This is a genomic window from Streptomyces sp. NPDC057253, from assembly GCF_042669125.1.
Taxonomy (GTDB): domain Bacteria; phylum Actinomycetota; class Actinomycetes; order Streptomycetales; family Streptomycetaceae; genus Streptomyces.
This window is the reverse complement of sequence record NZ_JBHUXV010000022.1, coordinates 54,625-110,910: the sequence shown is the minus strand read 5'-3', so window position 1 is coordinate 110,910 and position 56,286 is coordinate 54,625. Positions and strand designations below refer to the sequence as shown.

Here is a 56,286-nt window from a genome sequence, read left to right as displayed (position 1 = left end):
CGCGCAGGAACAGGTGGGCCTGGCATACGCCGGCTGGGACCGCCTCCTGACCCGGGTCGCGCTACCCGCCTGGCGGATGGGCCGCTGGCCGTCCCGCCTCGACGCGGGCGTGGTGGCCGCCCTCACCGAGCTGTCCCGCCGCGACCGCCTGGCCGAGGGCTTCGCCTCCCGCCTGGGCGAGCGCCCGGCATGCGACCTCCTGGAGGAGCCCGGCACGATCGACGAGGCCGCCTCCCTCCTCGCCGCCCGCCTCTTCCACGGCGGCCCCGCGGAGACCGGCCCGGACTGGGCCCCGGTGGACTGGCAGGAGTACCCGGAAGAGGTCGTGGACCGGAAGTGGCGCCTGGACGCGGCCCGCCTCCACCGAGTCCTCGACGCCCAGGGCGTGACCCACACACAGGGCACCACGCCACCGGACTCCGACGCCCCCACCCTCGCCCGAGTCCTGACCCACCTGTCCTCCCCCCACCACACGCCCCCGGAGCCGACCGCGACCCACCCGGCCGCCCCCGCGCCCCCCACCCCCACGACCCCGGCTCCTCCGCCCGACGGCACCCCAGGGACACACGCCCCGACCGCACCGGACGCCTCGACCTCCAGGGGACATGAGCCGCCCACGCCGGACGCCTCGATCCCGACGGCGCATGAGCTGCCCACGCAGGACGCCTCGACCTCCACGGGACATGAGCCGATCGCACCGGACGCCTCGACCTCCAGGGGACATGAGCCGCCCACGCCGGACGCCTCGATCCCGACGGCGCATGAGCCGCCCACCCCAGACACCTCAACCCCCGCGGCGCAAGAGCCGACCACCCCGGACGCCTCAACCCCCACGAACACCCCCGCACTCGCCGAAGGCGAAACCGCCCCCCACGAGCCCCCCGCACCCGACCACGAAAGCCATACAGGCTGGGCAAACGGGACCACGAAGGCCGAAGGTGAAGCCGAGACGCTCGCCGCCGCCCTCACCGCCGAGCTGGCCCGCGAGGAAGCCGCCACCCCCCACTCCCGCAGCGCCGCCCCCGACCTCACCTCCTGGGACGACACCGCTCTCCCCCTCTTCCCCCTCCAGCCACCCCGCACCGCCCGCGAACTCCTCACCGACCACGTCACCGCGATGGTCTGCTGCGCCGCGATCGACACCGCGGGCGCCACCCCGGGCCTGGACTGGCTCGACGGCCCGTCCCTCCTCATCAACGGCGAACGCGCGGCGGATCTCACCCCCCGTGTCCTCAGCCTCGTCGAGGACGGCGACCCCGCCCCGCTGCGCGCCTGGCTGGTCAAGTCGGGGATACGCCCGGAGAAGCCCGTCCGGCTCGTCTGACGCAACCGGAGTCCCTGCTTCCACTTTCGGCCAATTCGCAACGAATAGTGACAGCCTGAGTGCGGAATGTGATGTGCTGGGACCGATCGCGCACATGGCATGGGCGCGCGCCATAGGACAGACGCACGACCTCCGCACAAAGCACCAGCACCGCACCAGCACAGCGCCGACATCAGCAGGGCAGAACCAGCACCGCACCAGCGAACCGCACGTACACGGCACCACCACGCACCGGCCAAGACGAACAACGGGGGCACAGGGAGGGAGCCACCATGGGCCCAGGACCGGAGCACATCCGCCGTTGGGAGTCGGGAGCACTCGCGCACGCCGTGACGGACCCCTTCGGACAGGGCCCCGTCCCCTGGCTGCGCGGCACCGAGACCTACTTCGACGACACCGGCCAGGTGGTCCCCTGGTACGTCGAGACGGACCTGGCCCACACCCCGAGGACCCCGGGGAAGGGCGCCCGCGTCCCCTCCCCCCGCACCGCCCCCACCGGCGGAGCCCCCCGCTCCGCGGACGACGTCCGCCGCCAGATCAAGGGCTTCATCTCCACCGGCGCGGTCGCCCCCGGCGAGGCCGTCGACTTCCACATCACCGTCGACCCGCCCCAGGAGTTCAGCGTCGACATCTACCGCATCGGCCACTACGGCGGCGACGGCGCGGCGAAGATCACCACCAGCCCCCGTCTCTCCGGCATCGTCCAGCCCCCGCCGCTGACCGCGGACCGTACGGTCTCCTGTCACCACTGGTGGCTCAGCTGGCGGTTGCAGATCCCGTCGTACTGGAGCATCGGAGCGTATGTGGCGGTTCTCACCACCGCCGACGGCTACCGCTCCCACATCCCCTTCACGGTCCGCGACGACCAGCCCGCCGACCTGCTGCTCCTGCTGCCCGACGTGACGTGGCAGGCGTACAACCTCTATCCGGAGGACGGCCGCACCGGCGCCAGCCTCTACCACGCCTGGGACGAGAGCGGCCGGCTCCTCGGCGAGGCCGACGCCGCGACCACGGTCTCCTTCGACCGGCCGTACGCGGGCGCGGGCCTGCCCCTGCACGTCGGCCACGCCTACGACTTCATCCGCTTCGCCGAGCGCTACGGCTACGACCTCGCCTACGCCGACGCCCGCGACCTGCACGCCGGCCGCGTCGACCCCACCCGCTACCGGGGCCTGGTCTTCCCGGGCCACGACGAGTACTGGTCGACGGCGATGCGCCGCACGGTCGAGGGGGCGAGGGACAGCGGGACCGCCCTGGTCTTCCTGTCCGCCAACACCATGTACTGGCAGGTCGAGCTGGGGCCCTCTCCTTCGGGCGTCCCCGACCGCCTGCTCACCTGCCGCAAGCGCAAGGGACCGGGCAGGCCGGTGCTCTGGCGTGAAGTCGACCGCCCCGAGCAGCAGTTGGTCGGCATCCAGTACGCGGGACGGGTGCCCGAGCCGCACCCCCTGATCGTCCGCAACGCCGACCACTGGCTGTGGGACGCGACCGGCGCCCATGACGGCGACGAGCTCGCCGGCCTGGTCGCGGGCGAGGCCGACCGCTACTTCCCGCGCACCCCCCTCCCCGAGCACGACGACCGCATCCTGCTCGCCCACTCGCCGTACGCCGACAGCGAGGGCGCCCTCCGCCACCAGGAGACGTCCCTCTACCGCGCCCCCTCCGGCGCCCTGGTCTTCGCCGCCGGCACCTTCGCCTGGTCCCCGGCACTCGACCGCCCGGGCCACGTCGACACCCGGGTCCAGCGCGCCACCGCCAACCTCCTGGACCGCATCTGCAAGCGTGACTGAGCCCACACAAGACACAGCAAGACACAGCAAGACCCGACAAGGCACGGCAAGACGCCGGCCAGGCACCCGCAGCACACCCCAAGTCCAAGGTCAGCCCGGTGTACGGGACAATCGACCCGTTGGACAGACCCACGGGGAGGAACCGTGTCCGGATTCGTAGAAAAGCCCGAGCCGCTCCAGGTTCCGGGCCTGGTGCACCTCCACACCGGCAAGGTGCGCGAGCTGTACCAGAACGAGGCGGGCGACCTCGTGATGGTCGCCAGTGACCGCCTGTCCGCCTTCGACTGGGTGCTGCCGACGGAGATCCCCGACAAGGGCCGCGTCCTCACCCAGCTGTCCCTGTGGTGGTTCGACCAGATCGCCGATCTGATGCCGAACCACGTACTGAGCACGGACGTACCGGAAGGCGCCCCCGCCGACTGGGCAGGCCGCACCCTGGTCTGCAAGTCGCTCCAGATGGTCCCGGTGGAGGCGGTCGCCCGCGGCTATCTCACCGGCTCCGGCCTGCTGGAGTACAACGACTCCCGTACCGTCTGCGGCCTCGCGCTCCCCGAGGGCCTGGTCGACGGCAGCGAACTGCCCGCCCCGATCTTCACCCCCGCCACCAAGGCCGCCGTCGGCGAGCACGACGAGAACGTCTCCTACGAGGAGGTCGCCCGCCAGGTCGGTGCGGACACCGCGGCCCAGCTGCGCCAGGCGACCCTCGCCGTCTACGGCCGAGGCCGGGACATCGCCCGGGACCGGGGGATCATCCTCGCCGACACCAAGTTCGAGTTCGGCTTCGACGGGGACACCCTCGTCATCGCGGACGAGGTGCTCACCCCGGACTCCTCCCGCTTCTGGCCGGCCGACCAGTGGGAGCCGGGGCACGCGCAGCCGTCGTACGACAAGCAGTTCGTGCGCGACTGGCTGACCTCGCCGGAGTCCGGCTGGGACCGCAAGAGCGAGCAGCCCCCGCCGGCGCTGCCGCAGGAGGTCGTGGACCGCACCCGCGCCAAGTACATCGAGGCGTTCGAGCGACTGACGGGCACGAGCTGGTCGTAACGTGAAAAGCCCCGGCGCAAGCCGGGGCCACAACGCGAAAGCCCCCGGCCGGAGCCGGGGGCTTTCGAACTGGAGCGAACGACGAGGTTCGAACTCGCGACCTCAACCTTGGCAAGGTTGCGCTCTACCAACTGAGCTACGTTCGCATGCGCCGTGGCGCGGGAACCACTATACCCAACCTCGCTCGCGTGCGAGCCGCACGGCCGCGTGACGGTTCTCGGCCCCGAGCTTGGAGACGGCCGAGGACAGATAGTTCCGTACGGTTCCCTGCGACAGGGCGGCCCGTTCGGCGATCTCCGCTACGGGTGCCCCGTCGGCGGCGAGTTCCAGCACCTCGGCCTCCCGCGCGGTCAGCGGCGAGTCCCCGGCGGAGATCGCGTCGGCGGCCAACTCGGGGTCGACGTAACGGTTTCCCGCGTGCACCGTGCGGATGATCTCCGCGAGCCGCTGCGCGCTGACGGTCTTCGGGACGAACCCGCGCACACCCGCCGCGAGAGCCCGCTTCAGGTGCCCGGGCCGTCCGTGACTGGTGACGATCAGCACCTTGCACGCCGGCAGCTCCGAGCGCAGCGATGTGGCGACCTTCACACCGTCCGCCCCGGGCATCTGGAGATCGAGTACGGCTACGTCGGGCCCGTGCGCCCGGGCCATCGCCAGCGCCTCGGGACCGGTGGCCGCCTCCGCGACGACCGCCAGGTCGTCCTCCAGGGAGAGCAGCGCGGCGAGCGCACCCCGGATCAGATGCTCGTCGTCGGCGAGCAACACCCGCAGCGTCACGAGCCAACCTCCACCGACACAGACCCAGACACAGACACCGGCACAGCCCCAGACACCGGCCCCGTCACCGGCCCGCCCCCAGCAAGGCTCACCATCCCGACCCCGCCCACGCCCACCGCCCTCACGAAACCCCCTCCGCAACCGCCACCGGCACCCGTGCCACCAACCGGAACACCCCGTCGCGCGCGGGCCCCGCCTCCAGCGTCCCGGTCACCGCCGCGAGCCGTTCCCGCAGGCCGGCGAGGCCGGAACCGCCCACGCCGGAACCGCCGGAGCCCGGCGATCTGGACGCCCCGTCGTTCTCCACGGTCAGCACCACCCGATCCGGTTCCCTCAGCACAGCCACCGTGCACCGCTTGGCGTCCCCGTGCCGCAGGACGTTGGTGGTGGCCTCCCGCACCACCCAGCCGAGCGCCGACTGCACCTCGGCGGGCAGCCCGGCCGGCTCCCCGGTGACCTCGCAGTCGATCCCGGCCGCGGTCAACACCCCTCGCGCTCCCGCCAGTTCGGCCCCGAGGTCGGCCTCCCGGTAGCCCCGTACGACATCCCGCACCTCGCGCTGTGTCTCCTGGGCGATCCGCTGCACCTCGGTCATCTGGTCCACGGCCTCCTCCCGTCCGCGCCGCGCGAGCTGTACGGCGAGTTCGCTCTTCAGCGCGATCACGGCCAGGTTCCGCCCCATCACGTCGTGCAGGTCCCGCCCGAACCGCAGCCGTTCCTCGGCGACGGCGAGCCGGGCGCGGGTCTCGCGGGCCTCGTCGAGTTCGTAGACGGCGGTGAGCAGCCACACCGAGAACACGGAGGTGAAGGCGAAGAACCCGGTGCCGAGCAGCACGGCCACCATCGTCGCCAGGGTCGCCGGGCCGGGCATCCCCAGCGGGAAGGCGACCACCCCCGCGCCCACCGCGGCCCCCGCGACGAGCGCGAAAACGCGTTTCCGCTCGCGCACCCCCAGCGCGATCGCTCCGGCACCGAAGATCAGCACGACCGCGAAGATCCCACCGGCCGCGGTGTCGACGTCGTCGCCGCTCGGCCCGTGCTCCGAGACCGCCATGGCCGTCACGGCGACCACGGCGGTGACCGCGCCGAGTGTCCACAGCATGTGGACGGGCTGCTCGCGACGGCCCCGCGTCCAGTCCAGCGCCCGGGACGCGACCACGGCACAGGTCACCGCGTGCCCCACCAGCATCACCAGCAGCAGGGCGGTCAGCCAGCCCGGCATCGCACCGAACAGCGGCAGCCCGACCGCGGCGACCTCGGTCACCGCGAAGAAGTGGAACGACCACCGCGTGTACGTCTCGACCTTGGCCGGCGTGCTCTTCCGCCGCCACCAGCCCCCCGGCTCGCGCATGCCCACCCCGTACGTCAGCGCCTCGGCTCCCAGCGGAACCACCGTCCCACAGCAAACACCGCCAGCACGGTCCAGGCCAGTGCCGTCCCCAGGGCGCCCAGTGCCTCGTACGTCGACAGGGTGCCCGTCCAGCCGCCGCGGACCAGGGTGATCACGGGGGAGAGCGGCAGCAGCTCGCACAGCGAGGCGAACCGGTCGGGCAGCATCTCCAGGGGGACGGTGACGCCCGAGAGGGTCATCGAGACCAGGACGAACGGCAGCGTGGTGACCTGCGCGCTCTCCACGGTCCGGGTCACGGCGGCTGTCACGGCCGCGAGGGCCGCGCACATCACCAGCCCCAACAGCAGCCCCAGGACGGCGAGATGGGGCGCGCGCGGCGCGGGCAGGTCGAGCAGGACCGCACTGCCCGCCACCAGCACCAGGGACTGCATGATCCCGATCACGCCGACCGGCAGCGCGGCCCCGCACAGGATCTCGACGTCCCGCGGCTCCCCCGTGCGCAGCCGCTTCAGCACCAGCTCCTCGCGCCGGGTGGTGTAGATCCCGACGAGGGCGCTGTAGACCCCGAACAGCAGGGCGAACCCGATCGCGGCCGGCATCAGCACCAGGCCGACGCTCAGCCCCTCCTCCTGCACATCCATGCCGTCCACGACGGACCGCAGGCTGAACGGCAGCACGAGCGGTATCAGCACGGCCGTCAGAAGCGTGGCCTTGCTGCGCCCGAGCAGCGTGAACTCGGCCCGCGCGAGAGCGGCCAGCCGCCCGGCGGGCGTGGTGAGGGCGCTCGTGCCGCGCCCTTCTCGCTCGACCTGCGTGCTCATGCCGCGCCCTTCCCCCTCGACCCGCGTGCTCATGCCGCGATCCCCTCGCCCGATCCGCATGCTTGCACCGCGATCTCCTCGCCCGACCTGCGTGCTCGCACCGCGGCTTCCTTGCCCGATCCGCGTGCTCGCACCGCGATCCCCTCGCCCGACCTGCGTGCTCGCACCGCGACTTCCCCGCCCGATCCGCGTGCTCATACCGCGCCCCCCTCGCCCGATCCGGCTGCCGCTGCCGCTGCCGCTGTCGCGACCTCCTCGCGCGCCGCGATCCCGAGGAACGCCTCCTCCAGCGAGGCCGACCGCACATCGAGCCGCCGCAGCTCGACCCCGGCCCGCTCGGCCCAGGTCAGCAACCCGGTGGCGGCCCGCTGCAACTCGTGCGTCCGCAGCCGTACGACCCTCCCGGCGACCTCGTGCCCACTGATCCCGAGCTCCCCGAGCGGCGGCAGATCCCCCACGAAGTAGCCCTCCGGCAGCTCGAACGAGATCCGCGACGGCTGCGCCGCGGTCACCTCGTCCGGTGTCCCCGTGGCCGCGACCCGCCCCTGGTGCAGGATCGCCAGCCGGTCGGCGAGATCCTCGGCCTCCTCCAGGTAGTGCGTGGTGAGCAGCACGGTCGTCCCGCGCTCCCGCAGCTCCCGCACCAACTCCCAGGTGTCCCGGCGCCCTTCGGCGTCGAGCCCGGTCGTCGGCTCGTCGAGGAACAGCACCTCCGGATCGCCGAGCAGCGCGAGCGCCAGGTCGAGCCGCCGCCGCTCCCCTCCGGACAGCTGCTTGACGCGTACGCCGGTCCGCCGGGCGAGCCCGACGAGTTCCAGCGCCTCCAGCGGCGGCCGGGCCCCGCTCACGCAGCCCGCCCACATCCGCGCGGTCTCGCCGACGGTCAGCTCGGAGGGGAAGCCGCCCTCCTGGAGCATCACGCCGGTCCGCGGGCGCACGACGGCCCGCTCGGTGTACGGATCGTGGCCGAGGACGCGGATGCGCCCCTCGGTCGGCCGGGTGAGCCCCTCAAGGAGCTCGACCGTGGACGTTTTGCCCGCGCCGTTGGTGCCGAGCAGGGCGAAGATCTCTCCCCGTGCCACGGAGAAGCTGATTCCGCGCACGGCCTCGAACCCGCCCCCGTACACACGCCGCAGGTCGGTGACCTCAATCACGTGTTCGTCGGTGTTCATGAACCCAGCGTCCCGGCGGACGGGACGCGACAGCAGTGCGCGCTGTCACCACTCCGTGTGACAAATGTCAGACGGTGCAGCGGGCAAGAAAAAACCCCGGTCCACGGGACCGGGGTCTTCACTCGAGAGCGGACGACGAGGCTCGAACTCGCGACCTCAACCTTGGCAAGGTTGCGCTCTACCAACTGAGCTACGTCCGCATTGCATCCGACCGGCTCTCACCGATCGGCGCGAGCACCAGCCTACCTGATCCACAAGCGAACCAGACCGGCGGTGCAGAGCGGGTGACAGGAATTGCACACTGCGCCTTCCTCCTGGAAGGAGGATGTTCTACTACTGAACTACACCCGCATGTACTCCGTGAGCTGGGCCTTTCGGCCTCGCCCCTCGGCGTGCTCCAGACTCTAGCTGACCAGGTGGGGTGCAACGCAAGTCGGTTGTCCCGAGGGGCGGGTGACCCGGCGTCGACAGCCGCTACTGCGCCTCGGCGAACGCCTCGTAGACCTTCTTGGGGATCCGTCCGCGGGCGGGGACGTCCATCTTGTTGGCCTGGGCCCAGGCCCGGACCGCCGCCGGGTCGGGAGCGACCTCGGTCTGCTTGTACGCCTTGCCCGACCTGGACCGCTTGCGGCCGGCCTCCACGTAGGGCTCCAGTGCCTTACGCAGTTTCTTGGCATTGGTTTGATTCAGGTCGATCTCGTACGACTTGCCGTCGAGTCCGAAGGCGATCGTTTCCGCCGCTTCCGAGCCGTCGATGTCGTCAAAGAGAGTGACCACGACCTTCTGCGCCACGAATATCGGTCCCTTCGTACGGCACGTTGCCAATTCATTTGTACAGTGCCCGACAATGCATTGTGAAGCTCGACTAAATCCTTCCGCGTGTCCGAGCGCAATAGGTATCGGGTGTCGATCTGAGATCTTTCCCGGAAATTTTCACGGACGTCCCGCTCGCCGCTGCCCCGTGATGGCCGTCACGTAGATTCCTACAACTCAACGCGCGTAGAAATTTTGTGCGGGTAGTCTGAAGGAACCTGCTCAGCACCACACCACCGGGAGTGCCAGTGGCACGCGTCGTAGTCGACGTCATGCTCAAGCCGGAGATCCTCGACCCCCAGGGCCAGGCGGTCCAGCGCGCACTGCCGCGACTGGGTTTCGACGGCATCTCCGACGTACGTCAGGGAAAGCGATTCGAACTGGAAGTTGACGGCCCGGTCGACGAGGCCGCGCTCGCCCGCATCCACGATCTTGCGGAATCCTTCCTCGCCAACACCGTGATCGAGGACTTCACCGTGAAGATCGAGGAAGTCGCGGAGGCCGTGAAGTGACCGCTCGTATTGGCGTCGTCACTTTCCCCGGCAGCCTCGACGACCGGGACACCCAGCGCGCGATCCGTCTCGCGGGTGCCGAACCGGTCGCCCTCTGGCACAAGGACAAGGACCTCCACCAGGTCGACGCGGTCGTGCTCCCCGGTGGTTTCTCCTACGGCGACTATCTGCGGGCCGGCGCCATCTCCCGCTTCTCGCCCGTGATGGAGACGGTCATCGAGCAGGCCAGGGCGGGTCTCCCGGTCCTCGGTATCTGCAACGGCTTCCAGATCCTCACCGAGGCCCACCTCCTCCCGGGCGGGATGCTCGGCAACGACCACCTCCACTTCATCTGCCGCGACCAGAAGCTGCGGGTGGAGAACGCGGACACCGCCTGGACCGTCGACTACGCGTCCGGCCAGGAGATCCACATCCCGCTGAAGAACATGGACGGCCGGTACGTCGCCGACGAGTACACGCTGGACAAGCTGGAGGCCGAGGGGCGGGTCGTCTTCCGCTACCTGGACTTCAACCCCAACGGCTCGCTTCGTGACATCGCCGGCATCACCAACGAGGCCGGGAACGTCGTAGGCCTCATGCCGCACCCCGAGCACGCCACCGAGCCGCTGATCGGGACGGGCCGCACCGACGGCCTCCCCTTCTTCACCTCGATCCTCAAGAAGCTGGTCAACGCATGAGCCGGACGCCTCTGGACACGGTCGAGCACGCGGCCGCGACCCCCGACGTCGAGCTGCCCTGGGCCGAACTCGGCCTGAAGAAGGACGAGTACGAGCGGGTCGTCGAGATCCTCGGCCGCCGGCCCACCGGTGCCGAGCTCGCCATGTACTCGGTCATGTGGTCCGAGCACTGCTCGTACAAGTCGTCGAAGGTGCACCTGCGCCAGTTCGGGGAGAAGGCGCCGCAGAGCGATGCGCTTCTCGTCGGCATCGGTGAGAACGCGGGCGTGGTCGACGTCGGCCAGGGCTACGCGGTCACCTTCAAGGTCGAGTCGCACAACCACCCCTCCTACGTCGAGCCCTACCAGGGCGCGGCCACCGGGGTCGGCGGCATCGTGCGCGACATCATCGCGATGGGCGCCAGGCCGGTGGCGGTCGTGGACCCGCTGCGCTTCGGTGCGGCCGACCACCCCGACACCAAGCGCGTGCTGCCGGGTGTCGTCGCCGGCATCGGCGGCTACGGCAACTGCCTGGGCCTGCCCAACATCGGCGGCGAGGTCGTCTTCGACGCCTGCTACCAGGGCAACCCGCTGGTCAACGCCGGTGCCATCGGCGTCATGCGGCACGAGGACATCCACCTCGCCAAGGCGTCCGGCGCGGGCAACAAGGTCATCCTGTACGGGGCCCGGACCGGCGGCGACGGCATCGGCGGCGCCTCCATCCTGGCCTCCGAGACCTTCGACGACGCCAAGCCGTCGAAGCGTCCCGCCGTGCAGGTCGGCGACCCCTTCCAGGAGAAGCTCCTCATCGAGTGCACCCTGGAGGCCTTCAAGGAGAAGCTGGTCGTCGGCATCCAGGACCTCGGCGCGGCCGGTCTGTCCTGCGCCACCTCCGAGCTCGCCTCCAACGGCTCCGGCGGCATGCGCGTCACCCTGGACGACGTACCGCTGCGCGATTCCACGCTCTCGCCCGAGGAAATCCTCATGAGCGAGTCACAGGAGCGCATGTGCGCGGTCGTGGAGCCGGAGAAGGTCGACCGGTTCCTGGAGATCTGCGACAAGTGGGACGTCATCGCCACCGTCATCGGTGAGGTCACCGACGGCGACCGGCTGGAGATCTACTGGCACGGCGGCAAGATCGTCGACGTCGACCCGCGCACGGTCGCGCACGACGGCCCGGTCTACGAGCGCCCCTACGCCCGCCCGTCCTGGCAGGACGAGCTCCAGGCGGACGACGCGAACAAGCTGCCGCGGCCTGGCAGTTCGGAAGAGCTCAAGCAGCAGGTCCTCCAGTTGGTGAGCTCCCCCAACCAGGCCTCCAAGAAGTGGATCACCTCGCAGTACGACCACTTCGTGCAGGGCAACACCGTGCTGGCCCAGCCCGAGGACTCGGGCATGATCCGTATCGACGAGGAGACCGGCCTCGGCGTCGCCATCGCGACCGACGGCAACGGCCGCTACGCCAAGCTGGACCCGTACGCGGGCGCCCAGCTGGCGCTGTCGGAGGCGTACCGCAATGTCGCCACCACCGGCGCCAAGCCGCTCGCCGTCTCCGACTGCCTGAACTTCGGCTCGCCCGAGGACCCGGCCGTGATGTGGCAGTTCGCGGAGGCCATCCGCGGCCTCGCCGACGCCTGCCAGCAGCTCGGCACCCCGGTGACCGGCGGCAACGTCTCCCTGTACAACCAGACCGGCGAGGCGGCGATCCACCCGACCCCGGTCGTGGCGGTCCTGGGCGTCATCGACGACGTGGCCCGCCGCACCCCGGTCGCCTTCCAGGAGGAGGGCCAGCTGCTGTACCTCCTCGGCGACACACGTGAGGAGTTCGGCGGCTCGGCCTGGTCCCAGGTCGTCCACGACCACCTCGGCGGCCTGCCCCCGAAGGTGGACCTGGAGCGCGAGCGCCTGCTCGCCGAGATCCTGATCTCCGCCTCCCGCGACGGCATGATCGACTCCGCGCACGACCTCTCCGACGGCGGCCTGATCCAGGCGGTCGTGGAGTCCGCGCTGCTCGGCGGCAAGGGCGCGCGTCTGGTCGTACCGGACGGGCTGGACGCGTTCACGCTCCTCTTCTCCGAGTCGGCGGGACGCGCGGTCGTCGCCGTGCCGCGCTCCGAGGAACTCCGCTTCAACGACATGTGCGGTGCGCGCGGCCTTCCGGTCACCCGCATCGGTGTCGTGGACGGTGACTCCGTCGAGCTCCAGGGCGAGTTCGAGCTGTCGCTGGAGGAGCTGCGGACAGCTCACGAGGAGACGATCCCCGCGCTGCTCAAGTAGGCGGTCGTACCACCGAGCAGGCCCCGCCCGTCACCCGACGGGCGGGGCCCGCTCACGTTCCGGCGCCCACTAGGCTCTTCGCCATGCCCACGGCCAGGAAGCGCGCCCGCACCTACGACTCCGTCAAGATCCGCGGGGCCGTCCGGGCCCAGCTGGGACATGTCCGGGACGGCGTCCGCGGCCTGACTCCCGAGCAGTCGGCGCTGCCGACCCGGCTCGGGGAGTGGACGGTACGTGAGCTGGTCGCGCACATCGGGATGGCGGTCACCGCCGTCCACCGGGCCCTGGACCGGCCCGCGCCCCCGCGGCAGGACGCCACGCTCCTCGACTGGCCCTTCGCCACCTCCGCGAGCTCCGCGGCCATCGACGACTTCACCCGGGACCTGGCCGAGCGGCACCCCGATCTCGACGCCTATCTCACCGACGTCGACCGGACCCTGACCGAGCTGCTGGACGCGCACCCCGGCAACCGGCTCCTGGAGACCAACGCCGGGGCGATGTCCCTCTCCGACTACCTGGTCACCCGGACCGTCGAACTCGTCGTCCACACCGACGACCTGAACGCGGCCGTCCCCGGCCTGGAGATCCCGTACGACCGCCAGGCCCTCGCCGCCTGCACCCGGCTGCTCGCCGACGCCCTCGCCGTGAAGGCGCCCGGCGGTTCGACCGAGGTGCGGGTGCCGCCGTACGCCGTCGTGCAGTGCGTCGAGGGGCCGAGGCACACCCGGGGCACCCCGCCGAACGTCGTCGAGACCGACCCGCTGACCTGGCTCCGGCTCGCCACCGGCCGGCTGACCTGGAAGGACGCGCTGGAGGAGGCCAAGGTCAGCGCGAGCGGGGAGCGGGCGGACCTGGGCGGGCTGCTGCCGCTGATGGCCTGACATCGCCGGTGGGACCGAACCCTTCGTGGGGCTCGTGCGTCCAAGAGGCATGAAGCGGACGACACGTGTGAAATGCGCCGCCCTGACCGCCGTCGGCACCACCCTGCTGGCGGCCGCCTGCGGCACGGAATCCGGCACCGGGAGTGACGGGGTCACCGACCGCGGGACGACCTCCCGCCCGGCGGGCATCGCGGACGTCGAGTGGCTGCCGCAGAAGGTGACCGTGAAGGGCAAGGAGTACGTCCTGCCGAAGGATGTCGACACGTTCCAGGACGCCGGCATTGTCTTCAAGCCCGACGCCGACGCCACCCGCGACGACGACGGCGGTGAGTCCGGCGGCTCCGTCGGCTGCAACAGCATCGGCGCCGACGCCGAGATCGACGGCGACACCGTGCGGATCACCGACCTGGTCCAGACGCTGATCGGCTGCCCCGACCCGCTCGGGGAGTTCGAGGAGCGGTTCGTGGAGGTCTTCGAGGGCACCCACAAGGCCGAGGTCAGTGAGCGGAACGGTGTCACCACCCTGACCCTGACCCGTCCCGGCGGCGACAGCATCACCTTCCGGGAGAAGAAGGCCCCGGCCCTGAAGGGCACCCGCTGGTCCCTCGGCAAGAACGCCTACCTCGTCCTCACCAAGAACGACACCGTCACCGGCAGCCTCGGCTGCAACACCTTCCGCGGCAAGGCCGTCGTCAAGGACGGCACCATCGCGTTCGGGCCCCTCGCGACCACGCGCATGATGTGCTCGGGCCCGGTGATGAAGGCCGAGCGCGAGCTCGCCGGAATCCTCTCCGGCAAGGTCTCCTACCAGCAGGAACGCGATTCGCTGAAGATCACGAAGGCAGCCGGGAGGAGCGTTACGGCCCGGGCGGAGTAAGAAAGCCCACTCTCCGCGAATTCGGACCAGTGGTCGATCTCGCCTACACTCGGAGCCGTGCCACGTGGTGACGGTCGACTCAATCATGATCTGCTCCCCGGTGAGAAGGGCCCCCAGGACGCCTGCGGCGTCTTCGGAGTCTGGGCTCCCGGTGAAGAGGTCGCCAAGCTCACTTACTTCGGGCTCTACGCCCTCCAGCATCGAGGCCAGGAATCCGCGGGAATCGCGGTCAGCAACGGCTCCCAGATCCTCGTCTTCAAGGACATGGGCCTGGTCTCCCAGGTCTTCGACGAAACCTCTCTCGGTTCGCTCCAGGGTCACATCGCGGTCGGTCACGCCCGCTACTCGACCACCGGTGCCTCCGTGTGGGAGAACGCCCAGCCGACGTTCCGCGCCACCGCGCACGGTTCCATCGCGCTCGGCCACAACGGCAACCTGGTCAACACGGCGCAGCTCGCCGAGATGGTCGCCGACCTCCCGAAGAAGGAAGGCGGCCGCACCCCGAGGGTGGCGGCCACCAACGACACCGACCTCCTCACGGCGCTGCTCGCCGCCCAGGAGGACGAGGACGGCAAGCCGCTGACCATCGAGGAGGCGGCCCACTCCGTCCTCCCCAAGGTGCGCGGCGCGTTCTCGCTCGTCTTCATGGACGAGCACACCCTCTACGCGGCCCGCGACCCGCAGGGCATCCGCCCGCTGGTCCTCGGCCGCCTGGAGCGCGGCTGGGTGGTCGCCTCCGAGTCCGCCGCCCTCGACATCTGCGGCGCGTCCTACGTCCGCGAGATCGAGCCGGGCGAGTTCGTCGCCATCGACGAGAACGGTCTGCGCACCTCCCGATTCGCGGAAGCGAAGCCCAAGGGCTGTGTCTTCGAGTACGTCTATCTGGCGCGCCCCGACACCGACATCGCCGGCCGGAACGTCTACCTCTCCCGTGTGGAGATGGGCCGCAAGCTCGCCAAGGAGGCGCCCGTCGAGGCCGACCTGGTGATAGCGACCCCGGAGTCCGGCACCCCGGCGGCGATCGGTTACGCCGAGGCGTCCGGCATCCCCTTCGGCGCGGGCCTGGTGAAGAACGCCTATGTGGGCCGGACGTTCATCCAGCCCTCGCAGACCATTCGCCAGCTCGGCATCCGCCTGAAGCTGAACCCGCTCAAGGAAGTCATCAAGGGCAAGCGGCTGGTCGTCGTCGACGACTCCATCGTGCGCGGCAACACCCAGCGCGCCCTGGTCCGCATGCTCCGCGAGGCGGGCGCCGCCGAGGTCCACATCCGGATCTCCTCGCCGCCGGTGAAGTGGCCCTGCTTCTTCGGCATCGACTTCGCCACGCGCGCGGAGCTCATCGCCAACGGCATGACGATCGACGAGATCGGCACCAGCCTGGGCGCCGACTCCCTCGCCTACATCTCCATCGACGGCATGATCGAGGCGACCACCATCGCCAAGCCGAACCTCTGCCGCGCCTGCTTCGACGGCGAGTACCCGATGGAGCTCCCGGACCCCGAGCTGCTCGGCAAGCAGCTCCTGGAGACCGAGCTGGCCGCCGGGCCCGCCGCCACGGCCGCCGCCGACGCGATCCGTCGCCCGTAGCCGGCCCGTCCCACCTGCAGTACGACACGAAGGTTCTCACTAGCCATGTCTGAGACAACTGGTGCCAGCTACGCAGCCGCGGGCGTCGACATCGAGGCGGGCGACCGCGCCGTGGAACTCATGAAGGAGTGGGTGAAGAAGACCCAGCGCCCCGAGGTCCTCGGCGGCCTCGGCGGTTTCGCCGGCCTCTTCGACGCCTCCGCCCTCAAGCGCTACGAGCGTCCCCTGCTCGCCTCCGCCACGGACGGCGTGGGCACCAAGGTCGACATCGCGCGCCAGTTGGGCGTCTACGACACGATCGGCCACGACCTGGTCGCGATGGTCATGGACGACATCGTGGTGTGCGGGGCCGAGCCGCTGTTCATGACCGACTACATCTGTGTGGGCAAGGTCCACCCCGAGCGGGTCGCCGCGATCGTCAAGGGCATCGCCGAGGGCTGTGTGCTGGCCGGGTGCGCCCTGGTGGGCGGCGAGACGGCCGAGCACCCCGGTCTGCTGGGCCCGGACGACTTCGACGTCGCCGGGGCCGGTACGGGCGTCGTGGAGGCCGACCGGCTGCTCGGTGCGGATCGCATCCGTAAGGGTGACGCGGTCATCGCCATGGCGGCCTCGGGTCTTCACTCGAACGGGTACTCGCTGGTGCGGCATGTGCTCCTGAACGAGGCGGGCCTCTCCCTGGACGCCCGGATCGAGGAGCTCGGCCGCACCCTCGGCGAGGAGCTGCTCGAGCCCACCAAGATCTACTCGCTGGACTGCCTGGCCCTGATCCGCACGGCCGAGGTGCACGCCTTCTCGCACGTCACCGGTGGTGGCCTCGCCGCCAACCTGGCCCGGGTCATCCCCGACGACCTGCACGCGATCGTGGACCGCACCACCTGGACCCCCGACCCGATCTTCGACCTCGTCGGGAAGACGGGTCAGGTCGAGCGCCTGGAGCTGGAGAAGACGCTGAACATGGGCGTCGGCATGATCGCGATCGTCCCCGAGGAGTCGGCGGACGTGGCGCTGGCGACCCTGGCCGACCGCGGGGTCGAGTCCTGGATCGCGGGCGAGATCACGGACCGGGGCGACAAGGCGACCGGTGCCGAGCTGGTGGGTGACTACAGCGCCTGACAGGCAGCGCAAAACCCGGTCCGGTGGTGTGGACCACTCGGACCGGGTCAAGCACAGCTAGAGCGTCAAGCGCCGCGGCGGTGTTGAGACGACGGACCGGACTCGTCGTCCTCGTCCTCGTCGTCGTTGTAGAGATCCGCGTACTGGGCGTACGGGTCGTCTTCCTCGTCGTCGTCCTCGAACGGCTCGCCATTCGGCGGCTGGCTCGAAGTCGAAGCGCCCAGCTCATTGGCCAGACGCGAGAGGTCAGTCCCGCCGCTGCTGTACTTCAGCTGGCGGGCGACCTTCGTCTGCTTGGCCTTTGCCCGGCCGCGCCCCATGGCTCGACCCCCTCGGATACGGGGCTCGGTGGCCCCAGAGTCTTGACACGCGTTCATGATCTGGAACGGACTCTCCGCAGAGAGACCGGTCCGTAGGGCTTCCACGGTACCTGAGCCCACGCCCATACGGTACGTCGCCCGCAGCACGGGCCCGGCACCGGCACCCGCGGGGAGCCCCGTCCCCGCTGGTCAACCGCGATTTTAACCACTTCTTCGCGGCCGACCCGCCGACGAACGTGAGAGTTCTCTCTAAGTGTGCGCCGACGGGTACCGGTCAAACGTCAGTGCGCCCTTTTCGTGGCCGCCTCATGCATCCGCTGCTCGGCGATCCGGTCGGCCGCGGCAGCCGGCGGAATCCCGTCTTCCTTCGCACGTGCGAATATGGCGAGCGTGGTGTCGTAGATCTTCGCCGCCTTCGCCTTGCACCGCTCGAAGTCGAACCCGTGGAGCTCGTCGGCGACCTGGATGACCCCGCCGGCGTTCACCACGTAGTCCGGCGCGTAGAGGATCCCGCGGTCGGCGAGGTCCTTCTCGACGCCCGGGTGGGCGAGCTGGTTGTTGGCGGCGCCGCAGACGATCCGCGCGGTCAGCGCCGGCACGGTGTCGTCGTTCAGGGCGCCGCCGAGCGCGCAGGGGGCGTAGATGTCGAGACCCTCGGCGCGGATGAGGGTCGCGGTGTCGGCGACGGCCCTCACGCCCGCCGGGTGGGCCGCGAGGATCCTTCCTACGGCCTCCTCGCGCACGTCCGTGATCACGACCTCGGCGCCCTCGCCGCGCAGGTGCTCGACGAGGTGGTGGCCGACCTTGCCGACGCCCGCGATGCCGACCTTGCGGCCGCGCAGCGACGGGTCGCCCCACAGGTGCGCGGCGCTGGCCCGCATGCCCTGGTAGACGCCGAAGGCGGTGAGGACGGAGGAGTCGCCCGCGCCGCCGTTCTCGGGGGAGCGGCCGGTCGTCCAGGGGCACTCCCGGGCGACGACGTCCATGTCGGCGACGTAGGTGCCGACGTCGCAGGCGGTGACGTAGCGGCCGCCGAGGGAGGCGACGAAGCGGCCGTAGGCGAGGAGCAGCTCCTCGCTCTTGTCACGCTCCGGGTCTCCGATGATCACGGCCTTGCCGCCGCCGTGGTCGAGGCCGGCCATGGCGTTCTTGTACGACATCCCGCGCGCGAGGTTCAGGGCGTCGGCGACGGCCTCCGCCTCGGTGGCGTACGGGTAGAAGCGGGTCCCGCCGAGTGCGGGGCCGAGCGCTGTGGAGTGGAGGGCGATGACGGCCTTGAGGCCGCTCCTGCGGTCCTGGCAGAGCACGACCTGCTCATGGCCGCCCTGGTCCGAGTGGAACAGGGTGTGCAGCACATCAGCAGCGGCGCCGGTTACGTCGGTCACTGTGGTGACTCCTGGGTAAGTTTCGGCGATCTGGCGCAGGCTTCCCGTACGGGTGGCGGGGCCTGTGGGCATGAGATTAGAGCGTGTGACGCCCCAAGAGCGTGCAGTGCTCAGGATCACCTTCCCGAGGTCGGCGGGCATGCGACGATTTGGATGGTTTTCCCGCACGTTTGTGTGCGGGTTTCGCAGGTTTTCCCGGCAGGTGTCGGGGGAGAGAGCAGGCGTGCCCAAGGTGTCCTCGGTGATCGTCCCGTACGCGACCTATCTGCGCGTGTACGAACCGCTGGCCGCCTTCCCCGAGCCCGAGCGCACCCACTGGGCCCGCTACGCCCGCCGCCGGGACCGTCCGTCGTACCAGGACGAACTGCGCCGCTCGCTGGCGGACTTGCTGCCCACCCCGCCGGTCCCGGTGCCGGTGCACGAGAGCAGCGACGCCTTCGTCCTCGACGTGGACGGCGTGGTGTGCGTGTGCCCCTGGCGCACCCGGCTGCGCGGCTGGCTGGCGATGGAGGAGCTCGGCGAGGAGCTGCCGGGCCCGGTCCTGGACGCAGTGCTGCCCGAGGTCGTACGCCACCAGACGGCCCAGGACTACGAGCGCTGGCTGGCCCGCAACCCGGACGCCCGGCCGTGGATCCGTACGGCGACCTGGCAGGTGCCGCTGAACTGGTTCGTGCTGGTGGGCGACGAGGAGCGGCGCTTCGACAAGGGGTCCGGCGAGGTGCCGGCCATGCTGCGCTACCGCACGCCCATGGTGCAGGCCCGGCGACGGGTGGCGCGGGCTCTGCGGGCCCTCAAGGACGCCGTCGACGAGGGGCCGCTCATCGACGGTCTGATCGACGTGGGGCGCTGGCTGGAGGAGTTCCACCCGCGCTCACTGGTCGAGCTCGACTACGGCGGGCTGGTGCATGTGCTGCCGGCGGGCGAGCTGGAGGACGACCACTCGGCGGCCGATGTGGCCGAGGGCATCGAGGCGCTCCGGCACGGTGACGGGGCCGCGGCGGGCGAGGCCTACGGGCGGCTCGTGGAGCGCTGGCGGGCGGTCAGGGACCGGCGCTCGGCGAACTGACGTTTGACGTGACGCCCTTTTTGGGGTTTCGTCCTCGCTCAAGGTGTCACGAGGTTTCGCTGATGTCCCATCAACAAGGGGCAAGCGTGACGGACCGCACGTATCCGGCTCTTGCGCCTCTTGCCCCTCCTCATGCCAAAATAGGACAAGGGGCCCGGGGGAGGTTCCGCTTTGGGGGGTCTGGTGACTCCTGATCGCCCTGTGACTGATCGTCACAGTGGCGTGACTGTCCGCTATGGCATGGTCCATCGGCTTCCGTCGCCGATGAACGTCTGGGGGGCAAATCCATAGGTTTGGCCTACGCGGCTGGACAGATGGTGTAGTTGTAGTGCCGAGGACAAGCCGTTCGTCCTATAACCGACTCGACTCGCGTCCGCCATTTCGGGCAACGCGGGTCAAGGTGCAGAATTTAGAGGAAAGAACCGAGAAGGTTCGGTTCTCCCGAGGAGGCCGCTCATGACCGCTCGCACCCCTGATGCCGAGCCGCTGCTGACCCCGGCTGAGGTCGCCACGATGTTCCGCGTGGACCCGAAGACGGTCACGCGGTGGGCGAAGGCCGGCAAGCTCACGTCGATCCGTACGCTCGGCGGGCACCGCCGTTACCGCGAGGCCGAGGTCCGCGCTCTGCTCGCGGGCATTCCGCAGCAGCGCAGCGAGGCCTGAACAACTCAATAACCGGGCAAACCGGCCGGTCCCCCACTGGCCGCGGCGCCCGAAACCTGGCTCCAAGCGACGCGGGTCCTGCCCCAACAGGGCCCATTCTCAACCTCGTCGTCGATCGCGCTGGACTCCGCCGAGTCCAGCGCGATCTTTTTTGTGCCCGCACTGTGGGTGGTCGGGGTCCCTGTGAGTGGGCTTGTCGGAGTCTGGGGAGGGGTGTCGGATCTCCTGTGCGGCGGGGGTCCGGGCAGGTCTGATCGGTAGTGCAATTGCACATATTAAATTGACCTGTTGTAGGGGAGGGGTAAGTTCCACGGTTTCAAAAACTCATGCGGTGACTCCTGTCACATGCCAGAGTCCTTGTTGCCGTTGGGACTTGTGCGCTAGAGGAGGTCATGCCGGTTCATGCCGGGGACGGGGTCTCGTCCTCCGCCGGCTGCTCCGGTGGGGGTGCGGCTGTCTGGGGCGAGGAGTCCATCGCCAGGCGCAGGAGGTGGTGGCAGATCGGGCAGTGCCGGGTCAGGTGTCGGTAGGACGTCGCGGCCGACAGGTGCGCGCGGAGCAGGGCCCGCGTCTCGTGCCTGACCGATGCCGCCATACGCCACCTCCGGGCTCCGTTGGGAACGGGGGCCTGGTTTCTGGGTACCGGGGCTTTGAAGCCCCGTCAAGATGGCGTGGCGCTCCGCGGGGAGGGCCGTGGCGCCCTCAACGCCCGCTTGCAGCTCGCCCGGCACCGCTGGGACCGCCCCTTGGGGCTGCCGCCCCCAGCCCCCCGCTTCGGCCCTGAAGGGGCCTCGTCCTCAAACGCCGGACGGGCTGGGATGCCTGGACCGGCGTGGACAGACGAAGGGCGTGCACATACGAGGAAGGCCCGCGCCCCGTTGCCGGGATGCGGGCCTGACTTCTCACTGCGGTCCTGACGGGATTTGCTGTGTCTGATTGCGGCTGCGCCGCGGGCGCGGCCTCCGGTGGCTTGAGGGCATGAAGAAGGCCCGCTCCCTTGCCGGGTGCGGGCCTGACTTCTCACTGCGGTCCTGACGGGATTTGAACCCGCGGCCTCCACCTTGACAGGGTGGCGAGCACTCCAAACTGCTCCACAGGACCAGGTTTCGCGGCGCTTATCGGTGCGTTGCGCTGCGAGAAGGACTGTACAGGAGCAGGCGGGTCCTGGTCGAACTCACTCAGCGTGCCCGCATGATCACGGTGCCAACTGGTCGATCGTCTTCACGATCCGCTTGTCCGAGATCGGGTACGCCGTGCCCAGCGCGTGCGCGAAGTAGCTGACCCGGAGCTCCTCGATCATCCAGCGGACGTCCAGGACCTGCTGGGGCACGGGCCGGCCCTGCGGGAGCTGCTCCAGGAGCCAGGCGTACTCGTCCTGCATCTCGTGGACCTTCTCCATACGGGTCGTGTCCCGCTGGACGTTGGTCGGCATCTGCTGGAGGCGGCGGTCGGCCGCGACCAGGTAGCGCATGAGGTCGGGAAGGCGCCGCAGCCCCGTCTCCGTCACGAACCCCGGCTTCACGAGGGCGTCCAACTGCTTGCGTACGTCCGCCAGGTTCGCCAGCAGCGCCGGGCTCCGCACCGACTTCAGGCGCCGCTCACAGGCCTGCCAGGCGGCGAGCACCTGCTGCACCTGGCCGACCGTACGGACCGTGGTGTCGACGATCTCCGCGCGGACCTTGTCGTACAGCTTCCGGTACGACTCCTCGTCCCACGCCGGCCCCCCGAAGTCCCCGATCAGCTTGTCCGCCGCGGCGGTCGCGCAGTCGTCGAACAGGGCCTGGATGGAGCCGTGCGGGTTCGCCGACAGGGCGAGCTTCTGGGGGTTCGTCAGCTTCTCGGACGCGAACTTCGCCGGGCTCACCGGGATGTTGCGCACGATCAGCCGCCGGGTGCCCTTCCACATCGCCTCGGCCTGCTCGGCCTCGGTGTCGAAGAGGCGCACGGAGACGGTGTCGCCGTCGTCGACGAGAGCCGGGTACGCCTTCACCGGCTGGCCCGCCCGACGTGTCTCGAAGACCCGGGTGAGGGAACCGATCGTCCAGTCCGTGAGGCCCTTGCGCTCCAGGGACTCGCCGCCCTCGCGGGAGGCGGTCGCCGCGGCCGCCTGCGAGAGGGCCTGGCGTGCCTTCGGCCTCAGCCGGAGCCGCAGCGCCTCCAGGTCCTTGTCCTCCGCCAGCTTCCGCCGCCGTTCGTCGACGATCCGGAAGGTGATGCGCAGATGGTCCGGGATCCGCGACTGGTCGAAGTCGTCGGCCTCGAAGGGGACCCCGACCATGCGCTTGAGCTCGCGGGCCATGGTGGTCGTGAGCGGCTCCTGCAACGGGACGGCCGTGTCCAGGAACCGCTTCGCGAAGTTCGGCGCCGGTACGTAGTTGCGGCGGATCGGCTTGGGGAGGGAACGGATCAGCTCCGTCACCAACTCCTCCCGCAGGCCCGGGATCTGCCAGTCGAAGCCCTCGTCCTTCACCTGGTTCAGGACCTGGAGCGGGATGTGGACCGTCACACCGTCCGCGTCCGCGCCCGGCTCGAACTGGTACGTCACCCGGAACTTGAGCGGCCCTTGGCGCCACGAGTCGGGATAGTCGGCCTTGGTGACCGCCTCCGCCGACTCCCGGATGAGCATCTCCCGCTCGAAGTCCAGGAATTCCGGCTCCTCGTGCCGCTTCCGCTTCCACCACGAGTCGAAGTGCGCGCCGGAGACGACGTGTTCGGGAACCCGCTGGTCGTAGAAGTCGAAGAGGGTGTCGTCGTCGACCACGATGTCCCGGCGCCGGGCGCGGTGTTCGAGCTCCTCGACCTCGCTCAGCAGCTTGCGGTTGTCGGCGAAGAACTTGTGGTGGGTGCGCCAGTCGCCCTCGACCAGGGCGTTGCGGATGAAAAGCTCGCGGGACGACTCCGGGTCGATCCGGCCGTAGTTCACCTTCCGCTGGGCCACGATCGGCACGCCGTACAGCGTGACCTTCTCGTACGCCATCACCGCGGCCTGGTCCTTCTCCCAGTGCGGTTCGGAGTACGTCCGCTTCAGCAGGTGCTCGGCGAGCGGCTCGACCCACTCCGGCTCGATCTTGGCGTTGACGCGGGCCCACAGGCGCGAGGTCTCCACCAGCTCCGCCGACATGACGAACCGCGGCTGCTTCTTGAAGAGCGCAGAGCCCGGGAAGATCGCGAACTTGGCGTTGCGGGCGCCCAGGTACTCGTTCTTGTTGCCGTCCTTCACGTCCTTCATCCCGATGTGGGAGAGGAGGCCGGCGAGGAGGGAGACGTGGACGGACTGGTCGGCCGCGTCCTCCTCGTTCAGGTGGATGCCCATCTGCTTGGCGACCGTGCGCAGTTGGGTGTAGATGTCCTGCCATTCGCGGATGCGCAGGAAGTTCAGGTACTCCTGCTTGCACATCCGGCGGAAGGACGACGAGCCGCGCTCCTTCTGCTGCTCGCGGACGTACCGCCACAGGTTGAGGTAGGCGAGGAAGTCGCTGGTCTCGTCCTTGAAGCGGGCGTGCTGCTGGTCGGCCTGGGTCTGCTTGTCGGCCGGGCGCTCACGCGGGTCCTGGATGGACAGCGCGGCGGCTATGACCATGACCTCGCGGACACAGCCGTTCTTGTCGGCCTCCAGGACCATGCGCGCGAGGCGCGGGTCGACCGGCAGCTGGGCCAGCTTGCGGCCGGTCTGGGTGAGCCGCTTGCGTACGTCCTTCTCCGAGGGGTCCAACGCGCCCAGTTCCTGGAGGAGTTGGACGCCGTCGCGGATGTTGCGGTGGTCCGGCGGGTCGATGAAGGGGAACTTCTCGATGTCGCCGAGGCCGGCCGCGGTCATCTGGAGGATGACGGAGGCGAGGTTCGTCCTGAGGATCTCCGCGTCCGTGAACTCCGGGCGGGCCTCGAAGTCCTCCTCGGAGTAGAGGCGGATGCAGATGCCGTCGGAGGTACGGCCGCAGCGGCCCTTGCGCTGGTTGGCGCTGGCCTGCGAGATCGCCTCGATCGGCAGCCGCTGGACCTTGGTGCGGTGGCTGTAGCGGGAGATGCGGGCGAAGCCCGGGTCGATGACGTACTTGATGCCCGGGACGGTCAGGGAGGTCTCGGCCACGTTGGTCGCCAGAACGATCCTGCGCCCGGTGTGCGGCTGGAACACGCGGTGCTGCTCGGCGTGCGAGAGCCGGGCGTAGAGAGGGAGCACCTCGGTGAAGCGATACGCCTTCTTCGTGAGCGCGTCCGCCGTGTCCCGGATCTCCCGCTCGCCGGAGAGGAAGACCAGGATGTCGCCCTTGCCCTCGCCCTGGAGCTCCTCCACCGCGTCGCAGATCGCGGTGATCTGGTCGCGGTCGGAGTCCTCCGAGTCCTCTTCCAGCAGCGGCCGGTAGCGGACCTCCACGGGATAGGTGCGGCCGCTGACCTCGACGATCGGGGCGTCCCCGAAGTGCCGGGAGAAGCGCTCCGGGTCGATGGTCGCCGAGGTGATGACGACCTTCAGGTCGGGGCGCTTCGGCAGCAGCTGGGCCAGGTACCCCAGCAGGAAGTCGATGTTGAGGGACCGCTCGTGGGCCTCGTCGATGATGATCGTGTCGTAGGCGCGCAGCTCGCGGTCGGTCTGGATCTCGGCGAGCAGGATGCCGTCCGTCATCAGCTTCACGAAGGTCGCGTCCTGGTTCACCTGGTCGGTGAACCGCACCTTCCAGCCGACGGCCTCGCCGAGCGGGGTGTCCAGCTCCTCGGCGACCCGCTCGGCGACGGTACGGGCGGCGATCCGGCGGGGCTGGGTGTGCCCGATCATGCCCTTGACGCCCCGGCCGAGCTCCAGGCAGATCTTCGGGATCTGGGTGGTCTTGCCGGACCCGGTCTCACCGGCCACGATCACGACCTGGTGATCGCGGATGGCGGCCGCGATCTCGTCCTTCTTCTGGCTGACCGGGAGCTGCTCGGGGTAGGTCACGGCGGGCACGCGGGCGCGGCGGGCGTGCACCCGCTCCTCGCCCTTGCCGACCTCCGCCTCGATCTCGGCCAGCACGGCGGCGCGCGCCTCCGGCTTGCGGATCCGGCGCGCGCCTTCGAGCCTGCGCCCGAGCCGTTGCGCGTCACGCAGGGTCAGCTCGGTCAGGCGGGCGGCGAGATCCCCGAAGGCGGGGGTGCCGGGGGCGGGGGCAGGGTGCGTAGACATACGCGATCCAGGATCTCATCCCCGGGAAATTAGTGGCGAACGGTTTTGTCCCGGGCGCCGGCGCCCGGGATCAGGGGGTCCGCGGGGCCGGGGCGGCGACTGCGGGAGATGTGGCCGCGGGAGCTGCGGGCGTGGAGGCCGGTGCGGCCGGCGTGGTCGGTTCCGCCGGGGTGCGCTCCCGCCCCTCGCCGAGGGCGATGGACCTCGCGGTGTTGGAGACGGCCTTGATGCCCAGATAGGCGGTGGTCATGCTGCTGACCGCGGTGAAGGCGGCGGTGAGGACGCCGACGATCACCGCCTTGTCGCCGTCGAGCCGCCAGACCCCGACGACCGCCACCCCGGCGATCGCGAGATTGCTCGCCAGTACCGCGAACAGCCCGTATCTCGCCCGGGCCAGCTCCAGACCGTCGTCCTGCTTCATCGTCCCCGCCCTTTGCACCCTCGGCAGATACAACAAGACCCCGATCCGGAGATCGGGGTCTGTGCTGTGGCTGGGGCCGGGGTCGAACCGGCGACCTACCGCTTTTCAGGCGGTCGCTCGTACCAACTGAGCTACCCAGCCGAGAGGCTTCTCGCGAAACCTCAGCGGTCCTGACGGGATTTGAACCCGCGGCCTCCACCTTGACAGGGTGGCGAGCACTCCAAACTGCTCCACAGGACCAAGCGTTGTGCACGAACAGTGTCGCACACGGTGTTGCGTGCCCCCAACGGGATTCGAACCCGTGCTACCGCCTTGAAAGGGCGGCGTCCTAGGCCGCTAGACGATGAGGGCTATCGGCCCGCCTGGGCGCTTCTCAGCGCGTCGGGGACGTGAGAAGCATATGGGATGCCGGGAGGTATCGCCAAAACGGTTTAGGGGCTGCCCGAGGAGGAGCCGGTAGGTGAGGGCGAGGGTGAAGGTGTCGCTCCCGGCTGGTTGTCCTCCGGGAGGTGGCGGCTGACCTCCGCCGTCGTGAGGCCGAGACCGCCGAGCTTGATCTCGTCCCAGGCCTGGAGGCGACGGGTGTCGCGGTCCAGGTAGAGGATCGAGGCCTCGATGGGGTCGGGGTACTTGCCCTCGACGGCCCGCAGACCGCTGCCGCCCGTGGATCCCTCGACCCGCAGCCGGGTGCCCTTCTTCATGACCTCCATCTCCTGGTGGTGGAGGTGGCCGGACAGGATCATCGGGACCTCGCCGTCGACCTCGCGGGCGGCCGAGGGCTCGTGGGCGATCGCGATGTCCACCGGGGTCCCGGCGGTCCGCTGCGCACGCAGGGCCGCGGCGAGCCGGGCGCCCGCCGCCTCCTGGGACTCGTCGGCGCCCGGGTTGGTGGAGCGGTCGGGGGTGAACTGGGGGTCGCCCATGCCGGCGAAGCGCAGCCCGGCGATCGTCTCCGCCCTGCCGTTGTCGAGGACGTGGACCCGCTTGAGGCCCTCCAGGTAGCGCTGGGTGGTGAGGGAGTCGTGGTTGCCGCGCACCCAGACGTACGGCGCCCCGAGGTCCGGGATCGGGTCGAGGAAGCCGTTCTCCGCCGCCGTACCGTGATCCATGGTGTCGCCGGAGTCGACGATCACATTGACCTTGTACTGCTCCACCAGCGAGGCGATGATCTTCCAGCTCGCCGGGTTCAGGTGGATGTCGGAGACGTGCAGGACCCGGATGGTGGTGGGGTCCGGCTGGTAGGCGGGGAGCGTGGACGTGACGTCGTAGAGCTTCGTCACGTTGGTCACCAGGCGGGCCAACTCCTTCTGGTAGACGTCGAATTCGGTGACGATGCTGCGCGCGTTGCCGACCAGGGACGGGGCCGAGGAGAGCAGTCCGGAGAACTTCGGTTCCAGGACGGACTCCGGGTTCCAGGTGGCGTACGCCGTGCCGCCCGAGGCCGCCAGGAGGGTGAGGGCGAGGCCGCCGGCGGCCAGGGCGCGGCGGGGGCGGCGGTAGACGGCGAGGCCGAGTGCCGTGGCGCCCGACACCACCGCGACGCAGGAGCGCAGGGCCAGGTCGAGGGTGCCGTGCTCGACGTCCGTCGCGACCTCGTCCTGGAGGCCGGAGAGCCGTTCGGGGTGGTCGACGAGGGCCTGGGAGCGCTCCGGGTCGAGCTGGTCGACGTTGACGTCGAGGCGGACCGGCGCGTGGTGGCTGTCCAGCTGGAGCGCGCCGAGCGGGGACACGTTGATCTTCGTGCCGCCGGTCAGGGACGGGCGCAGGGTCATCGTCGTGTTCATGGGCCCGACGGGCACCCGGACGTTGCCCACGATCAGCAGACCGAGCCAGGCGCCCAGCAGGACGACGGCGACGAGACCGAGGGCCCGGGTCCAGGGATGAGCCGGATGGACGAGTTCGACGGACGGGAGGGAGCGGCGGCCGGCGTAGTGCCGGGTGAGGGCGTGCGGTGACTTCCTTACGGCGGACAGGATCTTCCGGGCTGCGGCGGGGACGCGTGCCATTGATCCCGTATGCCCAAGTCCGCGCGTGGATATGCGGACGTGCTCATGCCTCTCGTACGGCGGGGTCGTACCGGAGAATGGGGGTGTGCTGGAGATGACGCGCGAGGAGTTCGAGGAACTGGTCGCCGAGGCGCTCGACCGGATTCCGCCGGAGTTGACGCGGCTGATGGACAACGTCGCGGTGTTCGTCGAGGACGAACCGCCCGCTGACGATCCCGAGCTGCTCGGGCTGTACGAGGGCACTCCGCTGACCGACCGGGGCGAGTGGTACGCGGGGGTGCTGCCGGACCGCATCACCATTTACCGGGGGCCGACGCTGCGGATGTGCGAGACGCGGGACGACGTGGTCGCGGAGACCGAGGTGACGGTGGTGCACGAGATCGCCCATCACTTCGGGATCGACGACGCGCGGCTGCATGCACTCGGGTACGGATAGCCGGTTCGCGTGTCCTCTTGTGGGCGGCGGGAGTTGGGCAAGTTGACACTCTGACGACCGCCCTCGGAGGTGGCTGCTCGTGCGCCCCTTGTACGTACCCGTCCGTCTGGCCGCCACGGTCGTGGCCGTCGCCGCCGCAGCGGGCTGCATGAGCGTGGGCGGGGACGACGGCGGCGCCGGCGCGAAGCCTTCGCACTCCGCCGGTGAGCGGGGTGGTGCCGGGCCCGACGGGGGCTCGGCGGACTCCGGCGGTTCCGTGGGGCTCGGCGGGGCGGCCGCGGACGGCAAGCACGGGAAGCGGAAGGGCAGGCACGGCGAGGAGTCGGCGTCCCCGTCGGCGTCCGCCTCGGCGAGTGCGTCCGCCTCCGCGGGGGCCAAGCCGGGGAAGTCGGCCAAGCCGGCGCCCTCGGCGACGAAGGCCGACCCGGTGCCCACGCACACGCCGGATCCGGAACCACCGGCGTCGAGCGAGCCGCCCGCCTCCCCCACGCCCTCGCCGCCGCCCGCCGAGCCGTCGTCGTCCGCGCCGCCGGAGACCGGCGCGCAGCTGAGCCAGCGCGAGCCGGCGCCCACGGCCGGTGCGCCGGTGTGACGCGACGGATGCCTACGTGACCTCCACTACACCGGCAGGCATTGGTTTGCCTCGGGGGGTGGGGGGTGCGTATGGTGGTAGATCGTTTGATCCCATTGCCCGGCGCCATTGCAGAGAGCGCCGTGTGGCGCGTTCTCTCCCTTGCCGTGGCTGACCGCATAGAGGCGGTCGTATTGCGAAATCACGGAGTTGACGGGCGCGTGCCGACGAGACTCCGGAAGGTTTCGCTTACGCATGTCCATTTCCAGTACTGATCACGTCGTCGTGCCCGAGAACGAGGGCACCGAGGACGTCACCGAGGCCGCTGCCGAAGTCACCTTCGCGGACCTCGGCCTCCCCGAGGGCGTGGTGCGCAAGCTCGCCCAGAACGGCGTGACCACCCCCTTCCCGATCCAGGCCGCGACCATCCCGGACGCCCTGGCCGGCAAGGACATCCTCGGCCGTGGCCGCACCGGCTCCGGCAAGACCCTCTCCTTCGGTCTGCCGACGCTGGCGCGTCTGGCCGGCGGCCGCACCGAGAAGCACAAGCCGCGCGCCGTCATCCTCACCCCGACCCGTGAGCTCGCGATGCAGGTCGCGGACGCTCTCCAGCCCTACGGCGACGTCCTCGGCCTGAAGATGAAGGTCGTCTGCGGCGGTACGTCGATGGGCAACCAGATCTACGCCCTGGAGCGCGGCGTCGACATCCTCGTCGCCACCCCGGGCCGGCTGCGCGACATCATCAACCGCGGCGCCTGCTCCCTGGAGAACGTCGAGGTCGCCGTCCTCGACGAGGCCGACCAGATGTCCGACCTGGGCTTCCTGCCCGAGGTCACCGAGCTGCTCGACCAGATCCCGGCCGGCGGCCAGCGGATGCTGTTCTCGGCCACGATGGAGAACGAGATCTCCACCCTGGTCAAGCGCTACCTGAGCAACCCGGTCACGCACGAGGTCGACAGCGCCCAGGGCAACGTCACGACGATGTCCCACCACATCCTGATCGTGAAGCCCAAGGACAAGGCGCCGGTCACCGCGGCCATCGCCTCCCGCAAGGGCCGCACCATCATCTTCGTCCGCACCCAGCTGGGCGCCGACCGCATCGCCGAGCAGCTGCGCGAGGCTGGCGTGAAGGCCGACGCGCTGCACGGCGGCATGACCCAGGGCGCGCGCACCCGCACGCTGGCCGACTTCAAGGACGGCTACGTCAACGCGCTGGTCGCCACCGACGTCGCCGCCCGCGGCATCCACGTCGACGGCATCGACCTCGTCCTGAACGTCGACCCCGCCGGTGACCACAAGGACTACCTGCACCGTGCGGGCCGTACCGCTCGCGCTGGCCGCACCGGCACGGTCGTCTCCCTGTCCCTGCCGCACCAGCGCCGGCAGATCTTCCGGCTGATGGAGGACGCGGGCGTCGACGCCGGGCGTCACATCATCAACTCCGGTACCACCTTCGAGCCCGAGGTCGCCGAGATCACCGGCGCCCGTTCGATGACCGAGGTCCAGTCCGAGTCCGCGGCCAACGCGGCTCAGCAGGCCGAGCGTGAGGTCGCCCAGCTCACCAAGGAGCTGGAGCGGGCCCAGCGCCGCGCGACCGAGCTGCGCGAGGAGGCCGACCGTCTCGTCGCCCGCGCCGCCCGTGAGCGGGGCGAGGACCCGGAGACCGCGGTCGCCGCGGCCGCCGAGGCGGTCGTGGTCCAGGAGGCGGAGGCCCGCGCGGAGGCCGTCGTCGCCGAGCAGCCCGCCGAGCGTCCCGCGTACGAGCAGCCGCGTCAGCGCCGTGACGAGCGGGGCAACTACGAGCGTCGGGACGACCGTGGTGGTCGTTCGTTCGAGCGTCGTGACAACGACCGTGGTGGCTTCCGTCGCGACGACCGCCGGGACGGCGAGCGCGGCGGGTTCCGTCGGGACAACGACCGTCGGGACGACCGCGGTGGGCGTTCCTTCGAGCGCCGCGACGACCGGGGTGGCTTCCGCCGGGACAACGACCGTCGGGACAACGACCGCGGTGGCTTCCGCCGTGACGACCGTCGCGACGACCGTGGTGGCCGTTCCTTCGAGCGCCGCGACGACCGGGGTGGCTTCCGCCGGGACAACGACCGTCGGGACAACGACCGTGGCGGCTTCCGCCGCGACAACGACCGTCCGGCCGGCCGTTCCTTCGAGCGCCGTGACGAGCGGGGCGGCCACCGTGGCAGCGACCGTCCGTTCAACCGCGACCGGCAGGGCGACCGCCCGGGCTTCCGCTCCGGCGGCCACGACCGCCCGAGCCACGACCGCCCCTACGGCCGCCGTGACGACCACCGTGGCACCGGCACCGGTTCCTTCGGCCGCCGCGACGACAAGCCGCGCTGGAAGCGCAACGGCTGACACCTTCGCGTGAGCCTTTGAGCAGTGCACGCCGTGGCCCCCTGTCTTACCTGACGGGGGGCCACGGCTTTGTCGTGTCACCCCGGGTGCGCCCGGTCAGAAAACGCTCTCCGTAAAGATGAGAGGAAGGTAAGATCAGCCCACTTATGAGACGGGTGGGACGGCCGGGGGGCCGGGCCGGGAGCGCCGGAGAGGTGCCGCGCCCGTCTCGTCTTCGGGGAGGGTCTCCTTGGCTCGACATGCCCACGCACGCCTGCGTCTGCTCGCCGCCGCGACCGCTCTGGCCGCCGGACTGAGCCCGCTGCTGCCGTCGTCCGCCGTCGCGGACACCGCGCAGGAGACGGTGGTGCCGGCGACGTTCCGGGACACGTACACCGTCGCGACCCTTTCCTACGACTCCACCACCTACGGGGGCGAAGGAGCGGGCGCCCAGGGCGTCTTCCACCGTCTCGAGGGCCGCTCGGGCCTGCAGTGGACGCGGTACGCGGACGGCACGACCGTCGCCGTGCCGGCGGCCGGCAGCGGCCTGGCGGTCGACTACGGCACCGGCACCGACGTCCTGGCCCGCCGCTACCAGGACGACCGCGTCGAGCTGTTCGACGCGGCCGACGGCACGACCCGCACGCTCCGGATCCCCTCGGCCTACGAGAGCGTGTACGCCGGTGTCCACGGCAGCACGGTCGTCGCCCTCGAGGACGTCACCGGCGAGGACGGCATCACCACCCGGGTCAGGCATCTGCTGAGCCCGGGACCCGACGGCACCACCCGGGACCTGACGATCACCGGCCTGCCCGAGGGCATGCAGATCGGTGGGCCGATACGCGGCGACGCCTCCGGCATCGTCTTCCGCGCGTCGCTCGACGGCAGCATCCGCTCGGTGCTTGTCGACCCCGAGACCGGCCGGGCCCAGGGCTGGACCCCGGCGGTGTCCGGCGGCAACTCGGTCGCCCTGTCGCCCGATCACCTGGTCCACTACGCGGGCGCCGCCGCCACCAAGGCGTACGTCTACTCCCGCGCCGACCTCTCGGCACCGCCCGTCGAGGTGGCCCTGGACGGCGCGGACACCGTGGACCCGGCGGCCGAGCTCTCCGTGGTGGGCGACTGGCTCGTCCACGCTCCGGGCACCGGCACCAGGGTGACCGCCGTGCCGATCTCGGGCGGCGCCCCGGTCACCCTGCTCTCCGACGTCCGGGGCGATGTCTCCGTCTCGGCGCAGGGTGACGCGGTGGCCGTCGGCCGTACCGGTGCCGATGACTACGGCATCCAGCGCATCCACTCCGACGCGGACGGCAAGCCCGTGGTGAGCATGGTCAAGGCGCTGCCGAAACCGCCGTACAGGATCCAGGGTCTGGCCCTGGAGCAGGGGCGGCTGCTGGTCGCGGACGACAGCCGGGGCGGTACCCGGGACGTCTTCCTGCGGACCGTCGCCGTCACCGGGACACCCACGTACGGGGCGCGTTCCGACTACGACGGCACCGACACGGCGCTCTACAGCTGCCCGACGGCGGAGGACGGCTGTGCCGTGTTCGGCACGGCCGCCGACCGCGTGGTCTGGCTGATGCGGGACAACGCCACCTATGACCGGATCACCGCCAGTGGCCCCGGGGCGTACGACTTCTCGGAGCTCTCCGTCCCCGCGGGCGGGCGGATCACCGATGTCTCCGGCCAGTACGTGATCCACACGACCGCGACCCAGCAGACCGTTCGCAAGCTCGGCGACAACTCCGGTCCCGAGGTCACCCGCGCCCCGGGCGCCGCCGCCCTCGACGGGGATCTCCTGTGGACGGCGGGAGCGAACGCCGGTGAGGTCACGGTGTACGACCTGACGGCGAAGAAGACCGTGGAGACGCTGACGACCGACTCCGGCTGCGTGCCCACCGAGCTCCAGGCGCTCGGCCGCCACCTGTACTGGACCTGCGGGGACAAGGCCGGGGTCTACGACCGTACGGCGAAGAAGTCCGTGGCCGTGCCGGTGGGTGAGGCCAAGCTCGGGGACGGGTTCGTCGTCACGCACGACAGGTCGGCCGGGAAGCTGACGCTCACCACGTTCGCCGACGGCACCGCCGCGAGCCGGGTCATCGGCGATCTGCCCGACACCGGGACCTCGCAGCGGGACGTGCGCTGGACCGTCGACGAGTCCGGCGCCAACGCGGCCTACGTGGACGGCAAGGAGCAGGTGCACCTCGTACCGTCCGGCGTGGCCCAGCAGCCGCTGCGGCTGCTCGCATCCACGAAGGCGTCGTACGTCACAGCGCACGAGATCGACACGACACCGGACACCCTGGCTTCCCTGATGCTGTCGAAGCCGACGGCGAGTTCGCGGCTGACCGTGCGCGCCAGGGCGACCGGCAAGGTCGTGTACACGCGGGACGGCGGTGCCGCGCGCGGCGGGCTGGACGTCGGCTGGTCCGGGACCGATTCCCAGGGGAAGTTCCTGACGGACGGCCCCTACGACTGGACACTGACCGCGACCCCGGCGGACGGTGTCGGAGCCGCCCTGTCGGTGACCGGCACGGTCGAGCTGCTCGAGGGCCTGCCGGCCCGCCACCACCACGTCGGCGGCAGCGACGCCATCGGTGATCTGCTCACCCAGAGCTCCTCGGGCAGGCTCTCCTTCCACCAGGGCACGGGCAAGGGCACGTTCACCGGCTCCATCCCCAGCAGCGGGTGGGCGACCAGTGTGAAGCCCCTTCCGTTCGGCGACCTGAGCGGTGACCGCTGCAACGACATCCTGATGCGGCTGTCCAGTGGTGCCCTGCGCCTGTACAAGCCGGGCTGCAGCGCCGAGTTCACGACGTCGACGCCGTACACGACGCTCGGCAGTTCGGGCTGGAACCAGTACGACGTGCTGACGTACCCCGGTGACCTGACCGGGGACGGGCGGCCGGACCTGATCGCACGGAACTCCTCCACCGGCACCGTGTACCTCTACAAGGGGACGTCGGCGGGCAAGCTCTCCGCGCGCGTGAAGCTCTACGACAACTGGAAGGGCTACAAGAAGGTCGTGGGGGTCGGCGATCTGAACGGCGACGGCATCGGCGATCTGCTCGCGCAGGACAAGGCGAACAACCTCTACCGGTACGACGGCACGGGCAAGGGCACTTTCAAGACGCGCGTGAAGCTGTTCGGCGCCTGGGGCGGTTCGTACGACGTCGTCGTCGGCGTCGGCGACATCACCGGGGACGGCAGGGCCGACCTGGTCTCCCGTGACACCGGCGGCAACCTCTGGCGCAACACCGGCGACGGCAAGGGGTCGTTCGGGGCGCGGGTGCGGATCGGGACCGGCTGGCAGGGCTACAAGGGCCTCTTCTAGAGGGGCACTTCTCAGCCAAGTTGTGACGTGTGTCACGCCTCCAGGATGGGAATCGCTGGGGGCATGACAGATGACGCCATAGCGAGTGGGCAGTCGGGGGTCTCCAAGGAGCTCTCCGACGAGGAACGGCTTGCCCAGCTCGGCTACACGCAGGTCCTGGCCCGCCGCATGTCGGCGTTCTCCAACTACGCGGTCTCCTTCACCATCATCTCGGTGCTGTCGGGCTGTCTGACCCTGTACCTCTTCGGCATGAACACGGGCGGCCCCGCCGTGATCACCTGGGGCTGGGTCGCCGTAGGTCTGATGACGCTGTTCGTCGGCCTGTCGATGGCCGAGATCTGTTCGGCGTACCCGACCTCGGCGGGCCTGTACTTCTGGGCGCACAAGCTGGCTCCGCCCAGATCGGCCGCCGCGTGGGCCTGGTTCACCGGCTGGTTCAACGTGCTCGGCCAGGTGGCGGTGACCGCCGGCATCGACTTCGGCGCCGCTTCCTTCCTCGGGGCGTACCTGAACCTCCAGTTCGACTTCAAGGTGACGCCCGGCCGCACGATCCTGCTCTTCGCCGCCATCCTGCTGCTGCACGGCCTGCTCAACACCTTCGGCGTACGGATCGTGGCGCTGCTGAACAGCGTGAGCGTGTGGTGGCACGTGATCGGCGTGGCGGTCATCGTCGGCGCCCTCACCTTCGCTCCCGACAAACACCAGTCGGCGTCCTTCGTGTTCGGCGAGTTCGTCAACAACACCGGCTGGGGCAGCGGGGTCTACGTCGTCCTGATCGGCCTCCTGATGGCCCAGTACACCTTCACCGGCTACGACGCCTCGGCCCACATGACCGAGGAGACGCACGACGCGTCGACGGCGGGCCCGAAGGGCATCGTGCAGTCCATCTGGACCTCCTGGATCGCCGGCTTCGTCCTGCTCCTCGGCTTCACGTTCGCGATCCAGTCCTACGACGGCGCCCTCGACTCCCCGACGGGCGCGCCCCCGGCCCAGATCCTCCTCGACGCACTCGGCGCCACAGCCGGCAAGCTGCTGCTCCTGGTCGTGATCGGCGCCCAGCTGTTCTGCGGGATGGCCTCGGTGACCGCCAACAGCCGTATGATCTACGCCTTCTCGCGCGACGGCGCGCTGCCGTTCTCGCACGTCTGGCACACGGTGAGCCCGCGCACGAGAACGCCCGTGGCGGCGGTGTGGCTGGCCGCGGGAGGGGCGCTTCTGCTGGGCCTGCCGTATCTGATCAACTACACGGCCTACGCGGCGGTGACCTCCGTCGCGGTGATCGGCCTCTACATCGCCTACGTCATCCCGACGCTGCTGCGGCTGCGCAAGGGCGAGGCGTTCGAGCGGGGGCCGTGGCACCTGGGCCGCTGGTCCCGCGTGATCGGCGTGGTCTCGGTGGTGTGGGTCGCCGTCATCACCGTGCTGTTCATGCTCCCGCAGGTCTCCCCGGTCACCTGGGAGACCTTCAACTACGCCCCGCTCGCCGTCCTGGCCGTCCTAGGTTTCGCCTGGACCTGGTGGGCGGCCTCGGCCCGGCACTGGTTCCTGAACCCCGAGCACGAGCGCACGAAGGCCCGTGAGGCGGCCCGTGCGAACGCCCCCGAACCGGTCGATCCCTGACCTTTGCCCAGCCCCCGCCCACCTGACACGGCCGTGTCCCCGATACCCGATCGGAGACACGGCCACCTCCGGCTATGCTCGGGGAGGCAACATCGCCTGGGCCCTTAGCTCAATTGGCAGAGCAGTGGACTTTTAATCCATTGGTTGTGGGTTCGAGTCCCACAGGGCCTACCAACTCGCCCCCAGCTCAGAGGTATTCCGAGCCGGGGGCGTGTCCGTTTTCGACCAGTCTCATGATCGCTAGCTCAGTCGAAGCTCAGCCGAAGTGCAGACGATCAAGATATGGAAGCGGCCCCGGCCGGCAACGGGGATGCCGATCGGGGCCGCGGTCCCGTGCCCGGCACACCGCCGCGCCGGGTACGGGAGTCGCTAACGCCAGCGGTGCCCTGCGGCATCCGTCAGCCTGGTGCGCCCGTTGTAGTAGTCGACGTGCTCTCCGCCGTGGCCGATGGGCCTGGTGCACCGTCCGCCGCCGGGGCGGGGCGCCCAGCAGTAGCCGGCGGCGTGCCCCGCTCCTCGGCCAGCAGCCTCGGCCGCCATCAGGAGACACCCGCACTGGCGGTACGCCGAGCCGCAGACCAGGCACGGCGCAGGCGGCCCGCCTCCGGGCAGGCAACCGCCGTGTTCGCCCGGCATCGCCGGCAGCTGGTGCAGTGATCGAGCAGCGCCCGGTACTCGGCGCCCCCCGCTTCCTGACTGTCGGGACTGACCGTAGGCTCTGACATGTCGAGGCTCCCTTGAAGCGTCGGCCACGCCCGGGACCGTTCGCGCGGTCGCCGGGGTTCTCTCTGTGTGGCCCACCGTAGGCAGCCTGTACACCCCTGTCCACGGATAGGCACACCTAGGTATCTCTATGCCCTAATACGTCCGCATATCTAGAGTCGGACGGGTGATCGACTTTGACCCGACACGGCCCAAGTGGGAGCAGATCGCCGACGTGCTCCGCGCCCGTATCGCCGACGGCACCTACCCGCCGCGCACGCTGGTGTCCGAGGTGCAGTTGGAGGCCGAGTTCGAGGTCGCCCGCGGCACCGTGCGGAAGGCCACGGCGGCGCTGCGCGAAGAAGGCCTGCTCGTCACCACGCCGGGCATGGGCAGCTTCGTCGCAGACCAGACGTAGGGGTACGGGCTACTCCGTACCCCTGGACGCACGAAAGCGGCCCCGCCCTCCCGGAGGAGAGCGGGGCCGCAGGCGCCTACTCAGGCAGCAGGCAAGGCGCTTCCGTCGACGCCGAACTTGCTGGCGAGCCAGTCCATGCCCTTGGGCGTGAAGAAGGTCTGCTCGACCATCTTGTAACCAGCGGGCACGAACTTGACCTCCGCGCGCCCCTTCTGGATGTGGATCTCGTAGGGGATTCGCGGGTTCTGGACCTGGAGGAAGTGGATGTCGTCCTCGCGGAGACGGTCCATGAACTTCGTCCGTCCGAGTCCGCCCGTCACCTTCGTGAAGGCCTTGGCCGCGGCGCCCATGTCGATGAGCCCCTCCGAGTCGCAGAAGGCGTCCCACTTGCCGGCCTTCGGCTTCGCGACGGCGAGTTCCTTCTTCGTGACGACCAACTCGCGGGCGGCAGCGAGGTACCGCTCGGCGAGGACGACGATACCCTCCGGCGAGGAGACGTCGGGCTGTGCGGCGATCTCCGCCTCGCGCGTCTTGACCGCGAAGTACGTCTTCGCGGCGGCGACCTCGGGCTTGCGGCCATCACCAGCGAGGGTGACGTGGTACGCGCCGAAGCGGGTGAGGCGGTAGTCGGTGACCTCCTGCTTTCCCCAGCGACCGCCCGCCATCACTTTGCGGGCACCCGCAATGTGATCAAGGGCGTCCATCCCACTGGCGTTGATCGCCGCCTTCGCCCGCTGCACAGCGTCGTCGAACTGGCGCCACTGGTCGTAACCCATGAGGACCTGGAGGTCGCGGGCGGACCAGCGCTCCTGACCGTTGTGGTCCAGAAGCATGATTCGGTCGAAAGGACTAGACCCCCCACTAGATTCAGCGGGCAGGTCTGCGTTAGCGTGCGTGTGTACCACGGAGCTCCAATCTCCTAGGTCCATTGCCCTCCGCAGGGCCCACTCCCTGCGTGAGGGCACAAATCTTTGGCCTTCGATTCGAAGGCGCTTGTCCTCCGAACAGGCTACGACACGGTTTCGACATCGAATCCAAACCGTTCTGGCACAGGGTGTCGGCTTGAGCCAAGGAACCTTGGATTCCGTGGCGTCTCAGATCTCAGGTGATCCCGCCTTGTCACTCCGTGCCAATCTCCGCGCGTATACCTGTCGTCTCACTGTGAGTAACGTCTCGGCATGTGGATGAGCGTTCGGCGCGTCGACCACGTGCAGAGAGGCAGAAGCCGCGGCGCAGCTGGGTCATGGGTACTGGCGTCGGTACGGGTCGAGGGCCAGGGACAGCAGGCCGCCGCCGTTGCTGGGTTCGGGGTCGGGCGCACCGTCCTGGCGGCACACCTTCGCGTAGGGGTCGTAGGACGGGGTCTGCCACGAGTAGCCGTCCGGGCAGGACTGGCCAGCCGGTCCGGGCGGCCCCTGCTCGCCGGTATCGCCCTTCTCGCCGCGCTCACCCGCAGGGCCAGACGGACCGACGGGCCCGGTAGGCCCGACGACAGTTTCACCGTCACGTCCAGGTGCGCCCGACGCGCCAGGCGCACCCGTGGCACTGGCTCCGTCGGTGCCCGCCTTCCCGTCCTGCCCATCCTCGCCGGGAGAACCGGACGGCCCGGGGGGACCGATCGGGCCTGGTGGCCCCGTGATGGACGCGCCGGGCTCGCCCTGGCTGCCGGGCGGCCCGGTGACCGGGGTTCCTCCGAGGCGCTCGACTTGTTGGGCGAGAGCCCGGTTGTGCTCCCGTTCCTCCTGCAGCTGCTGGCCGAGCTGGCCGCCCTGCCACCAGATGTACGCGACGAGTAGGGCGAGTACTCCGCCGATGAGGAGGGAGACGGGGTCGCGACGGGTCGCCCTGTGCGCGCTCACGTCAAGATCCTCCCCGGTTGGCGTTGTACAGCTGGATCGCGAGGAGCAGCACGGGCACGACGAGGCTGAAGAAGATCAGGCGGCGGTCGTTCTGCCTCTGCTTGTCCTTCTCTTCGGCCTGCTGTTCCAGCTTCGCGACGCGGCCGACAACGGCGGTGTGCCGCTCGTCCTGCGCCTGTTGGCCGAGGCGGAGGATCTCGGCATCGACCTTCTGGTTGACGAGCGCGACGACCCCGTGAATGTCCTCCTTGAGATCTTGGCGGACGTCCTCCAGGCGGCGGACTACTTCACCGGTCGTCGGTTCGTCGGCCACGCGTGGCTCCGTTCAGTCAGACGTCAGAGCGTGGGGTGTGCGGCGCTGCCCACCCTGCGATCGCCGCGGCAGCGGCCGGGACGAGGGCGAGGACGAACGGCTCCAGGGCGTCGGGCATGCCGGAGATGAGGGACGGGTCGTCGGTGACGGCGCCGAGGACCGCGAGGCCGGCGAGGCTCGCAAGGTAGGTGAGGACGGAAGAGGCCTTGACCTTCTTCTCGATCGGAGCAGAGGCAGATGCCATGACGGATCGTTCCTTCCAGATCAGGCGGTGACGGTGAAGCCGTACTTCTTGCCGAGCTCCGTGAGGGAGGCGCGGCCGGGGATGCCGTCGGCGGCCGTCCCCGAGTAGCCGAGGTGGCGCTGCCACTTGGCGTAGGCGGTGACGGTGGTCGTGCCGAAGTGGCCGTCCAGGTAGACCTTCGCGAGGAAGCCGCCGTCAACGAGGGCGGCCTCGACGGTCTTCACCCCCGGGTAGGTGACCGGTGTGCCGGACGCCTTCGGGTTCGAGCGGGCGGCGTCAACGAGCTTCGACAGGTCCACGATCGGCTTGGCCGGGGCGGGCAGCGTGGTCGTGGGCCTGCCCGCGGCGAGCCGTTCGGCGACTTTCCCGCGGAGCCAGTCCATGCCGAAGCCCTTGGGGTCGACCTTGCCGGGCTGCCATTCGAGGTGGCCGATCACTGAGAGCGCGTTCCAGCCGTGGTGGCGGACGAGGGCGGTGGCGACGCGGATGATGGCGTCGATCTGCTTGGCGGGCCAGGGGTCTTGGCCGTCGCCGAGGTTCTCGCATTCGAAGCCGTAGAAGTGGCGGTTGCCGTCGACGGTGGCTTCGTTGTCGGCTGGCGCCTTGTGTTCGGCGATGACGGCGGCGAGGACGTCGGGGTCGCCCAAGCCTGCGTGGTTGGCGCGGCCGTAGCCGACGAGGTGGACGGTGCCGTCTTTGGCGATGACGCCGTGGCACAGCGGGCCGGGGAGGGCGGTGTAGCCGTCGCGGCAGATCTTGACCGTGTTCGCGGTGCCCTTGGTGACGGTGTGGTGGATCATCACGCCGTGCACTGGCCCCCACGGACCGCGGCTGTTGCGGTTGTGCGTCTCCCAGTCGCCGGCCTCGACGACGGTGACGCCCTCCGCCCGCAGCAGCGCTGCGAACGTGGACGCGGTGGGCGGTGTGGCCATGCGGTCTCCAGACATGAGAAAGGCCCCGGCCATCAGCACGGGGCGGGAAGGTGGTTGAGGTCAGGAGACCTCGGGCTGCGGGTCGAGCAGGACCGCCGTGAGGATCTCCATGTGCTGTCGGCAGATGCCGCACTGCACGTAGCAGTTCGTTCCCGCGTTGGAGTAGAACTCCGAGACGGTGAACGTCTCGCCGAAGTTCCGGCACGCCTCGTTGTTGTCCCGGGCCGTGACCTCGTAGTACTTGCCGGGCAAGAAGGTCGTGATGTCGCTGGCACTCATACGCCGATCACCTGCCAGTTGATGACGGTTGCGGTGGTGTTGGTGCGGGTCACCCACACGGTCAGGCCGTTCTTGGTGACGGCCGTGGTGCCGACGCCGGTCACGTTGCTGCCCGGGGCGGCGGTCTGCGGGGCGGCGAACGCGAAGAAGGTGGAGCCCTGCAAGTCCAGCCCGGACACGACCTGAGAGGTCGGGGTGTTCGCCGCGGAGGGGGTGATGGTGACCGTGCCGTAGGCCCAGCTGGCGGCGGTCAGGATCCCGGTCAGGTCCAGGTCGCACGGGCCGCTTTCGCCCGCGCCGTCGAGCTCCCGGAAGCCGTTCAGCAGGACGGCCGCCCGGCCGCCGAATACCGAGCTGAGGTCCATCACCGCAGCCCAGTCGGTCTCCTTGACGGACCCGGACGAGAACTGGAGGGTGCTGCCGCTCTCGGGGATCGTGTCGTAGGAAACGCGGGCCGGCACGTCGGCGATCTGGGACTCGACCGGCTGGAACTTCAGTTCGCCGGAGGTCAGCGACGCGGACACCGGGATCTCGTCGATTCCTAGGTTGCCGTAGGTGGTCAGGCCGCCCCCGAGGTCGTCGGTGGGTCCGAGTTCGGCGAGGAGGGTCTGCCCGTCTTCGGTGTAGATGCGTAGTCGTCCGACGCTGGCGGAGCCCATACGGCGCGCGGCCCGCAGTTCGGTCATCTGCCGCTCAAGCGCGGCGACCTTCTTCGCCAGGGTGAGCTGGTCGGTGGGCAGCTGGTCGAGCTGCTTGGGCATCAGTCCTCCACAAGGATCGGACGTACACGGTCGGCGCCGGCGTCGAGCTCCCAGGCCCAGCAGCGCGCGGTCACATCGGCGCCTTGCGGGTGGCGTGGTGAGGTCTCGACTGCGAGGTGCACGCTGTCGCCGAGCCCCCAGTCCTGCCCGAGGCGCGGCGCCCGGGAGGCGACGGCCTCGACGCTCCACACCTGGCCGCCTGGCGCCATCAGGGCCAGGCTCTGAGCCGCGTGCGCGGCCAACTGGTCGGGGTCGGTGACGCCGGTCGCGGGCGTGTACCGGTACTCCCAGCGCGGCCACCCGGCAGCAATCAGCGCGGTCGCCGTGTACGGGTCCGAGGTCAGGCGGGACGATCCCTCGCCCTCGCCGCGGGCGATGACGACGGTGGCGCCCTTGCCGGCCTCATACGACTCGGTGAGCGTGTAGGCGTTGACGCAGCCAGGGAAGTCGAAGGTGACCGCGGTCTGCGTCTGGACGCCGATCACCTTGCGGATGCGCAGCGGGAACTGGAAGCCGCCGTGGCTGGCCGCCCAGGTGATGTCGATGGTCCACTCGGGCCCGCCGTCCAGGGCCATGATCTCGTTCAGGCACGACAGGATGCTCTTGTCGTCGCCGTCGGCGCTCAGGTAGTCCATGGTCGTGCCGGTGGCCACGCTGTCGATGACGAACGGCGGCCCGTTGGTGAGCGCCGGAGTGGCCAGGGCGGCGATGACAGATGCCTGGTCGGTGGCCAGGAGGGTCTGGGTGCCCGGGTAGCGGCCGTCCAGGTAGCGCTCCAGGGTGGCCGCGCCGAGCTGCACGGTCTGGGAGCTGCCCGCCTCCCGGGACAGGACCGCGCCCGCCCACACGGGCAGGTCGGTGGCGGTGTCGACGGCCACCAGGACGGTGCTGCCCGGCGTGGTCGCCTCGTCCCAGTTCGCGGCGGCGCCGGGCAGCGCCAGCTCGAACTGGAGCGTGCTGCTGTCACCGAGCTTGCGGGACAGGGCGCCCTGCGGTTTGAGGGCGGGCAGGTCCTCGACGATGCCGCCGGTGCGCAAGTCGCAGCCGAACCAGGCCAGTTCGATCGCTGTCATGCGACCGCGACTGGCTCGACGGCCAGCAGGCCATTGTCGGCGCGGGTGACGGTGGTCAGGGTGCCGACGGTGCTGAACAGGTACTGGGGAGTCAGCGTCACGGACGCGCCGGGCGTCCAGGATCGCAGGACGCGGCGGGTGGCATAGGTGCGGGCGCCGACCGTGGACAGCCCGTTCGCCTCGGAGGCCGACTCGGTCACGCCGCCGGAGGCACGCCAGGCCATCCACCCGGACGCGGTGGACGTGTTGGTGTTCATGACCGCGCCGCCGATGCTGATCCACACCAGGCCGCTGGGCGGCACGGTGAACGTCAGCGGCGGCCAGTTCACCGCCGGGAAGTCCGTGAAGGCGGCGGCCGTGAACGAGCCGGGCTGGCTGACCTGCGCCTGATAGAGCGGCGTGTACGGGCTGACCTGCCGCCAGTTCGACCCGTTCCAGCGCAGCAGGCCGGTGCCGTCGTCGTAGTACTGCCCGACGTACAGGCCGGTCGGCGCCGAGGACGAAGGCAGGATCCCGCCCGGCGCCACGGTGTAGGGCCGTACCGCGGTCGACACAGAGGCGGTGCCGCCGTTGGAGACGGACAGGACGGTGATGGTGGCGAGCGGCACGTAGATCTGGGTGCCCGCCGGGGTCGGTGCGACCGGTGATGCGGACGCCGTACCGGCCAGGTAGACGATGTCGCCTTTGAGGAGGCCGGAGGCGTCGACCGAGTTGTCCCAGATCCGCAGGTAGACCAGGTCGATCCTGTTGAGGGTGGCGTGCGCGGCCGTGTACGTACCCGGCGACACGGTCGACGGGAAAGCGGCCCGGTAGACGCCCTGTCCCGGGTAGGCGACCAGGGCGACGCCCGCCGAGCAGTTGATGGTGGTGCCGGCCAGGGTCACGGTCAGGCCTGGGTCGCCGGGGCGTACCCCGGAGCGGGAACCGAGGGCGGTCCCGTTGCCCATGGACAGCATGGAGTCGACGTTGCGGGCTTCCAGGCCCGAGAACGCGAGTGTGTCGAGGGCCCACACGTCTACGGGCATGGCTGCCTCCTTACATCCACGCCGAGCGCCAGGTGGCGGTCAGGCGCGGGGTTGCGTTGTAGGTCGAGGACTGGAACTGGTACGTGACGGTCGATCCGGCGGGGATGGTGGGCCACCCGGACGGCACGGTCAGGAACCGGCGCCGCGATACCGAGCCGTTGAGCAGGACGGTCCGGGCGTCGGTGTCGATGGTCAGGACGTCGCCGCTGGCCAGGTCCAGGGAGTAGGTGAGCTGCCGCACCGTGCCGTCCGGGTACAGGGCGGACACGGACGGGGCGACGACCGGCCCGGTGATGGTGAGGACCGGGCGGGTGTCGACGTTCCCCGCGTTCACCGCGGTGATGGACCCGGCCACCGCCGTCGCTGAGAACGTCACGGGGAAGGTGACCGGAAACGTGAGGCCGCCGGTCGTGGACGGTAGCGCCGTGGTGCCGGTGCTCTGCGTGGTGCTGTAGCGGCGCGGGTCCGGGGCCGTCACCAGCACCGAGTACGACGCCTTCGTGTCGGTCAGGTACTGCACGAGAGGCTTGCCCGAGCGGCGCACGATGGCCTGCTTCGGGGTGGTCTCCCACACGGTCAGCAGCGTGTCGGTGAGGCCGGCCGCTGCCCGCAGCTGCTCCATCGCCGCTTCGAGCAGGGCCTGGGACGGGGCGAGGATGGTGCCGCTCAGAGTGATCGGCCTGGAGGACAGGTAGACCGGGGATGCCCAGGCCCCGTGGTCGGCCTCCCGATCGGTGAACTCCGACCTTGAGTCCGGGGAGTCCCACCCCTCCAGGCCCATCAGCCGCCAGTCCACGCCGGAGGCGTCGACTGCCCCCAGCGTGACTGCTCCCAGCGTGGCGCTCATCCCGTTCTGGATCGCCATCGCGCCCCCTCCCTCAGCCGACGAACGACATGTGCCGGGCGACGTCCATCGCCTGCTCGGCCGTGGACTGCTTGGCGCCGTAGAGGTTGACCGTGATCTGCTTCGTGACCTCTCGGGCGACCGCAGCCGCCGACGTGCCGCCGCCGTAACGGCCGGCCGGGGTGAGCCGGTAACCCATTGCCGCGGCGGTCTTGCCGAGCAGCGCCCGCGAGCGCGCGGAGCCGTTCCACGGGATCCACGACTCGACGTCGCCGGCCTCGCCGCCGAGCACCATCGTGGGCCGGGTGAGGATGCCGCCCGCAGCCATCGCGACCCCGCCCTGCTGGTTCCACTGCCGCACGAACGTGTCCTTGTTCGCAGCGGGCAGGGCTTTGATCTGGGCGGTCATCTTGGGGACCAGGGCGCGGATGGTTCCCACGTCCAGGCCCGCCGCGATCAGATCGGCGAAGCCGCGCCCGGTGCCGCCCCGTAGGGTCGACAGCAGGGTCAGCGCGTTAGTGAGGTCCTCACCTGTCAGCGCGCCCTGGGCGGTGCCTACGGCCTTGTTCGCGGCCGCCGCCTGAGCGGGCGAGGCCACAGCCTGGTGGGCGAGGGCCATCGCCGAGCTGTCGCCCTGGGCAGCGAGCGCCTGGGCGAGGTCCCCGAATCCACGGGCGGCCAGCGCCTGGAGGTCCGCGGCGAACTGCTTCGACTCCGCGGTGCTGGCGCCGAGCTGCTTGGTGAAATCGCTCAGGGTGGCCTTCGCGAGCTCCCCGGTCTTCTGCAACTTGGACACGATCGACTTGAATTGCTTGTCGCTCGCGCTGGCCAGGGCGTTGACGAGGGCGTAGCCCTCCTCGCCCATCCCCTCCAGCATCGCCTTCAGTTCGGCGCCGCCGCGCTGCCCGATCTTCGTCAGGCTCGCCCGCCACTTCAACGTGGCGGCCACCGACTCGTCGAGCTGCGTCTCATACGCACGCAGGTTGAAGGACGTTGGGGTCTTCGCTCCCTTCTTCAACCCCAGCTCGGCGTCGGCGGCGTAGACGTCCTTGCGCTCCCGGGCGACCGTCGCGTCCGCGGCCCGCTTGTCCTTGCGGGCGTCGGCGACCTTGTCCTGGGCGGACTCCAGCTGCTTCTTGGTGTGCTTGCCCTTGCGGACCTTGGCGAGATCCTTCTCCGCGTCCCTGAGCTTGTCGGCCACCTTCTTCTGGTCCTTGAGCGCCTTGTTCAGGTCGTCCCAGGCCTTCTTCAGGTCCGCGATCTCCTGGTCATAGCGCTGCTTCGCGTCCGACGGGCCACCCAGGACCGGCATGCCGGTCGGCGTGTACGTGAAACCGGGGATCCCCCCGTTCGCGAACCACGCCACCTGCCCACCGAGACGCTTCACCGTCTCGGCGGCGATCATCCGCGAGCGCTTCCGCTTGGCAGGGTTGAGGGGGATGTAGGCCTCGTCCCCTGCCTCGTCCTCCGCCCATACCCGCCAGCTGCCCTTCCTGGCGATCTGCGCGACGTGGTTCTCCCGCACCCCGCCGTCGGCGTAGAAGGACAAGATGCTGCCGTTGGCCTGCGCTCCGTAGTCGCGGTGCGCAGGCGCCACCGCAGCCTTAGAGCCCCGCGTGTAGAAGGTCGTCGTGACCGAGACGTTCCGGTCGCGCAGATTGCGGATCGCCTCGGCGAGGGCGTCGACAGCCGCCTTCTGGCCGCCTGTCGGCACGGTGATGACGACGGTCTTGCCCTTCGTGTTCTTGATCTTGAATCCGAGGGCTTCCAGTTGGGCACGGGCCTCGGCGGTCGGCGCCGCCATGGTGATCGTCTTGCCCTTCATCGTGGCGACCTTGTTCTTCACCGCCTCCAGGTCGCTCATCGCCGCCTCGGTCTTGGCGTCGACCTTCGTGCCCACCGAAGGCGGCATCTGGGCGAACGCCCCGATCAGGTTCTCAATGGCGTCCTTGGAGAATCCGGCCTGTTCCATCTGCCGCTTCAGCAGGCCGATGTCCTGCTCCAGGACCTTCTGGCCGGCCGTCTGGCTGTTCGTCTGCTCGGCGACCGCCTGGGCGTGGTCCTGGGCTGCCTTGGCGGCGTCCAGGAACGCGCCCTTGACCGCGCGTCCCTTCTCCGTGCTGACGTCGAGACTGTGGCCGTTGTCCTTCACGGCCTCGCTCAGGTCGGCCAGCGACTGCCGGAACGAGATCTCGCCCTCGGCGGCCGAAATGGCGGTGCCGTTGAGGCCCTTGAGAGCGTCGGCGAGCTTCTCGGCCTCGGTCCGCTGGTCCTGCAACTGGTCGGCGGTCAGGCCGGTTTCCTCAGCCAGCTTGGCCTGGGACTCCGCAGACAGCTTCGTCTGGGTGTCCGCCGCGGTGAGGGCCTCGGCATAGCCGGGCAGCAGAGTCCGCAGCTTCTCCGTGGACGTGCCCTGCTTCTCCGCCTCGACGGCCATCTTGTTGAACGCATCCGCAGCCACGTCAGCCGCGCCGCCCTGGACCAGACTCTTCAGCGCCTCATCAACGCTCTTGATCTTCGTGCGGGCCTGTTCCAGGTCGTAGGCGTCGGATCCCAGGTGAGTGATCGTGTAGAGGCTGTCTCCGACCCGGTCGAGGGCGCCGGGGTGCGCGATGCGGGCGACTGCCTCACCGAAGCCGTCGAGGTCCTTGCCGAACGTCTTCGTCAGCTCGCCGGCCGCCTTGCCGGTCTTCGCGAAGTTCAGCAGCGAGTTCTGAAGGCGCGTCACGGAGGGGGGTGCCGCGTCGAACTGCGACACGAGCTTCTCCGTGCCCCACGACATGGCCTCCAGACCTGCCAGGACGATGCCGAAGCGACCCAGCCCCATCAGAGCCGTGCGCGTGGTCTGGGCGGTCACCCCGAGTGCTACCAGGGCGGTCCGCGTGGCGGCGATGCGCGGGATGAGCAGCAGGATCGCAGCCCCGGCCAGGGCCGCGGCGCCGCCGATGCCCATGAACCCTGTGACCGCCCGCTGGACCTCGGGTGGCAGGCCGTTGTAGGCGTTGACCAGGTTGGTGATCCACTGCGTCATGGTGCGCAGCGTCCCGTTGGCCGCGGTGCCGCCCTCGATCAGGGCGGTCTCGATCGCACCGCGCAGGCGCTCCAGGTCGCCGACCAGGTTGTCGGTCTGTACGGCGGCCATGCGGCCGGCCGCGCCTGCGTCGTTCACGGACCCGACGTACCTGTTGATGCCGTCGGAGCCGAGCTCGTACAGGATCGTCGCCGACCGAACGGCGTCCGCCCCGAAGATGGTCGCCATGGCCGCGTTGCGGGCCTCCGGCGTGAGTTTGCTGAACGAGGTCTTCATTCGCCCGGCCAGTTCCGACAGCCCGACGAACTTGCCCTGCGAGTCGTAGGCCGTGAAGCCCAGCTTGTCCATCATCGCCGCGGCCTCTTTGGACTGCGGGACCAGCCGCTGGAGCATGACCTTCAGCGAGGTACCGGCGTCCGAGCCGATCAGCGCGTGGTCGGCGAAGGCGCTGAGCACGCCCACGGTGTCCTCGATGGACAGGCCGGTCTGGTGGGCGAGCAGGCCGCCCATCCGCAGGGACATCGCCAGGCCGTGCACGTCGGCGGCGCTCTTGTTCGCGCCGGCGGCGAGCAGGTCTGCGATGTGGGTGACGTCCTTGCCCTTCAGGCCGAAGGTGTTCATGGCCTGGGCACTCGTGACGGCCGCCTCGGTGAGGTCGACCTGCCCGGCTGCCGCGAGGGCCAGGGAGCCCTTCAGGGCACCGCCGACGATGTCCGCGGTGCTGATGCCGGCGCGGGCCAGTTCGGCCTCCGCGCGGGCTGCCTCCGTCGCTGTGAAGGACGTCGTCTTGCCCGCGTCGAGGGCGGCCTGCCTCAGCTTCTGCATTTCCGCGCCGGTGGCCCCGGTCACCGCCCGGACGTTGCTGAGTTCTTTGTCGAACCGGGCCGCCGCAGCCGCGGCAACCGCGAAACCGGTGACGAGCGCGGTGCCGGCCGCAGCCCCGACTCCGGCGAGCCGGGAGGTGTTGTCGGCGGCCTGCCTCATCGACCGGGTGTACTGGTTGATGTCCGCGCGCAGCCGGACGGTGACGGTACGGGTGGCCACGGTTCACCCCCCGTCTGGTCTGCGGTAGTCGAGGTGAACGTGCAGGCCCTCTGCAGAGCCCTTGTTCCTGTCCTGGTGGGCCTTCACTGCCTTGGCCGAGGTGGTGCAGGGGTGGCAGCGGATGAGCTCGGCGTTGAACGCGAACTCGTTCTTCGGGTCGGTGGCGAGGTCCCACGGCTGGCCGCACTCGGGACAGGAGTTCTTCTCCGCTTCCAGGAGGGCGAGCGCCCAGGCTCGGTCTTCGTCGAGCCACAGCGGCTCGCCCTCCTGGACGACGCGCCCCATGAACACGCTCCGGGGCACCCCGAAGGCGCGGGCCGCCTCTACTTCCCGCCGGTGAGGCCCGCCAGGAGCGCGGAGGCGGCCAACGAGAAAGGGATGATGTCCGCCGCGTTGTGGACGTCCCAGGCGGCGTCGAACAGCTTTTTGATCTCGCCCTCGTTGATGACCTCGAACAGCTCGATGACCTCGTCCTCGGTCATGACGGGGGCGATGCACGAGGCGGACACGAGAGCCCTGCCGAAGGTGACCGAGTCGAACAGCTCGTTGTCGTTCTCGGAGGGGTGCGCGGCCAGGAGGTCGCTGTAGGCCTTGTCGCCGATGTACCGGAAGGTGAACGGCTCCTCGGCGGCCTTGGCCTGCTCCCGCGCTTCCCTGAGCTGCTGCGAGAGTGCCCGGGCCGGGTGTTCGTCCGTGAGGTCGACGGGCTCCCACTCCTCGGAGACCTTGCCGATCTCCGCGGTGAGGCGTTCCACTTCGCCGGCCAGGTCGCCCCGGAGGCACACCGTGACGGTGCGCTCCCGAGGCTTGGCCTGCGCGAGGATCTCCTGGATGCTGCGCCCCATCAGGCGACCGTCGCAGCCGTCGCCGGAGCGTCGGTCACCTTCATCGGCGACACGAACTTGAGGACTTCGTTCGCGGCCGGGCTGGAGTTCTGCGGCTCACCGCAGGTGATCGGGTAGACCTCGACCTTCTGACCGACCGTCCACGCGGTGGTGTAGGCGACGCCGCGGCGCACCACCAGGAACCCGCTGACGCCGTACTTCAGCGTCGTGAAGGGGGCGTCGTCGCCGACGGTGTCGCCGCGCTTGAAGGTCAGCTCGGTGTCGAAGCCCACCCGGCCCGCGGTCTTGGTGTCGAACGTCGAGGCGAGCGAGGACGTGTCGACGTCCGCGGTGCTGGGGTCGATCTTCAGGCCGTCGGGGGTGATGCGCTTGGTGTAGTCGGCGCCAGCGGTCAGCTCCGCCACGGTCGGGGCGTTGATGTTCGCGACGGTGGACAGCCACGCCACGCGGGTCTTGCCGTCGCTGATCAGGTCAGCCATGAGGCCCTCCAGGGCATGAAAAAGGCCCCGGCCGGGCGGCTCAGGGCTCGAAGGGTTTGGTGGTGGGGCGGGGTCAGATCCGCAGCGCGGCCACGGTGACCGAGGTGGCGGAGCTGTAGCCGATGGCGCACAGGCCGTCGGAGGCGTTCTGGAGCAGGTCCGGGCTGAGCGGGCCGATCATCCGCTCACCGGAGGCGGGGACGGAGACGGTGACGTTGGAGACGGACTGGCCGCGGAAGGCCGCGACCGAGGTGAGCGTCACCGTGACCGGGCTGCCCGCGCCGTTCTTGACGTGCAGGAAGACGCGGTCGCCGACCTCGCACTTGTCGCCTCCGCCGGCCGCGGCCGCGTAGGTGGGTCCGAGTCCGGCCAGGGCGATGACCTGGGTTCCGAGTGTTGCCATGGGGTGCCCTCCATCAGGCAGGTGTTGAACAGATGCGGTACTGGACGGGCAGGAACCACAGCGGCGGGGTGACGTCGTCGTCCCGTGCCAGCGGAGGGCCGCCCAGGTCCTCGGGGGGCCAGCAGGAGCGGCCCTCTACGGTCAGCGGCGCGGCCAGGGCCTTGCGAACCTTGTCGGCCACATACAGGGCGCGCACCGGATCGCCGCCCAGGCAGGTGATCTGCATGGTCGAGTCGAAGTCGGTGCGCTGGTCTGCGAGCGACTCTCGGACGGCCATGCCCGCGTCCGGGTACAGGACGCAGGACTTGTCCGGCGGCGTCCAGCCGCTCGATGTGGGGGTGCCGCCCACGAACACGGTCAGGCCAGCGTCTTCCAGGGCGGCCTGGACGGCGTCGAGGTGCGGCAGCACCTCGGGGACGGTCGCCATCGCTCACATCCCCCAGGCAAGGCCGCGTTCGACGACCAGCGCCATCTGCGCCTCGAACTGCGGAAGTTCCGCGGCCAGGGCGCGCCCGCCGTCGTTGTGGGGCGGGTTCTTCACCGAGCCGTACTCCAGCAGGTTGCCCAGCGCGCCCTGGGTAGCGCCCTTGTCGGGGCCGATCGTCGCCATGACGATGTCCGGGCCGTAGTTGGCGATGTCGAAGCCCACGCTGTTCGGGTAGGCGGGGGCGTGGCGCCCGGAGGACTGTCGGGCGTTCTTGCGCCAGTCCCGCTTGATGTTCATCGCGCCGCGCATGGTGACCGCGCGCGCGTCCCGCCGGGCCCGGGGGATGCTGCGGGCCAGGTGGCGTTCCAGGCGGCGGACGTCGGACATGTCGAAGCGGTTGTCCATCAGGACCTGTCCTCCGTCTTGATCCGCCAGGCGGTGGCCTGGTCGCCGAACTGCACGCCTGTCACCCACAGGATCAGGCCGACCATGCGGGCGTCGAGCGAGTCCAGGACCTCCACCCGCATGCCGGGCAGCACACGGACGCCGGACGGCAGCGGGGTCGACCAGGGCAGCGAGACGGTGTACTCCAGCAGCCGTACCTCGCGGTCGGCGGCCTGGACGTCCTCGCCGGAGGCCTGCGCGACCGACTTCACGCGGGCCTTGCCCTGGTACAGGGTGGTCTTCGCGCCGGGCACCGTGGTGCCGGTGGTCCGGTCGAAGGTGTCGTCGGCCTGCGCGTAGAGGTGCACGGTGTCCCGCATGCGTTCCTCGGCCATGGCCCGGCCGGCGGTGAGGATGGCGTCGAGGTTCACGACGTGCTCACCACCCACACGCATTGGCCGCCCAGTTCCCGCTGGAGGGCGGTGAGTTCGCCCGGCAGCAGGTCGCCGGCCGTCTGGGTGGCTTCGGCTGCGTACACCTCGCGGGCGTCGTCGATGGCCCGCTCGCGCACGCCGGTCTCCATGCCCTTGGGGGTGTTCGCGAGCCGGTCGGCGACCGAGCAGGTGAGTTCCACCAGGCCGTCGGGGAGCGGGTCCCAGCCGCGCTGGTAGGTGACCTGCACGCGGTGCGCGAAGCAGGTCACCAGGCGCAGCCGTTCGCCGTCCCACCACCAGCCGGTCAGCGTGGTGGTGGTGCCGTCCTCGTTGACTGCGGCGACCGTCTGCACCTCGATCACGGGTGGGGCGGGCAGGTCGACGCAGCCGTCCTCGACGGCCAGCTGGACGGTGACGGTGCTGGGGGTGATGGGCTGCCCGGCCGCGCGCCGGATCCTGACCGACGCGCGGGTGAGCAGGCTGACCGCGGACTCTGCGGGCAGCGTGTAGCCGTAGCCTTCGGCGTCCTCGGGGGTCGCCAGGGAGGGGAGAGGCATGGTCCCTCCTCAGCTGCTCGGGGTGCCGTACTTCTCGATGAGGTCGGCCTTGGTCATGCCGTCGGCCTCTTCGGCGTTGGCGCCCTTGACGACGGCCCAGCCCACCCAGTCCGCCTTGACGGCGGTCTTGGACGGCTCGGTCAGCGGGAGGCCCTGCACCTGTGTGCCGGGCTCGGGGACCTTGCCCGCACCGGTGGGTTCGTCGTCGGCGGCCTCGGTGTAGGGGCTGCCGTCTTCGTTGACGCGCTGGAGCATGCCCTTGCGCAGGCGCTCTTCGATCGGCTCGGGCAGCGGCAGGTCCATCGCGTGGATGCCGCCGCCCTCACCGCGCACGTAGATCGTCTCGGCCATGTCAGGTGTTCCTCGGGACCTTGAAGGCGGTGATGGTCATGGCGACGGACGTCTCCACGATCAGAGAGCCGTCGTTCTGGAGGAAGCGGCCGGACTCCACCGGGCCGATCCACTGGGTGGCGCCGTTGGCGACGGTGACGGCGAGGTTGCCCTGCCCGGAGGCGATCGCCAGGGGCAGGGAACCCGCGAGGACGGTCGCGGTGCCGGAGCCGCCGGAGGCGTTGGAGACGCGCAGCAGCGTCAGCTCCGGGAACGCGGCGGCGACCTGGCCGCCGTTGCCCGCGCCGGAGGTGACCGCCGTTCCGGACGGGTCGGCGAGGTTGCCGTTGGGGACGAGGTTGCTGTACGCGACAGCGGTACGGGCCATGGTGGCGAGACCTCCTGATCAGGTCTGGGACGCGATGGCCGTGGCCAGCGCCTCGGGGCGGATGACCTTCGCGCCGTACAGCGCCAGGCCCTTGACGGCGTCCGAGAAGCTCGACTCGGGGCGGTAGGCCTCGGTCTTGTTGATCTGCTCGGCGAAGGAGATCGCGGTGTTGTTGCCCGCGGTGACCACGTAGTCGTCGCCGGTCGGGTTGGGGCAGTTGTTCGACATGTAGATGTCGAAGCCGCCGGCGCGGCCGATGAAGCCGTTGCGCAGGGCGGCGCCCTGGTCGGCGGCCTTGTCGGCGTTGATGAAGTTCGGGTCCAGCAGGGCCCGGCCCTCCAGCCACGGCGGTACGACCATCCACCGGTTCTGGCGGGGCACGTTGGCGTTGTCGAGGGCGACCTTCAGCGGGATGACGACGTTCTTGTAGAAGTTCTCCGGGTTGCCCGTGGGAACGGCGACCGTGCCGAGCTGGTTCGCCGCCTGAGCCTGCGTGTACAGGTTGGCGACGTACTGGTCGACGACGTCCGCGAGGGCGTAGGCGGCCTCGCTCATGGCCTGCGGCATGACGTCGCCCTTGGCCTGGCGCTTGTCGACGTCGTCGACCTTGAAGGCCCAGTACTTCGACTGGTCGACGACCAGCGTGCGCTGGGCGTCGTTGAGCTCTTCGGGCGTGATGACCGTCGAGTTCGGGTTGTAGGTGCCGATCGTGGGCCGGGAGATCGAGGTGATGCGGACGGTGTCGCCCGCCTCCTGGATCTCGCCCTCGTAGTCGCGGTTGACCATGCCGGGACCGGCGTAGATCAGCTCCTTGCGGAGGGCGACCAGGAGCTTGGCGGACCAAATCTCCGGCCGGAAACGCTTGATGGACATCAGTTTCCTCTCGGGTGGCTATCCGCCGAGGTAGTCGCGCAGCTGACCCTTGCGGTGAGCCTCGTCGATCTGCTCGGGCGTCATCTTCTGGACTTCTTGCTCGGTGAACTGCTTGGGCCCGCCGCGCCCTTTGCGGGCGCCTCCGTCCCCGGTCCCCTGGAACCTGGCCTCGGGTGCCTTTGCGGCAACTCCCAGGTAGGGGCGTTCTTTCAGGAGGTCTTCGATCGCGTCGGCGATGTCGTCCTCGTCGACCTGGCCGTCCTCGTCGACCTCGAACTGGGTGAGGTCGAGGAACTGGAGGGCGTCGCGCGGGTTGATGAGCTTGCCCGCGGCGGCGGCCCGGATCTCCGAGCGGACGATCCGGGCGTTGGCCTTGGCGGTGGCCGCCTTGTCGGCCTCGCTGCGGATCCGCTCCGGGTCGTCGGCGTTGGCGCCGGAGCCCTTGATCTGGTCGCGCTCGGACTCGGCGGCCTTGCGCCGCTCGCGTTCCTTGCGCAGCTTCTCCTTCATGGAGGCCAGGGCCTTCTTGCCGGGGTCGCCGAGCTGGTCGGCGCCCTCCGGGTCGGCGTCGTCGTCGCCGTCCTGGTCGTCGTCACCGTTCCCGGTGTCGTCGTCCTGATCGTCGATGTCGTCCCCGCCTTCACCGCCGTCGTCGGTGTCGTCGTCCTCGTCGTCGCCGCCGCCGCTGGCATACAGCACGGGCGACAGGGGGCCGACGGCGTAGGGGTGGGACCAGCCCGCGACGTGCGCGCGGGCCCAGCGGGGCAGGGTGGACAGATCCATCGGTGCTCTCCCATTGCGGAAGTAGGGCCCGGACGTTGCGCCCGGGTCAGGTCAGGTAGCCGAAGCGGCGCAGGAGCCGGATCGCGTCCTCGCGGTCGGTGGCAAGCCGGTAGATCTCCTCCGGCAGCAGGCGGGGGCTGCGCAGTTCGAAGCGGGGCAGGCCTCGCCGGGCTTCGATGCGGTCGCGGGCGAAGCGGGTGCCGGTGCGGGCCTCGGCGCGGGCCCGCTCTGCGCGGTAGAAGGCGCCGCGGCGGGTGGTGCCCTCGCGGGTGGCGGCGACACGGCGGGCGTAGGCGTCGGCGGTGTACATGCCGCGGCGGGCGTTGATGACCTGCGCCATGTCGGCGCCGTCACGGATCGCGCGGGCGCCGTCCACGGTGAAGATGCGGTCCTGCTCGGCGCGCGAGAGGCTGTCGAAGTAGCCGCGCGGGTTGATGAATCCGGCGGCGCCGCGGCCGGGCTGGGTGGTCGGGGTGAAGCTGTCCGAGCCGAGCCGGCCGCGGTTCTGGTTGCGGGCGATCAGTGTGGTCGGCAGGTGGATGCAGTCGCACCGCGGGTGCCGCTGAAAGCCCTTGTTCCAGCCGAACTCCTTGCCCGCCAGGATCACGCACCGCGCGCACGCGGGCGGTTGGACCACCCGCACGTAGCCCTGGATCGTGCGCCGCCCGGCGATACCGACGCCGACCGCGCCGCGGCCTGCGTCGGCGACCTCCGAGCGCATGATCGTGGCCAGCAGACCGCGGCCGGCCCCGAGCGCCTGCCGGGTGCTGGCGCCCCCGCGGATGGCCTCGAAGGTGGTGAACAGCGGGCGCATCACCAGGGTGTCCAGGCTCCGCCCGTCGGCCGCGACCCCGGCGAACGCGGCCGGGTTCACCGCGAATGCCGCCTCCTCGGCGTCCTCGGCAGCCGCCACGGCGCCGACGTAGTCGTTCGCGCCGCTCGCCGCCGCGAGTTGCCCGGCAGTCAGCACCGTGACCAGGCGCGGCCCGACCGTACTCCAGGACGCGCGCAGGTGGTTGGCGTCGAGCAGGCCCCACTCGCGCAGGGCCGCCGCCATGGTCGTCGCCGCGATCCGCCGCTGCTGTGCGAGGTGACGGCTCGCCAGAGTCAGCGGCTCCGTCACGGCACCCCACCGTCCGCAGGATCAGGCTGCGGAGTGGGGTCGGCCTCGGGCGGGATGCTCCCGCCGGCGCCCAGCATGGCCGCGACCGGGTCCTGCTCCGCCTCACGCTGCCGCATCTCCATCAACACGGTGACCTCGGTCGGCGTCAGCCCGAACCGGAGCGCGAGCCACTCGAAGGGGAAGCCGATCTGCTTCAGCTTCAGCAGCGAGTCCGTCAGCTGAGCCAGGTTCCGCGACTGCGGGTCCTTCCACAGCACCGAACCCCCGGCCAGGGCCTTGCCCTTGCCGTCCTCGCCGCGGGCGAGACAGATGAGCTGGAACACCTCGCGAAGGGCCTGGCCGAACCAGAGCTGCTTTTCCTCGGTCCGCTTCACCAGGCCGGTCTCCGCCGCGATCAGCGCGTCCCCGGACAGGT

At 70.1% G+C, this 56,286-nt stretch carries 54 protein-coding genes and 8 tRNA genes (2 of these 62 cut by a window edge); 19 read left to right on the top strand and 43 right to left on the bottom strand.

Annotation, left to right across the window (positions count from 1 at the left end):
* The 3 genes from ACFULQ_RS15255 to ACFULQ_RS15245 form a co-directional block, all read left to right on the top strand.
* Nucleotides 1–1,324, top strand: partial view of a hypothetical protein gene (locus ACFULQ_RS15255; protein ID WP_383543303.1) — the 3' portion only. 818 nt of this gene lie to the left of the window's left edge; only the last 1,324 of its 2,142 coding nucleotides appear in the window; its start codon lies off the left edge, out of view; it ends in the stop codon at nt 1,322–1,324.
* Between the two features lie 272 nt (nt 1,325–1,596).
* Nucleotides 1,597–3,114 (top strand): N,N-dimethylformamidase beta subunit family domain-containing protein, encoded by a 1,518-nt coding sequence (locus ACFULQ_RS15250; RefSeq protein WP_383543301.1) that lies wholly within the window; start codon nt 1,597–1,599, stop codon nt 3,112–3,114.
* Nucleotides 3,115–3,258: 144 nt separating this feature from the next.
* Nucleotides 3,259–4,158, top strand: coding sequence for a phosphoribosylaminoimidazolesuccinocarboxamide synthase (locus tag ACFULQ_RS15245; RefSeq protein WP_383543299.1), 900 nt, complete (start codon nt 3,259–3,261; stop codon nt 4,156–4,158).
* 70 nt (nt 4,159–4,228) lie between these two features.
* On the opposite strand, the gene ACFULQ_RS15240 is transcribed toward ACFULQ_RS15245, so the two are convergent.
* The 8 genes from ACFULQ_RS15240 to ACFULQ_RS15205 all read right to left on the bottom strand — a co-directional run bounded on the left by ACFULQ_RS15240 (nt 4,229) and on the right by ACFULQ_RS15205 (nt 9,071).
* Nucleotides 4,229–4,304: transfer RNA gene (locus ACFULQ_RS15240), tRNA-Gly, on the bottom strand.
* 22 nt (nt 4,305–4,326) lie between these two features.
* Nucleotides 4,327–4,935, bottom strand: a complete 609-nt coding sequence (locus ACFULQ_RS15235) for a response regulator (RefSeq protein WP_383543296.1) — start codon at nt 4,933–4,935, stop codon at nt 4,327–4,329.
* Between the two features lie 121 nt (nt 4,936–5,056).
* Nucleotides 5,057–6,286, bottom strand: a complete 1,230-nt coding sequence (locus ACFULQ_RS15230) for a sensor histidine kinase (RefSeq protein WP_383543312.1) — start codon at nt 6,284–6,286, stop codon at nt 5,057–5,059.
* A 14-nt stretch (nt 6,287–6,300) separates the two neighbouring features.
* Nucleotides 6,301–7,107 (bottom strand): ABC transporter permease, encoded by an 807-nt coding sequence (locus ACFULQ_RS15225; protein ID WP_383543292.1) that lies wholly within the window; start codon nt 7,105–7,107, stop codon nt 6,301–6,303.
* Between the two features lie 194 nt (nt 7,108–7,301).
* Entirely contained in the window at nt 7,302–8,279 is a 978-nt protein-coding gene (locus ACFULQ_RS15220) for an ABC transporter ATP-binding protein (RefSeq protein WP_383543289.1), read from the bottom strand.
* 127 nt (nt 8,280–8,406) lie between these two features.
* A tRNA-Gly gene (locus ACFULQ_RS15215) sits at nt 8,407–8,479 on the bottom strand.
* 79 nt (nt 8,480–8,558) lie between these two features.
* Nucleotides 8,559–8,630, bottom strand: a tRNA-Gly gene (locus ACFULQ_RS15210).
* A 123-nt stretch (nt 8,631–8,753) separates the two neighbouring features.
* Nucleotides 8,754–9,071, bottom strand: a complete 318-nt coding sequence (locus ACFULQ_RS15205; protein ID WP_030319203.1) for an Lsr2 family protein — start codon at nt 9,069–9,071, stop codon at nt 8,754–8,756.
* 269 nt (nt 9,072–9,340) lie between these two features.
* Between ACFULQ_RS15205 and purS the strand changes: the two genes are divergently transcribed.
* From purS to purM, 7 genes are all read left to right on the top strand, one after another.
* Nucleotides 9,341–9,604: a phosphoribosylformylglycinamidine synthase subunit PurS gene (gene purS / locus ACFULQ_RS15200; RefSeq protein ID WP_123761751.1), complete on the top strand. Its 264-nt coding sequence runs from the start codon at nt 9,341–9,343 to the stop codon at nt 9,602–9,604.
* The gene (purQ, locus tag ACFULQ_RS15195) at nt 9,601–10,281 is read left to right on the top strand and encodes a phosphoribosylformylglycinamidine synthase subunit PurQ (protein WP_383543286.1); all 681 of its coding nucleotides are present in this window, start codon (nt 9,601–9,603) and stop codon (nt 10,279–10,281) included. The genes purS and purQ overlap by 4 nt, the downstream gene beginning before the upstream one ends.
* A complete protein-coding gene (gene purL / locus ACFULQ_RS15190; RefSeq protein WP_383543283.1) occupies nt 10,278–12,536 on the top strand; it encodes a phosphoribosylformylglycinamidine synthase subunit PurL in 2,259 nt (752 codons plus the stop codon). Before purQ ends, purL begins: the two co-directional genes overlap by 4 nt.
* A gap of 83 nt (nt 12,537–12,619) precedes the next feature.
* Nucleotides 12,620–13,417 (top strand): sterol carrier family protein, encoded by a 798-nt coding sequence (locus ACFULQ_RS15185; protein ID WP_383543281.1) that lies wholly within the window; start codon nt 12,620–12,622, stop codon nt 13,415–13,417.
* A gap of 49 nt (nt 13,418–13,466) precedes the next feature.
* A complete protein-coding gene (locus ACFULQ_RS15180) occupies nt 13,467–14,294 on the top strand; it encodes an META domain-containing protein (protein WP_383543277.1) in 828 nt (275 codons plus the stop codon).
* A 57-nt stretch (nt 14,295–14,351) separates the two neighbouring features.
* Complete coding sequence (purF, locus tag ACFULQ_RS15175; RefSeq protein ID WP_141205757.1) at nt 14,352–15,881, top strand: amidophosphoribosyltransferase; 1,530 nt, start codon at nt 14,352–14,354, stop codon at nt 15,879–15,881.
* A 45-nt stretch (nt 15,882–15,926) separates the two neighbouring features.
* On the top strand, nt 15,927–16,994 hold the full coding sequence (purM, locus tag ACFULQ_RS15170; protein WP_383543274.1) for a phosphoribosylformylglycinamidine cyclo-ligase: 1,068 nt from the start codon (nt 15,927–15,929) through the stop codon (nt 16,992–16,994).
* Between the two features lie 65 nt (nt 16,995–17,059).
* Here purM and ACFULQ_RS15165 read toward each other — a convergent pair whose 3' ends face one another.
* Both ACFULQ_RS15165 and ACFULQ_RS15160 read right to left on the bottom strand, forming a co-directional pair.
* The gene (locus ACFULQ_RS15165) at nt 17,060–17,314 is read right to left on the bottom strand and encodes a DUF3073 domain-containing protein (RefSeq protein ID WP_123990237.1); all 255 of its coding nucleotides are present in this window, start codon (nt 17,312–17,314) and stop codon (nt 17,060–17,062) included.
* Nucleotides 17,315–17,595: 281 nt separating this feature from the next.
* Entirely contained in the window at nt 17,596–18,699 is a 1,104-nt protein-coding gene (locus tag ACFULQ_RS15160; RefSeq protein WP_383543271.1) for a Leu/Phe/Val dehydrogenase, read from the bottom strand.
* 223 nt (nt 18,700–18,922) lie between these two features.
* Here ACFULQ_RS15160 and ACFULQ_RS15155 point away from each other — a divergent pair, with 223 nt between their 5' ends.
* Both ACFULQ_RS15155 and bldC read left to right on the top strand, forming a co-directional pair.
* Nucleotides 18,923–19,765, top strand: a complete 843-nt coding sequence (locus ACFULQ_RS15155; protein WP_383543268.1) for a hypothetical protein — start codon at nt 18,923–18,925, stop codon at nt 19,763–19,765.
* 456 nt (nt 19,766–20,221) lie between these two features.
* Nucleotides 20,222–20,428, top strand: a complete 207-nt coding sequence (bldC, locus tag ACFULQ_RS15150; protein ID WP_003949541.1) for a developmental transcriptional regulator BldC — start codon at nt 20,222–20,224, stop codon at nt 20,426–20,428.
* A gap of 400 nt (nt 20,429–20,828) precedes the next feature.
* Here the strand turns inward: bldC and ACFULQ_RS15145 are convergent, their stop codons facing one another.
* The 8 genes from ACFULQ_RS15145 to ACFULQ_RS15110 form a co-directional block, all read right to left on the bottom strand.
* Nucleotides 20,829–21,023 (bottom strand): DUF6274 family protein, encoded by a 195-nt coding sequence (locus ACFULQ_RS15145; protein ID WP_383543266.1) that lies wholly within the window; start codon nt 21,021–21,023, stop codon nt 20,829–20,831.
* Between the two features lie 431 nt (nt 21,024–21,454).
* Nucleotides 21,455–21,529, bottom strand: a tRNA-Asp gene (locus ACFULQ_RS15140).
* Nucleotides 21,530–21,623: 94 nt separating this feature from the next.
* Complete coding sequence (hrpA, locus tag ACFULQ_RS15135) at nt 21,624–25,583, bottom strand: ATP-dependent RNA helicase HrpA (RefSeq protein WP_383543263.1); 3,960 nt, start codon at nt 25,581–25,583, stop codon at nt 21,624–21,626.
* Nucleotides 25,584–25,653: 70 nt separating this feature from the next.
* Nucleotides 25,654–26,004 carry a hypothetical protein gene (locus ACFULQ_RS15130; protein ID WP_383543260.1) on the bottom strand — a complete coding sequence of 117 codons (351 nt, stop codon included), beginning with the start codon at nt 26,002–26,004 and terminating at the stop codon, nt 25,654–25,656.
* A gap of 67 nt (nt 26,005–26,071) precedes the next feature.
* Nucleotides 26,072–26,145: transfer RNA gene (locus tag ACFULQ_RS15125), tRNA-Phe, on the bottom strand.
* Between the two features lie 24 nt (nt 26,146–26,169).
* A tRNA-Asp gene (locus tag ACFULQ_RS15120) sits at nt 26,170–26,244 on the bottom strand.
* Nucleotides 26,245–26,282: 38 nt separating this feature from the next.
* Nucleotides 26,283–26,355 (bottom strand) — tRNA-Glu (locus ACFULQ_RS15115).
* An 80-nt stretch (nt 26,356–26,435) separates the two neighbouring features.
* Nucleotides 26,436–28,010 (bottom strand): metallophosphoesterase, encoded by a 1,575-nt coding sequence (locus ACFULQ_RS15110; RefSeq protein WP_383543257.1) that lies wholly within the window; start codon nt 28,008–28,010, stop codon nt 26,436–26,438.
* 85 nt (nt 28,011–28,095) lie between these two features.
* On the opposite strand from ACFULQ_RS15110, the gene ACFULQ_RS15105 reads away from it, so the two are divergent.
* The 7 genes from ACFULQ_RS15105 to ACFULQ_RS15075 all read left to right on the top strand — a co-directional run bounded on the left by ACFULQ_RS15105 (nt 28,096) and on the right by ACFULQ_RS15075 (nt 37,440).
* A complete protein-coding gene (locus ACFULQ_RS15105; RefSeq protein ID WP_383543255.1) occupies nt 28,096–28,446 on the top strand; it encodes a metallopeptidase family protein in 351 nt (116 codons plus the stop codon).
* Between the two features lie 79 nt (nt 28,447–28,525).
* Nucleotides 28,526–29,038 (top strand): hypothetical protein, encoded by a 513-nt coding sequence (locus ACFULQ_RS15100; RefSeq protein WP_383543252.1) that lies wholly within the window; start codon nt 28,526–28,528, stop codon nt 29,036–29,038.
* Nucleotides 29,039–29,272: 234 nt separating this feature from the next.
* Nucleotides 29,273–31,387: a DEAD/DEAH box helicase gene (locus ACFULQ_RS15095; RefSeq protein WP_383543249.1), complete on the top strand. Its 2,115-nt coding sequence runs from the start codon at nt 29,273–29,275 to the stop codon at nt 31,385–31,387.
* A gap of 229 nt (nt 31,388–31,616) precedes the next feature.
* Entirely contained in the window at nt 31,617–34,700 is a 3,084-nt protein-coding gene (locus ACFULQ_RS15090) for an FG-GAP-like repeat-containing protein (RefSeq protein WP_383543246.1), read from the top strand.
* Nucleotides 34,701–34,763: 63 nt separating this feature from the next.
* Nucleotides 34,764–36,320, top strand: a complete 1,557-nt coding sequence (locus tag ACFULQ_RS15085; protein WP_383543244.1) for an amino acid permease — start codon at nt 34,764–34,766, stop codon at nt 36,318–36,320.
* Nucleotides 36,321–36,418: 98 nt separating this feature from the next.
* Nucleotides 36,419–36,494 (top strand) — tRNA-Lys (locus tag ACFULQ_RS15080).
* A gap of 715 nt (nt 36,495–37,209) precedes the next feature.
* Nucleotides 37,210–37,440 (top strand): GntR family transcriptional regulator, encoded by a 231-nt coding sequence (locus tag ACFULQ_RS15075; RefSeq protein ID WP_383543242.1) that lies wholly within the window; start codon nt 37,210–37,212, stop codon nt 37,438–37,440.
* A gap of 80 nt (nt 37,441–37,520) precedes the next feature.
* Here the strand turns inward: ACFULQ_RS15075 and ACFULQ_RS15070 are convergent, their stop codons facing one another.
* The 25 genes from ACFULQ_RS15070 to ACFULQ_RS14950 all read right to left on the bottom strand — a co-directional run.
* Nucleotides 37,521–38,273, bottom strand: a complete 753-nt coding sequence (locus ACFULQ_RS15070; RefSeq protein WP_383543240.1) for a phage antirepressor KilAC domain-containing protein — start codon at nt 38,271–38,273, stop codon at nt 37,521–37,523.
* Nucleotides 38,274–38,681: 408 nt separating this feature from the next.
* Complete coding sequence (locus ACFULQ_RS15065; protein ID WP_383543237.1) at nt 38,682–39,299, bottom strand: collagen-like protein; 618 nt, start codon at nt 39,297–39,299, stop codon at nt 38,682–38,684.
* Between the two features lies 1 nt (nt 39,300).
* The gene (locus tag ACFULQ_RS15060; protein WP_383543234.1) at nt 39,301–39,612 is read right to left on the bottom strand and encodes a hypothetical protein; all 312 of its coding nucleotides are present in this window, start codon (nt 39,610–39,612) and stop codon (nt 39,301–39,303) included.
* 16 nt (nt 39,613–39,628) lie between these two features.
* The gene (locus tag ACFULQ_RS15055) at nt 39,629–39,856 is read right to left on the bottom strand and encodes a holin (RefSeq protein ID WP_383543232.1); all 228 of its coding nucleotides are present in this window, start codon (nt 39,854–39,856) and stop codon (nt 39,629–39,631) included.
* 20 nt (nt 39,857–39,876) lie between these two features.
* The gene (locus ACFULQ_RS15050) at nt 39,877–40,788 is read right to left on the bottom strand and encodes an N-acetylmuramoyl-L-alanine amidase (protein WP_383543230.1); all 912 of its coding nucleotides are present in this window, start codon (nt 40,786–40,788) and stop codon (nt 39,877–39,879) included.
* Between the two features lie 60 nt (nt 40,789–40,848).
* On the bottom strand, nt 40,849–41,067 hold the full coding sequence (locus ACFULQ_RS15045; protein WP_383543227.1) for a hypothetical protein: 219 nt from the start codon (nt 41,065–41,067) through the stop codon (nt 40,849–40,851).
* A complete protein-coding gene (locus ACFULQ_RS15040; protein ID WP_383543224.1) occupies nt 41,064–41,828 on the bottom strand; it encodes a hypothetical protein in 765 nt (254 codons plus the stop codon). Before ACFULQ_RS15040 ends, ACFULQ_RS15045 begins: the two co-directional genes overlap by 4 nt.
* A complete protein-coding gene (locus ACFULQ_RS15035; RefSeq protein ID WP_383543222.1) occupies nt 41,828–42,901 on the bottom strand; it encodes a hypothetical protein in 1,074 nt (357 codons plus the stop codon). Before ACFULQ_RS15035 ends, ACFULQ_RS15040 begins: the two co-directional genes overlap by 1 nt.
* Nucleotides 42,898–43,926 (bottom strand): hypothetical protein, encoded by a 1,029-nt coding sequence (locus ACFULQ_RS15030; protein ID WP_383543220.1) that lies wholly within the window; start codon nt 43,924–43,926, stop codon nt 42,898–42,900. The genes ACFULQ_RS15035 and ACFULQ_RS15030 overlap by 4 nt, the downstream gene beginning before the upstream one ends.
* A gap of 10 nt (nt 43,927–43,936) precedes the next feature.
* On the bottom strand, nt 43,937–44,791 hold the full coding sequence (locus tag ACFULQ_RS15025; protein ID WP_383543218.1) for a phage distal tail protein: 855 nt from the start codon (nt 44,789–44,791) through the stop codon (nt 43,937–43,939).
* A 13-nt stretch (nt 44,792–44,804) separates the two neighbouring features.
* On the bottom strand, nt 44,805–48,845 hold the full coding sequence (locus ACFULQ_RS15020) for a phage tail tape measure protein (protein WP_383543216.1): 4,041 nt from the start codon (nt 48,843–48,845) through the stop codon (nt 44,805–44,807).
* 3 nt (nt 48,846–48,848) lie between these two features.
* Nucleotides 48,849–49,130, bottom strand: a complete 282-nt coding sequence (locus ACFULQ_RS15015) for a hypothetical protein (protein ID WP_383543214.1) — start codon at nt 49,128–49,130, stop codon at nt 48,849–48,851.
* A gap of 38 nt (nt 49,131–49,168) precedes the next feature.
* On the bottom strand, nt 49,169–49,690 hold the full coding sequence (locus tag ACFULQ_RS15010; protein ID WP_383543213.1) for a hypothetical protein: 522 nt from the start codon (nt 49,688–49,690) through the stop codon (nt 49,169–49,171).
* Nucleotides 49,690–50,169, bottom strand: coding sequence for a hypothetical protein (locus ACFULQ_RS15005; RefSeq protein ID WP_383543210.1), 480 nt, complete (start codon nt 50,167–50,169; stop codon nt 49,690–49,692). Before ACFULQ_RS15005 ends, ACFULQ_RS15010 begins: the two co-directional genes overlap by 1 nt.
* A 73-nt stretch (nt 50,170–50,242) precedes the next feature.
* Nucleotides 50,243–50,572 (bottom strand): hypothetical protein, encoded by a 330-nt coding sequence (locus tag ACFULQ_RS15000; protein ID WP_383543208.1) that lies wholly within the window; start codon nt 50,570–50,572, stop codon nt 50,243–50,245.
* Between the two features lie 13 nt (nt 50,573–50,585).
* Nucleotides 50,586–50,999, bottom strand: a complete 414-nt coding sequence (locus tag ACFULQ_RS14995) for a hypothetical protein (RefSeq protein WP_383543206.1) — start codon at nt 50,997–50,999, stop codon at nt 50,586–50,588.
* A 3-nt stretch (nt 51,000–51,002) separates the two neighbouring features.
* Nucleotides 51,003–51,404 carry a hypothetical protein gene (locus ACFULQ_RS14990; protein WP_383543204.1) on the bottom strand — a complete coding sequence of 134 codons (402 nt, stop codon included), beginning with the start codon at nt 51,402–51,404 and terminating at the stop codon, nt 51,003–51,005.
* A complete protein-coding gene (locus ACFULQ_RS14985) occupies nt 51,404–51,814 on the bottom strand; it encodes a DUF6093 family protein (protein ID WP_383543201.1) in 411 nt (136 codons plus the stop codon). Before ACFULQ_RS14985 ends, ACFULQ_RS14990 begins: the two co-directional genes overlap by 1 nt.
* Nucleotides 51,811–52,374, bottom strand: a complete 564-nt coding sequence (locus ACFULQ_RS14980; protein WP_383543199.1) for a hypothetical protein — start codon at nt 52,372–52,374, stop codon at nt 51,811–51,813. Before ACFULQ_RS14980 ends, ACFULQ_RS14985 begins: the two co-directional genes overlap by 4 nt.
* Before the next feature lie 9 nt (nt 52,375–52,383).
* Entirely contained in the window at nt 52,384–52,725 is a 342-nt protein-coding gene (locus ACFULQ_RS14975; protein ID WP_383543197.1) for a hypothetical protein, read from the bottom strand.
* A gap of 1 nt (nt 52,726) precedes the next feature.
* Nucleotides 52,727–53,092, bottom strand: a complete 366-nt coding sequence (locus ACFULQ_RS14970) for a hypothetical protein (protein WP_383543195.1) — start codon at nt 53,090–53,092, stop codon at nt 52,727–52,729.
* Nucleotides 53,093–53,110: 18 nt separating this feature from the next.
* Nucleotides 53,111–53,965: a P22 phage major capsid protein family protein gene (locus tag ACFULQ_RS14965; RefSeq protein ID WP_383543192.1), complete on the bottom strand. Its 855-nt coding sequence runs from the start codon at nt 53,963–53,965 to the stop codon at nt 53,111–53,113.
* A gap of 18 nt (nt 53,966–53,983) precedes the next feature.
* The gene (locus ACFULQ_RS14960; protein WP_383543190.1) at nt 53,984–54,748 is read right to left on the bottom strand and encodes a hypothetical protein; all 765 of its coding nucleotides are present in this window, start codon (nt 54,746–54,748) and stop codon (nt 53,984–53,986) included.
* A gap of 46 nt (nt 54,749–54,794) precedes the next feature.
* A complete protein-coding gene (locus ACFULQ_RS14955; RefSeq protein WP_383543187.1) occupies nt 54,795–55,871 on the bottom strand; it encodes a hypothetical protein in 1,077 nt (358 codons plus the stop codon).
* Nucleotides 55,868–56,286, bottom strand: the final stretch of a protein-coding gene (locus tag ACFULQ_RS14950; protein WP_383543185.1) for a phage portal protein. The gene runs 1,054 nt beyond the window's last position; 419 of the gene's 1,473 nt are visible here — the last part of the coding sequence; the start codon falls outside the window, past its right edge — the gene reads right to left on this strand; the stop codon is at nt 55,868–55,870. The genes ACFULQ_RS14955 and ACFULQ_RS14950 overlap by 4 nt, the downstream gene beginning before the upstream one ends.

Bases quoted from the DNA above. Each gene is read 5' to 3' on its own strand.
- ACFULQ_RS15145 (WP_383543266.1), bottom strand. From the start codon at position 21,023: ATGGCGGCATCGGTCAGGCACGAGACGCGGGCCCTGCTCCGCGCGCAC.
- ACFULQ_RS15040 (WP_383543224.1), bottom strand. From the start codon at position 41,828: ATGCCCAAGCAGCTCGACCAGCTGCCCACCGACCAGCTCACCCTGGCG.
- ACFULQ_RS14995 (WP_383543206.1), bottom strand. From the start codon at position 50,999: ATGGCGACCGTCCCCGAGGTGCTGCCGCACCTCGACGCCGTCCAGGCC.
- ACFULQ_RS15015 (WP_383543214.1), bottom strand. From the start codon at position 49,130: ATGGGGCGCGTCGTCCAGGAGGGCGAGCCGCTGTGGCTCGACGAAGAC.
- ACFULQ_RS15165 (WP_123990237.1), bottom strand. From the start codon at position 17,314: ATGGGGCGCGGCCGGGCAAAGGCCAAGCAGACGAAGGTCGCCCGCCAG.
- ACFULQ_RS15000 (WP_383543208.1), bottom strand. From the start codon at position 50,572: ATGGCAACACTCGGAACCCAGGTCATCGCCCTGGCCGGACTCGGACCC.
- ACFULQ_RS15220 (WP_383543289.1), bottom strand. From the start codon at position 8,279: ATGAACACCGACGAACACGTGATTGAGGTCACCGACCTGCGGCGTGTG.
- ACFULQ_RS15095 (WP_383543249.1), top strand. From the start codon at position 29,273: ATGTCCATTTCCAGTACTGATCACGTCGTCGTGCCCGAGAACGAGGGC.
- ACFULQ_RS14980 (WP_383543199.1), bottom strand. From the start codon at position 52,374: ATGCCTCTCCCCTCCCTGGCGACCCCCGAGGACGCCGAAGGCTACGGC.
- purL (WP_383543283.1), top strand. From the start codon at position 10,278: ATGAGCCGGACGCCTCTGGACACGGTCGAGCACGCGGCCGCGACCCCC.
- ACFULQ_RS14990 (WP_383543204.1), bottom strand. From the start codon at position 51,404: ATGGACAACCGCTTCGACATGTCCGACGTCCGCCGCCTGGAACGCCAC.
- hrpA (WP_383543263.1), bottom strand. From the start codon at position 25,583: ATGTCTACGCACCCTGCCCCCGCCCCCGGCACCCCCGCCTTCGGGGAT.
- ACFULQ_RS15055 (WP_383543232.1), bottom strand. From the start codon at position 39,856: ATGGCATCTGCCTCTGCTCCGATCGAGAAGAAGGTCAAGGCCTCTTCC.
- bldC (WP_003949541.1), top strand. From the start codon at position 20,222: ATGACCGCTCGCACCCCTGATGCCGAGCCGCTGCTGACCCCGGCTGAG.
- ACFULQ_RS15005 (WP_383543210.1), bottom strand. From the start codon at position 50,169: ATGGCTGACCTGATCAGCGACGGCAAGACCCGCGTGGCGTGGCTGTCC.
- ACFULQ_RS15030 (WP_383543220.1), bottom strand. From the start codon at position 43,926: ATGCCCGTAGACGTGTGGGCCCTCGACACACTCGCGTTCTCGGGCCTG.
- ACFULQ_RS15045 (WP_383543227.1), bottom strand. From the start codon at position 41,067: ATGAGTGCCAGCGACATCACGACCTTCTTGCCCGGCAAGTACTACGAG.
- ACFULQ_RS15050 (WP_383543230.1), bottom strand. From the start codon at position 40,788: ATGGCCACACCGCCCACCGCGTCCACGTTCGCAGCGCTGCTGCGGGCG.
- ACFULQ_RS14960 (WP_383543190.1), bottom strand. From the start codon at position 54,748: ATGGATCTGTCCACCCTGCCCCGCTGGGCCCGCGCGCACGTCGCGGGC.
- ACFULQ_RS15010 (WP_383543213.1), bottom strand. From the start codon at position 49,690: ATGGGGCGCAGCATCCAGGAGATCCTCGCGCAGGCCAAGCCTCGGGAG.
- ACFULQ_RS15035 (WP_383543222.1), bottom strand. From the start codon at position 42,901: ATGACAGCGATCGAACTGGCCTGGTTCGGCTGCGACTTGCGCACCGGC.
- ACFULQ_RS15225 (WP_383543292.1), bottom strand. From the start codon at position 7,107: ATGAGCACGCAGGTCGAGCGAGAAGGGCGCGGCACGAGCGCCCTCACC.
- ACFULQ_RS15130 (WP_383543260.1), bottom strand. From the start codon at position 26,004: ATGAAGCAGGACGACGGTCTGGAGCTGGCCCGGGCGAGATACGGGCTG.
- purM (WP_383543274.1), top strand. From the start codon at position 15,927: ATGTCTGAGACAACTGGTGCCAGCTACGCAGCCGCGGGCGTCGACATC.
- ACFULQ_RS15250 (WP_383543301.1), top strand. From the start codon at position 1,597: ATGGGCCCAGGACCGGAGCACATCCGCCGTTGGGAGTCGGGAGCACTC.
- ACFULQ_RS14970 (WP_383543195.1), bottom strand. From the start codon at position 53,092: ATGGCCCGTACCGCTGTCGCGTACAGCAACCTCGTCCCCAACGGCAAC.
- ACFULQ_RS15185 (WP_383543281.1), top strand. From the start codon at position 12,620: ATGCCCACGGCCAGGAAGCGCGCCCGCACCTACGACTCCGTCAAGATC.
- ACFULQ_RS15230 (WP_383543312.1), bottom strand. From the start codon at position 6,286: ATGCGCGAGCCGGGGGGCTGGTGGCGGCGGAAGAGCACGCCGGCCAAG.
- ACFULQ_RS15110 (WP_383543257.1), bottom strand. From the start codon at position 28,010: ATGGCACGCGTCCCCGCCGCAGCCCGGAAGATCCTGTCCGCCGTAAGG.
- ACFULQ_RS15180 (WP_383543277.1), top strand. From the start codon at position 13,467: ATGAAGCGGACGACACGTGTGAAATGCGCCGCCCTGACCGCCGTCGGC.
- ACFULQ_RS15085 (WP_383543244.1), top strand. From the start codon at position 34,764: ATGACAGATGACGCCATAGCGAGTGGGCAGTCGGGGGTCTCCAAGGAG.
- ACFULQ_RS15070 (WP_383543240.1), bottom strand. From the start codon at position 38,273: ATGCTTCTGGACCACAACGGTCAGGAGCGCTGGTCCGCCCGCGACCTC.
- ACFULQ_RS15025 (WP_383543218.1), bottom strand. From the start codon at position 44,791: ATGGCGATCCAGAACGGGATGAGCGCCACGCTGGGAGCAGTCACGCTG.
- ACFULQ_RS14965 (WP_383543192.1), bottom strand. From the start codon at position 53,965: ATGTCCATCAAGCGTTTCCGGCCGGAGATTTGGTCCGCCAAGCTCCTG.
- ACFULQ_RS14975 (WP_383543197.1), bottom strand. From the start codon at position 52,725: ATGGCCGAGACGATCTACGTGCGCGGTGAGGGCGGCGGCATCCACGCG.